Here is a 57,671-nt window from a genome sequence, read left to right as displayed (position 1 = left end):
ATATCCATGCAGGGGCAGATATTATTCAAACAAATACATATGCTGCCAACTATTTAAAACTACAAAGATATGGGCTTGAAGATAACGTAAAGGAAATAAACAGTGCTGCCGTTAAAATTGCCAAACAAGCAGCAACAACTAATAAGGTCAATATTTTAGGAACAATCGGCGGGAACAGAGGGATGAAGCCACAAGCTATTAGTTTGGAAGAACTAAAGAGAAGTTTTCGTGAACAGCTTTACTGTTTGTTACTAGAAGGGGTCGATGGGATTCTACTAGAAACATTTTATGATTTGGAAGAATTAGAAACGGTTCTACAAATTACTAAAAAAGAAACAGATCTTCCAGTCATTGCCCAAGTTTCGATTCATGAAATAGGCATTTTACAAAATCAATCCTCCCTTTCTTCTGCGTTTGATAGACTAGAAAATTTGGGAGCAGATGTGATTGGCCTAAATTGCAGATTAGGTCCCCATCATATGATTGCATCACTCGAACAGATACCATTACCAAAGCATGCCTATTTATCGGCCTATCCAAATGCTAGTTTGCCAACTTATATTGACGGAAAATTCGAATATAAAGATAATGCAGAATATTTCCGAAAATCTGCTGAAGAATTTAGAAAGCAAGGTGTTCGCCTTTTAGGAGGTTGCTGTGGGACAACGCCAGAACATATTAAAAATTTTGCGGAAGCATTAAAAGATGCTGTCCCTATTACTGAAAAAGCAATTCCATCTAATGCTAATGCACTACGAGTTGAATCTATTCTTCTTAACTCTCCTCCCCTTCGGGAATATACACCTTTGGAGGAGATTGCTAAAGAAAGAGCTTCTGTTATCGTAGAATTAGATCCACCAAGAAAATTAGACACAACACGCTTCTTTGAAGGCGCAAAAAAACTAAAAGAAGAAGGCATTGATGCTATTACACTTGCAGACAATAGCTTAGCGTCTGCTCGTATATCCAATACAGCTATTGGTACATTAGTAAAACAAAATATCGGTCTTCGTCCCCTCATTCATATTGCCTGTCGTGATCGCAACATGATTGGATTACAATCTCATTTAATGGGGTTGCACACACTGGGACTCCAAGATGTATTAGCAATAACAGGAGATCCAGCTCGAGTTGGAGATTTCCCTGGTGCATCTTCTGTTTATGACATGACTTCTTTTGATTTAATCTCGATGATTAAGCAATTAAATGAAGGACTCTCCTTTTCTGGAAAAAATCTAGGTCAAAAAACAGCTTTTTCTGTCTCTGCAGCCTTTAATCCAAATGTTCGGCAAGTAGATAAAGCAGTTAAAAGACTAGAGAAAAAAATAGAATGTGGTGCTGATTACATTATCACTCAGCCTATTTATTCAGAAGAAAAAATAATCGAATTATATGAAGCTACTAAGCATATCGACAAGCCTATTTATATTGGTTTAATGCCTTTAACAAGCAGCAATAATGCAGAATTTCTCCATAACGAAGTACCTGGAATAAAGATAGACGATTCGATTCGTCAAACAATGGCAAATTTAAAAGATAACCCAGAACAAGCAACACAAGAAGGTTTGAAAATTACAAAGGCGCTAATCGATACTGCAGCCACCTACTTCAATGGTATCTACTTAATAACACCATTTTTGCGATATGAGCTTTCAGTAGAATTGGCGCGCTATACGAAAATACGAACTGCAGCAACTAGGAGGACAACTAATGCCACAAACTTCATTAGCTGAAAAACTTAAACAAAAAATCCTAATAATGGACGGCGCAATGGGTACAATGCTCCAACGAGAAGATTTAACAGCAGACGATTTTGGAGGAGAAGAATTAGAAGGTTGTAATGAAAATCTTAATCTAACAAAACCAGATATTATTACGAAAATCCATGAAGCCTATCTTAAAGCCGGTGCAGATATTATTGAAACAAATACATTCGGTGCTACGAAGATTGTCCTAGATGAATACCATCTAGGGCATCTTGCTTACAAACTTAATGTTACGGCAGCAAAACTCGCCAAAGACGCGGTCAGAAAATATTCTACTCCTGAATGGCCAAGATTCATTGCTGGAGCAATGGGTCCGACAACGAAAACATTAAGTGTCACTGGTGGAGCCACATTCGAAGAGCTTATTGCTTCTTATGAAGAGCAAGCAATAGGATTAATCGATGGAGGTGTAGATCTCCTTCTTCTCGAAACTAGTCAGGATATGTTAAATGTAAAGGCGGGTTTCCTCGGAATTAAACAGGCGTTTGCAAAGACAGGTAAAGAACTTCCATTGATGATTTCTGGGACCATTGAACCGATGGGTACTACACTTGCGGGCCAGTCGATTGAAGCCTTTTATATTTCTGTTGAACATATGAATCCTATCGCAATCGGTTTAAACTGTGCAACTGGTCCCGAGTTTATGCAAGATCATATTCGTTCCCTGTCAGGCCTCTCTAAGTTTGCTGTTAGCTGCTATCCAAACGCTGGCTTACCAGATGAAGAAGGTCATTATCATGAGACGGCTTCCTCTCTTGCAAATAAATTAAGCGGTTTTGCTGAAGAGGGCTGGCTAAATATCGTCGGTGGTTGCTGTGGAACTACCCCTGAGCATATTCAAGCAATTGCAGAGAAAATGAAGGAAATTGCCCCTCGAACAGTCGCTGAAACCACCTATCATATGGTTTCAGGAATTGAGCCTTTTATATATGATGATCCTACATTAAGACCAATTATGGTTGGCGAACGTACGAATGTCATTGGTTCTCGGAAATTTAAACGATTAATACAAGAAGGAAAATACGAAGAAGCATCTGAAATTGCAAGAGCCCAAGTAAAAGGCGGAGCCCATGTTATCGATATATGTTTAGCTGATCCTGACAGAGATGAGCTACAGGACATGGAACATTTTATGAAAGAAGTTGTGAAAAAAGTAAAGGTTCCACTCGTCATTGACTCTACTGATGAAAAAGTAATCGAAAAAGCTCTCTCCTATTCGCAAGGGAAAGCAATCATCAACAGCATTAACCTAGAGGATGGCGAAGAAAGGTTGCAAGCAATTGCCCCTCTCATCCACAAATATGGAGCCTCGGTTGTTGTAGGAACGATTGATGAAGATGGTATGGGAGTTACCGCAGAAAAGAAGCTGCAAATCGCAAAACGATCCTATGATTTATTAACGAAGAAATATAAGATTAGTGGTCAAGATATTATTTTTGATCCGCTTGTGTTCCCTGTAGGTACTGGAGACGAGCAATACATTGGATCTGCTTTAGCAACAGTGGAAGGTATTAAACAAATTAAGGAAGCTTGTCCAGATGTTCAGACCATTCTTGGAATAAGTAATGTCTCTTTTGGTCTCCCTCCTGTCGGTCGTGAAATATTAAACAGTGTCTTTCTTTACCACTGTACACAAGCTGGATTAGACTATGCCATCGTTAATACAGAAAAGCTGGAAAGATTTGCGTCTATTAGTAAAGAAGAAATTGAATTAGCTGAAAAGCTATTATTTGAAACAACAGATGAAACGTTAGCTGTTTTTACGGATTTCTACCGGGGTAAGAAGAAAGAAAAAATAAATTCTCTTGAAAATTTAACCTTAGATGAACGATTAGCCTATTATGTCGTTGAAGGAACAAAAGAAGGATTACTTGATGATTTAGCAATCGCGCTCACCACTTACAGTGCGCCACTAGATATTATTAATGGTCCGTTAATGAATGGAATGAAGGAAGTTGGCCGTTTATTTAATGATAATCAATTAATCGTAGCAGAAGTTTTGCAAAGCGCAGAAGTAATGAAAACCGCCGTTTCCTTTTTAGAAGGCTACATGGATAAAAATGTTTCTTCATCCACAAAGGGAAAAGTTATCTTAGCAACCGTTAAAGGAGATGTTCATGATATTGGCAAAAATCTCGTCGACATCATTCTCTCAAACAACGGTTATGAAGTGATTGATCTAGGAATTAAGGTTCCGCCAGCAGAGTTAGTTTCCGCTATCAAAAAGGAACAGCCAAACATTGTCGGTTTATCAGGCCTCCTTGTTAAATCTGCACAACAGATGGTGTTAACAGCAGCAGATATGAAACAAGCTGGTATCGACGTCCCTATCTTAGTTGGTGGAGCAGCATTATCGAGAAAATTTACTGATACAAAAATCTCACGAGAATATGACGGACTGGTATTATACGCAAAAGATGCCATGAATGGTTTATCCCTTGCTAATCAGCTAACCAATCAAGAAGAATTCTCTTTGCTTAAACAAGAGCATGAAAAAAAGAAGCAAACTCTTTTAGCAATGCCGACAAAAGATTATGTAAAACCCGTTATCACAGGGATTAAAAGAAAAACAATTGATCCAAAAGCCCCTGTCTTTGTACCTCAGGATACAAAGAAGCATATAGTAACGAATTATACAATTGGGCATATCAAACCATATATTAATAAGCAAATGCTATTAGGTCACCATTTGGGGTTAAAAGGTAAAATTGACGTTTTATTAAAGCAGAAAGATGAAAAAGCGGTCCAATTAAACGATATGATTGAACAACTTTTATTAGAAGCAGAACAAAATAACTGGATACTGCCAAAAGCGGTTTATCGCTTCTACCCTGCTCAATCAGATGGCAATAAAATATATATATATGATCCAGACGATGTTTCTAAACGACTAGAAACTTTTGATTTTCCAAGACAAGAAAGAGAACCATATCTTTGTCTAGCAGACTATTTAAAACCTATAGATAGTGGTGTTATGGATTATGTTGCTTTTTTTGCAGTTACAGCAGGTACTGGAATCCGACAAGCAGCAGAACAATTAAAGCGTGATGGAAGATTTCTCGAATCACACGCCCTGCAATCACTTGCATTAGAAACAGCGGAGGGCCTTGCAGAATTTATTCATCGTCAGATTAGAGATAGATGGGGATTCCCTGATCCAACAAACTTTACTATGAAGGAACGCTTTGCAGCAAAATATCAAGGACAAAGATTTTCATTTGGGTACCCTGCTTGTCCTGAATTAGAAGATCAGAAAAAACTGTTTGGGTTACTTTCACCTGAAGATATTGGAATAATTTTGTCAGAAGAGTGTATGATGGAACCAGAAGCCTCTGTTTCTGCAATGGTATTTGCCCATCCGGATGCACGTTATTTTAATGTGTTATCTAGTTCTCTTAGTTAATAAAATTTAGTTCCATATTATTATAGTTAAAATGCAATCCAGCTGCTTTTATTCAGCTGGATTGTTTATTTAATTAGGTTGGGAAGTAAATTCAATGTTTTTGACTTTTAAATATTGCTTTCATTCCCTTGATGAACGCCAGTTTTCTTGCTTCTACTTTCAAATGCGGTTTTCATTCCTTTGATGAACGCCAGTTTTCTTGCTTCTACTTTCAAATGTGGCTTTCATCCCCTTGATGAACACCAGTTTTCTTGCTCCTACTTTCAAATGTGGTTTTCATTCCTTTGATGAACGCCAGTTTTCTTGCTTCTACTTTCAAATGTGGTTTTCATTCCTTTGATGAACGCCAGTTTTCTTGCTTCTACTTTCAAATGTGGTTTTCATTCCTTTGATGAACACCAGTTTTCGTGTTTCTACTTTTATCTTTTAGCAAAACTGTATATTCTCTTTCATTCTCTATGCTTAGTAAAATACTTATAATTGGTGTCCAACAATAAATTTATACAAATCTATTTATATTTCCAATATTATGATAAACTTACAATTAATTATTTCAAAGAATCGAAAGAAGGTTGTATACATGATTCGTGAACTTACAGAAAAAGATCATGCTAATGTGATGAAATTTTTACTACAAGACCCTTCCATTAACCTTTTTATCATTGGAGATATTGAAGCATTTGGTTATCAGTCTACATTTCAAAAGTTTTGGGGAGAATTTCATGATGGGGACATAAAAGCTGTACTACTTAAGTATTTTGAAAGCTATATTTTTTACTGCAAGGATAAAAATCATTTTGATTCAGAGGCTTTTGCAGCGATAATGCAGTCAAATACTAATCCAGTAACGTTATCAGGGAAAGCAGACCTAGTTGAAAAATTTGAAAAACTTCCTAATCTGACGTTAGGGAAGAAACGAGTAACTTATTTCGCTCAATGCGAAACAAAAAGAGAAATACAACTAACGGAAACAATTAATAAAGCTACTATTGCTGATATTGACAGAATTGTTGTATTACAACATTCTATTGATGAATTTAACACAACAGTTGAAACAAAAAATATGCTAAAAAAAGCAATTGAATCAAAAACAGGTCGAACTTATTTTCTTGAAAATAATCAAGGTGACATTATTTCAACTGTCTCTACTACTGCAGAAAATTCCCAATCAGCTATGATTGTCGGTGTATGTACGCATAAAGATTATCGGAATCAAGGTTTAGCAAGTAAACTAATGACAGCCCTAGTTAATGATGTATTAGACGAAAAACAATATGTTTGCTTGTTTTATGATAATCCTGCTGCTGGTAAAATTTATAAGAATGTTGGGTTCATGGATATGGGATTATGGACAATGTATCGTTAATTATTTTTTCTGCGTCATGAAAACTAAAAAAGCATATCAATTTTCATTGATATGCTTCCGCCTTCTCGCTTACTTAAGCAACAATTCTAAATCAGTAAATAGCGCTACAATTTTCTGCAATTGTCTCCATTCTTTTGATTGCAAATTTGCTAAATCAACCGTATAGGTAGAGTTAACCGTAACCAATCTAGCGGTACATTTAACAGAATCTATTCCTAGTAGCTCATCTTCCCAATTCCAAATTTTCAATCGGTATAAGTCCATCTTTAAGATATCATATTCTTCTGGCTCCATTTTATTAAAAACTGGCGGAATGACAATCGGAAATTGACTCCATTCTTGAATTAAATAATTTCGAAGATCAAAATCGATATGAATACTAAAAGAATGCTCTTGATTTACCTTATATTCCACAATTAGCTTCGTAATTTCTTTATCTGGATGAATTGATACTAAATCATCATAAACCTCGAATAAGTCTTTTTTCCGAGAAAGGACAGACTTTATGGAGGACATTGAAATAGGTGTGTCTTCCTCTCCTAAAAAACTATTTAATTCATTATAAATAGTGGAAAGGCTTGTTGGTCCTTTTTGTTGTAAAACATCAATTATTTTTTCATATAATGTGCTCATCTGTATTTCCTCCACTATCTTAATCGACGTATTGATGACTGCTTGTCCCTTTATGATATAGCATATTCCAAAGATATTCCATAGCTAGTTTTTTTGAAAGGAATAGCACCGGTACTTTATAACAAAAAGATCATTAAGATAATTGTTCTTTTTGTCCTCCCGTTAAACGGAGCATTTCCTCAAAAATAAAAGCACTCATTTTTTTATAGCCTTCTGAATTTAAATGAATTCCATCGTCACTAATAAAATCAGAAACATCTCCAGCCTTGTTAAGTGCTGAGCGAACATCAATACTAGGAAGATTTAATTGGTCAATTAATTTATTCAAATGTAAATTGTATAGACTATGCCAATGTTCAATTCCTCCACAACAACTAATCCAATGACTAATCGTGGTTCCATATCTATCTGCAATAAATTTATAATATCTAACAGGATCAAGTGGTGGTAAAGTTAACAAAATCGGCGTGATATTTGATTGCTTCATTTTTGTTACCATCTGACCGATGTTTTCGATATATTGACTAATTGGCACAATTGGGTCATGGTTTTTATCAGGATTCTCAGCTACTTCCTGCCATTTAAAATTGCAATCATTTCCACCTACATTTAACAAGACATAATTCGGCTTCTCAGAAAGAACATCCTTTTCCAATCGCTTTATTAACAAATCAGAATTATCATTAAATACACCTTTATTTAAGACAATTGTATCCTCTGGATTATTTACTGAAAATAATTTTTCAAGAAAAGCGGGATAATTGTCTTTGATAATTCTTACCCTACCTTTTACAAATGAGACACCTCTTGTTAAGCTATCTCCAAAACAAATAATTTTCATTTAACATCCCTACTTTTTTTCATTCAATTACTATACTTTATTATAACAGAAAAAAGGTTGTGCGAGAAAACTTCTGATTGTAACAAAATATCCACAATAATAGTTTCTCCCCCATTATTCTACATAAAATAAGAAGGCTGTCTCCCAGAATTTTGGAAAACAGCCAATTTAGTATGTCTTTATGAATTTTGTCTATCAAGAACGATATCTTCTTCCTTCTCTCCTTCAGGAGAAGCTTGGTTTGATGTACGTAGTGGAATTTCCTTTAAGAAAAACACTAATAAAAAGGCAACAACTAATACGATCGTTCCAGTTAAGAATACAGTTGATAATGTATCACCTAACGCATCTCTAATTCCCTGAATCATTTGCGCAAATATCGGTTGAACATCTGCTGGAAGGTTTGCTTCTGTTTGTTCAAGTAATGGTTTATTCATTAAAGCTTGTGGATTGGCAAAACCAACGATTTGCTCTGTCACTTTTGGATCCAATGTTGCCAAATCCTTCACCACAGGCGAATTTTGCATCGTGTCTTGTAAGTTTGTTTTTAAATTGTTAGCCATAACCGTTCCCATCACGGCAATACCAATTGTACCACCTAAGTTACGGAATAACTGAGTAGAAGCCGTTACTACTCCCAACTCTTTATGAGAAACCGCATTTTGTGTAGCAATTGAAAATACTGGCATACCAATACCAAGACCTAATCCAAAGACAATCATACTTAAAATCGCCATAGGAACACTGTTCATAAAGATCATAATTGCCATACCAGCAATCATAGTTGGTACTCCAATTAATGCAAAGCGTTTATATTTCCCAGTTTTTGAAATTAACTGACCAATAATTGTACTGGAGATAACCATAACGATGGACATTGGCATCGTTACATAACCAGCGTAAGTAGGTGAAATACCTAGTACACCTTGAACAAAGAAAGATAGATATATCATAGCCCCCATCATTCCAAAGTTCATAATAAAACCAATAAGATTAGAAACTGTCACGATATTATTTTTAAAAAGATGTAAAGGTAATATTGGATTTTTCGCTTTCTTTTCTACAAAAACAAAGACAAAGGCGAAAACAATACTAGTAGCAATTAAGCCTAAAATTTGTGCAGAACCCCATGCATACTCTGTTCCTGCCCATGAGAAAGCTAATAATAGTGGAACAATAGCAACCGTCATAAATAAGGATCCTAAATAGTCAATACTTTGTTTTCCAGTTCCCTCTACTTTAGGGAATAATACCGTAATCATACCAAAAGCAATAATACCGATTGGTAAGAAGATCCAGAATAACCAATGCCAATCTAGATGATCAACTAAATATCCCCCTAGAAGAGGCCCAAGTACGCTGGAGAAGCCAAATACGGCTGTTAATAAGCCCATCCATTTACCACGTTCTCGTGGCGGAAATAAATCTCCAACTGCTGTAAAGGCAGAAGATTGAATAATACCAGCACCAATCCCCTGGATACCACGATATGCAATAAATTGGAATACATCATTGGAAGTACCTGTTAAGAAAGCACCAACCATAAATAATAAGATTCCGATTAATAAGAAAGGCTTACGTCCATACATATCAGACAGCTTTCCAACTAGGACAGTAGCTATTGTAGATGTAAGCATGTAAATATTTATTGTCCATGTATAATAGTCCATGCCATCTAAAATGGAAATAATTTTTGGCATTGCAGTACTAACAATTGTTTGGTTAATCGCTGCAAAAAACATCGCTGCCATAATGGCAATCATAATTGATAATTTTTTCTTTTGTGTTAAATGTTCCATTGCATTCTCTCTTTTCTTTATGAAATTGTTAAAAGTTCTCGTTTAATAATGTAAAGATTCGTTTCAAGTGTTGAATATCTTCTTCTGTCAGTTTGCGAAAATGTTCTTTCATTTTATTCTGCTGCTCTTTTTTCATATTATTTACTATATTTCTTCCCTTTTCTGTAATGGTAATATTAACTACCCTGCGATCTGATTGAGATCGCACTTTTGTTATATAGTCATCGGCAAGTAATTGATCTGTAATACTAGTTACAGCAGCATTTGTAATGTGCACGCTTTTGGCAAGATCGGAAACATTTTGAGCTCCTTCTTTATCAAGATGAAAGAGCAATTTATATTGAGTAATATTTAAATCATTGCTATTTTTGTTAAATTCACTTGTGATATTTTTGATAAATGTGCCAAACATTGCTGCAACTTCAAAAAGCTCTTCGCCATTCCGCACTTATCCCCCATCCTTTCCTAAACATTTTACTAATTAATATTTAAGTAGTTAACTATTAAGCACTTAATAATATAGAACTAAATTAATTACATGTCAATCATTATTTTTCGTTCCTGTATAATTTTATTATTTCGAGTAGATTGAAAACTATTTTGTGAATTATATTATATTTTGTCATAAAATAAATGCCAATTATTAATAAATTTATATTATAAGCCTGTCATGTTTTAAAAATGTCATATATAGATATTTTTATATTATAATTCGTCATTTATTATTTAAGACAAATTTCTTTATCTAATACCAGTTCATATTTCCCACCTAAACTACTACGTGTGAATATTGCGGTTGAATTGAGCCACTTATGCTGAGTTTTGAGCCAGTAAGTGCATAAAAAGAACCACAATCTGCGAAACACAGAGCCACAGCGTAGCTGCTTGCCATTGGTTGTAGCGCCCGATTCTTTGTAGACACTGGAAGGGGACGGGGCCCCGACAGTGAATGCTTAGAATCGATTTGTCCGTGTTATCCTATTTAAGCAGGTGTGCCTCTTAGCCATTATTTATACAACGCCTGCGATAGTTCCACTACACGGACAAAAGTTAAGTCAATGGTGGCGGACTACCGAATTTGCACTACCTTAGGTAAGTATAGTGGTCTTTTTGATAGTGGATCTCTTACTCGCATTTCCTGGCTCTATTTTCCGCAAACGGTGGCTCAAAACTCCGCACTGCTGGCTCATTCTATCCGCAATACTCAACGTGAGTAGATATACTCATTTTCACTTATTTATCCAAACAGCAATTAAATCATACAATACATCTAGACAATTAGATGAAATATGTGTTCATAATTATAAGATATAAAAAGCTCCCACTAAATTAAATAATTAGTGGGAGCTCAAGCTGTCGAGAAAGTCTCGACAGCTGTGGTTACATCAAAGGAATAACAATATCAAATCATTAAATTTATTCTGTTATAATCTCAATATCCTCATGCGTAGGTTCTTCATTTGTATACGCAATCCAATATGTATATTCCTTTAAAATGTCATCCGTAACATGTTCTACATATGTTACCTTTTTAGCAGACTCTCCTAATACTTTTACCTCTTTTACATTAATATTATCCAAGGACAATTGAATTGTAACAGAAGGTCCATCTTCTCTTCCAAAAATCATAGATTTATCTACTGAGTTAGTACGATCACCAGGACCCGCTACCCATTTTAATTTTCCATTCTCATTTTTCAAAATAACTAAATCAGGATAATTAGCGCTACCTTGACTGTTTTGGAAAATTGCATAGATGTAATTTTCTTTTATATCATAATCAATAATTTTTTTATTCTTTAGTTTATTTTCTGACATAACATTAGTGATTTGTTCTTCGAGTGACACACTTTTTTCAGAAGTAACTGGTTGTGTATCAGATTTTTTTCCTTCATTAGAACACCCTACTAGAACAAATATAGTAACAAATAACGTAAATATCTTTTTCATTTGTTCATCACTCCTACAGTTATTTATTACGAAAATCTTAATAAAAGGTTTCATTAAATACACACAAAGCTAATCTAAGCTATTAAATTTTAAAATTACATTCGAAAGAAAATGTTTTGTATCGCTTTTTTCATTTCTAGACATCATTAGAATAACTTATTAGTACCATACATAAGAACTAATCCATGGTTCTACTGTCGTTGATGAAGCAGTGCCAACAGTCGTAGGATATTTCATTATATAGAAAGTTTTAAGCCTAAAACCAGGGTTCATTCTCCCGTACTTACCTAATTTTTTGACCCATTTAGGATTGTATTGACTAACAATTACATCTAAGCATTTACTACATTGCCACGCAAACCCATCCTTAATAATAATTTTCCCATCCTTATATAATTCACCAGCTGCATGAGAAGTCATAGTATGTTTTCCACCTTCAGGACAAGGGACATAAAGGATTCCTATTTCACCATTTAATTCATTATTACTTTCTGTTAATGTTTCAACAGTTTGCAAGTTAGCATTAACATCATGAGAATGACCATCATGATCATGACCATTTTCACTTGCCTGAGAACTAATAGGAAGACCAAATAAAACTAAAGTTAAAACAAATGAAACTAATAAACTTTTCTTCAAAATGTTTTTCCCCTCTCTTTTTTTTTCATCTGAAAATACATAATATTTCCAATATTAATTCTACCACAAACAAAAACGAAATTCCAATTTTTTCAATAAATCTTCAAGTAAAATAACAGCACCCTTAATGGGTGCTCAGGCTGTCGAGAAACTCTCGACAGTCTTTATTTTATGCTTTCACTTCACTAATTCACCGCGTTAATATAATATAGTTAATATTACTAGGATGGTGGATGGTATGTTCAAACCGAAAAAAGAATCACAAAATGAAGCTGAATTTGTTTTTATTGAGGACTTGGTCCCGGAGAATCATCTTCTAAGAAAGGTTGATAAGTACATTGATTTTTCTTTTATTGGGGAGAAAGTCCGTCCCTTCTATTCAGAGAAAAACGGGCGTCCTTCGGATCCAATTAAGCTTATTAAGAATAGAAATCATTCACGCGACCGTTCTAAAGGAATTGAGGAGATAAAACAAAGCGTCATTTCTAGTTTTGAAAAGCAGGAAGATGCAAGAGCCTATATAGATGAAATTTGTCAAATCTATACTCGTTATCGACGCGATCAACTAGCTATTCTTTTATCTGTCATAAAAAGCGATCCAGAATGGATTAATCAGGCACTTCAAAAATGTATCTACGAAAAACTTTATAGCGCCAATGATTTCCGCGATGTGGTTAATTATTTAAGTAAGTCAAATACAGAATCTATTTCCGCAATTTATAAGAGTAATATTGTGCCAACTTCTAAAACAAAAATTAAAGTAACAACACGCTCTATAAGTACATATACAAGCATTTTGGAGGGTGTATCCAATGAATAAAACCGTCAAGGAGTTACAAGACTACTTTCGCCAACTAAGATTAGCTGAAACTGCAGAGGAACTTCCTCAACTCCTTCGTGAAGCAGAAAAAGCATCATGGACTTATTTAGAATGTAAGCGACAAATACTCCACACCTTCTAATAATTGCCGTGTTTTGTGATAATCACATTAACATCAATTGTTAGGAGGTTTTTTATGTCAGTAGATGAACGTAAACAAATGTGGCAAGATCGCATCAATGCTTACAGATCTAGTCGAGTACCAAGTGTCAAAGCTTGGTGTAAACAAAATCAAGTAGGTGTTCAAAGTATGTATAGCTGGATGAAAAGATTGAAAACTGAGGCGACTCACGTCGCTTATCCTCTTAAGCAATGGGTTGCCATTGATTCATCCAACTTAATTGAAGATACAGCTACTTTAACGGTTAAGGTAGGCGATGTTTCAATTGAAATTAAAGAAGGCTTCAGCCATTCACTTTTAAATGAAGTACTTCAGGTTCTTCAATCCCATGTTAAGTAAAACACCTATTCAACGAGTCTATTTAGCGATGGGTGCAACAGATTTGAGAAAGTCCATTGATGGTTTGGCAGCGATTGTACAAATGAGTTTCCAACTGGATCCTTTCTCTTCCAATCTATTTGTGTTCTGTAATCGGAAACGAGATAAACTAAAGATCCTTCATTGGGATCATAATGGGTTTTGGTTATATTATCGCCGACTGGAAAATGGCGTTTTTCAATGGCCAGATGGACAAACTACTAAGCCGCTATCGATCAGTCCTCGTCAATTCAACCGGTTGCTGGATGGACTTCCACTTGAACAAAAACAAGCTCATCCAAAAATGAGTGCAAAAGTTATCATTTAGAGAGAATTGACCAACTATGTCACCTCTCTTTATGGTATTCTATTTTTATGGGAAAAACTACGAATGAACTACAAGATACAATTGAAGAACTCGCAGCGAAAAATGCGGATTTAGAAAAACAAAAAGAAGTCCTAGAGGCAAAAATCAAATGGTTGGAAGAACAATTCCGACTAAGCCAACAAAAGAAATTCGGGGCATCTAGTGAAAAAACCAATCCGGATCAGATCGAACTACCTCTTTTTAATGAAGCTGAAATGACAGCGGATGTAAAAGTGGAAGAGCCTACACTTGAAACGATTACTTATCATCGAAAGAAGTATGTAGGACAACGGGATGCGAAGCTTGAAAACTTGCCTATGGAAACGATCCATTATCGTTTATCCGAAGAAGAGCAGGTTTGTTTGTGTTGCGGCGAAACGGTACATGAAATGAGCACGGAAACACGTAGAGAATTAAAAATCATCCCTGCTCAAGTAAAGGTTGTTGAGCATGTACAACATATTTACAGCTGTCGCCAATGTGAACGTGAAGGAATCGAAACACCAGTTGTGACAGCTAAAATACCTGCGGCAGTTTTTCCAAAAAGTCTCGCTTCCCCTTCTTCAATGGCCTATATTATGAATCAAAAATACGTAGAGGGAATGCCGTTGTATCGAATTGAAAAACAATTTGAACGACTTGGTGTCTTCCTATCACGCCAAACGATTGCCAACTGGGTAATATATGGTGCAACGAAATGGCTCTCACCACTATACAATCGCTTGCATGAGTTACTACTTCAACTTGACTGTCTACACGCGGACGAAACAACCGTTCAAGTTTTAGCGGAACCTGGTAAAGCAGCAACTTCCAAATCCTATATGTGGTTGTATCGATCTGGTCGGGATGTTTCACCGATTATCTTATATGACTATAAAACTTCTCGTCATAGTAAACACCCGAAAGCATTTTTAAAAGGATTTGCGGGCTATCTTCATGTCGATGGTTATGGAGGTTACCATGATATGAAGGATGTGGAGTTAGTTGGCTGTTGGGCACATTATCCAAGAAGTTTGATTATCCGAGAAGAATTACTGTATGTCCTTAAAATACAGCAATTCTTCTCTTTTTTCTTAGATAATTATTTGATACACATTTCGGTTTTCAATTCAGAAAATCTGGAATTCTATTTGACCTTTGAGAAGTTTTTCTTTCATCTATATTTGAAGGGAACCATTTTTCATTCCACTCTTTTAAATGCCTGTTAACCGTGTCTTGGGAAATATCCGCATAAATCTGAGTCGACTGTAGAGATGCATGTCCCAAAAAATTCTTTATCACAACCAGAGGAACACCGGCTTCAAGCATATGGCTGGCAGTTGTATGTCTCATAGAATGAGGTGGATAACTACCAGCAAGAAACATGGACGGTTTTTCTTTTTTAGCAACGGTAATATACTTTTTGAATATTCCCTCTATACAGGAAACCGACATCTGCTCATGCGTTTGGCTTGAAAATATATGCCTTTCAGGTTTATCACTGATTTTTCTGTGCTCAATATACTTCTTAAGTGGGGTGGCACAGGCGATAGGAATACCGATACGGCGGCTCTTTCTGCCTTTCCCCGTAATATTTAGTGTAGCGCCTTTTGGATGAAACTGAACATTTCCGACCGTAAGGTCACATATTTCTTGTGCACGCGCTCCGCTTGCATACATAAGACTTAGCAAGATTTTATCTCTGAGACTAATTTCCCAGTTTTCATTAGGAAGGGCTAAAAGTATTGTGACTTCCTGACGGGTAAAAATCGCTCTTTGCTTATGCTGGCTTTTTTTCATAGGAATCTTATTCACACTATTCCTGAAAACAGAAGCCGCAGCAAAATCCCGGTTTTGTGCATAGGCAGAAAAAGAGTTTATTGCAGACAACCGCTGGTTTTTAGTAGATGCACTGCAACCACGTACCGATTCAATCCATGTAAAAAATTCTGTTAATGTTATATAATCAAGTTTTTCAAAGGTAATTTTGTCAGCTTCGATTCCTTTTTCCTTGTACATGAATTCGATGAGCAGGCGGAATGCATATTTATAGGATTTAACTGTATTGGGACTTGCACCTACGGAACATGGAAGATAGGTGGTAATAAAGGCGTCAAGGAGCCTTAAAAAATCAGATGCTTTATTCATCATAAGACACCTCCGGGAAAACCTGCAGTGTGTAATCCTCAAACAGTTCCATAGCTTCAGGAAATAATTCGCTGCTGAATTTCAGATAACTCTCCGTTTCTTTAAGGTTGTCATGTCCTAGATATATGGATAAATAGGGAACGGAAGCATCAATCGAACGCCCTGACTTTTCAGCTTCTGCAAAGGATTTAAAGGCAAACACATGCCTCAGGCAGTGAAGGCATGGTCCACGTTCCCGTTTTGCTTTACCTTTCAACGATATGCCGGCATATTTCAGTATGGTATTGAGTTTATTACGGGCAGCTTTTACAGAAAGCGGTACTTCCTGTATTGCACTGGGGAACAGTAATGCTTCGGCTTTTCCTATCAACCCCATTGCTAAACAGTATCTAATCAAGATTGATGTCAAAGTCTGATGCATAGGTACTAGCCGTTGCTTGTCTCCTTTTGTCTGTTTTAGAATGAGGATTCCACCATCGAGATCCACATCCTTCATCTTCAAAGCTAGAGTTTCCCCTACGCGCAACCCACAGCCATACATGATTCGGAGCATCATTGGAAACTCAAGCTGGATATAAGGATTCGGTTGGCTCTTTGTAAGGGTAATATTATCGGATAATAAAAAAATCCTTTTTAGTTCCTCGTCAGAAAAAATATACGGAACATAATCATCTGTAACCTTCGGTATTGGAGGCATAAAAACCCTAATTCCAATACTGCTTAAATACCGGAGAAACAGTCGTATAACAATAACCTTATTGGCAATGGAACTGCTTTTTCCTGATAAATTTTTAACCCATTCGGTTATGACACTCTCAGAAATTTCCTTATGTTGAAGATTACAATCTATCAAATAGCTATCGAAGGTGGTAAGATAATGGCAATCATGAGCATAGGCACTTTCACTTAGTACAGCTTCTCTCATTGATAAGAAATCGGCAAACTCAATGTGCAAGATGCTTTTAAAGTCCTGCATAACTTCGCCCTCCATTCAGAAAAGCTTCGAACACACCGGAAGGTGCAGGTACCGCTATTGCATATTCACGTAAACGTTCTATATCAACTTTTGCATAATGCTTTATTGCGTTTGGATCCGTATGTCCAAGCACTTTACGTACAACATCATATGGTACTTGATCATTAACCATGGAGCTAGCGAGAGATGACCGGAATGTATGTAAACCATGCTTTTTATCAGAAATGTCAATGCCGGCTTTTCGAAAATATCGTGTAGTTGCAAATCGAATAGCCGAAGTGGTTATTCCTTGATAAGGAGCATTCTGACGGAGAAATATACGACATTCATCATTAACTGTCGGACGTGCTTTTTCCATGTAATTCATAATAGCTTCTTTTATTTCCGGGAGCAGTGGTAATTCTTGCGGTTGTAGGGTCTTTTCCTGAACTATGTGAATAGAATTGCCCTCAAAATCTATTTCATCAAAAGTCAAGCCTGCGATATCTCCAGAACGCATCCCAAGCCGAGTCGCAAGAAGTAGCATCGCATAATTACGTATTCCGATTTTACTTGACCGGTCTATAGCATTTTCAAACCTGAGGATTTCATCCTCCGAGTATGTAGCAGGGACCATAAATGGTCTTGTATAATGGGGGACAATGGTGGCATAATCGTATTCAATCACGTTTTCTTTGTAAAGATATTTAAGGAACATTCGGATAACCGCCCAAGCGTCCTTATTATGAAACATCAAACAGGCTTTACATATCTGTGTGGAATTTATATATCTTATGTCATTACATCCTAAAGTCATCAAAAAGATCAGAAAATCTCCACAGAATTTTCTTTTTCCTTTAATGGTTCCTGGCCGATTTCCATCCTGCTTACAAAATGACAGGTAATCTTCAAGCAAAACCGCATGGTTTTCTGGCAACTTAACAGATGATTTTTTCCGTTGGGGTGAGTACTCCCTTCCATCACAATAATCGCTTAATCTTCCTATTACTGTACTAATTGTCTTTTGAAAAGAAACACTTATTTCATGAGTGGAAATGTAATCCTCAACAAAAGCTTTCCCGATTTCGGAAGAATACGTAGATATTTCATTTAGCTGCGTATATAGTGCAAGGTTTTTTAATATTCGCCGGTAATTGTTCAGTGTTTCCTTTCCATAGCATTTTAATTGAAGCTCCTCTAACAATCCATGTGTCAGTTGTTCGACTGACTGATTCTCTTTTTCCATAAGATAATCCTCCTATACAATTGTGTATGGTTACATTTCCATCATTGCATAAAGGGATCATAATTATTCGAGAAAAAAGATAAGGAATAATGTGATTATGCGGAAATTCTCAATTCTTCTGGGATAATCAAACTTCTTGGATAATGAGCCTTATCCGAGAACTTAGATAAGGCTCATGCACGCCGTAAATATGACGAAACGCTCAAATCTTTGCCTACGGGTGTAGATAAATCTAAGAGTCTCGCAGCTGAAGGTCTTCAATTCTGTACACAATTATTTAAAATTGAAAAACAGATAGAAGAGGAATTTGAAGATTGTAGCCCTGAACAGCGAAAAGAAGAACGTCAAAAACGTAGTCAACCCGTGTTGGACGCTTATTTGGCATGGTTAAAATCCAAACGCCCTCAAGTTCCACCTAAAAGCAAATTAGGTGATGCCATAAATTATAGTTTAAACCAATGGTCAAAACTCATTGTCTTTATGAAAGACGGGCGACTTGAACTCGATAATAATAGAGCAGAACGTTCGATTAAACCATTCGTTATGGGAAGAAAAGCATGGCTATTTGCCCAATCGATGAAAGGAGCAATTGCCAGTGCGGTCATCTACAGCATTGTCGAAACGGCCAAAGAGAATCAATTAAATCCATTAAATTATTTAACTTATCTTTTTGAACAGCTGCCACAAATAGATATAGATGATCAGGAAGCACTTGACCAGTTCCTTCCGTGGTCAAAGACTATTCCAGAGGAATGCCGGATTCCAGCTAAACTTAAATAGAGAATACACTAATGCCCACCTGAAAAACTAGGTGGGCATTATTTTACGCTTACCTTTATGATGATAGACATCCACTATATATGTTATAAGTAATTCAGTTATGTCCTCTAAAGAAAATATAGCTTCAGTCTCAGCATCATAATCTCCTAGTTCCTGTGGATTACTTTTTCTATTACCAGATAATGAATGAATAAACTGTTTATTGATTGTCCCGAAAATTCTTTCTATAACACCTCCGTATCTTGGTGTTGCAATTGGTCTGTACATTACCTGTGATTCTAATGTCTCGTTTATCATTCTTTTTACATGGATATTATCAAATTCTGTTCCATTATCAAAATAGAATATTCTTGGTATTCCGGATATCTCCCATTCATTAATAGTATTATATTTGCTCTTTATCCTTTTAAAAAAGATTCCTAGCTGAATTGCTTTCATTACTTTGTTAGCAGATGGTTCATCAATTGATATATGCAGACACCAAATCATTCGAGTAAATATATCTATCCCTAGAGTAATCCATGGTCTTCCTAAATTCACCCCACTCTTCATATCAATAATATCGATGTCCAATTTGGTATGGTCGATTTCAACTACACGAAGTGGTGCTTTTGCAAACTGATTTGAAAAGCCTCTTGATGTTTCTAAATAGTCTTTTAGTGCATCTATTCCGTTCCGCATTAATTGTTTTATTCGAGGATTAATTCTATTTTTAATAGACAAAACTGTAATATAATCTAATGTTTCTAAATTATTATCATAGCAAAGCATCTCAATTATTTTTGTTAAGTTTTGTACTGTTATCTTTCTTTTATTTAAATAATGTTTTTCTATTGCTTCTTTAATTATTGGTACATAAGCTTTATCTAATCTAGTATATATAACAGCTAAAACAAGATCAGCCTTCTTAGGATGACATAATTCAATTGCTTTTTCATCAGGTCGTACCTTGTTATTCAAATCTCTTTTACTTATTAATCCATTCAAACCATTTTTCGGACTTACATGAAGTACCTTCTTATAATTAGATACATATCTTTTTAATTGTCTAACTGAAATATCGTTTTTTTTTTTGAAATACGTTGATACAATTTTTCTTTATTTAAGTCTAGAATAGATTCATCCTTCTCCATTAATTCATTATGAATATCAGTAAAAACCGCTGTCATTAATGGGATACCTTCTTTAATCTCTTCTAACATAAGTATTGGTTTGATTAATTCATATTTTTTTGATAAATTCCCCCTTTTTTCATCTGATAAATTATCAATAGAAGATTGGAATTTTTTCTTTGATTTCTTTTCAACTTTTCCTTTTAATGTATCACTTAATTGCTCATTAGGTATAAAACTTGCATCAGATATTAAGGAAAAATAGTCTACGTCGTATATCAAATTATCTCCTTCTATTCTTTGGATTGAAATATTTGGTGGTTTAATTGCATACACGCTATGTTTCACACCATAATAAGAAAATTCATCATTTATTTTAAGTCTATACAATTTCATTTTCTATCCTCCAAATATATATACTCTTGAAGAGTTTGTTGTATATTCCCCATCTTTACATCGCTATACTGATCAAACTTTTTCATTAAGTTAACTTGTAATTTCCCTGTACTTACTAAGTGCCAAATTAGTGGCAATATAGCTCGATAATCAATTTTTCCAGAGAAACTTTTTGCTAATTCTATAACTGTTATTTCATCTAAATATGTAATTTTTTCTTCTATTTCCCTTAACCATGACTCTGTGTTCTTCCTAGGCTTTAAAAAATTCCATAGAAAAAGAATATTGGATTTTATAATATCAGGTAGATTCTCTTTAGGTGTTACAATGGAATATTCCCAATTATTTTTTTCACATAAGTAAGGCATGCTCTCGTGATGTACGAGAATTGTTTAAAATCTTTACTTCCCTTAATTTGATAAAGAATAGGTACTGAGTTATCTTTAAAGACTAAGCAATCTGGAATATGATTCCATTCTACATTTTTTTCAATTCTATATTAAAGAACTTAATTGGTATTTCAACAGGCTGTTCATAATACCTAACTGTGTTCAAGTGTAGTTCTAAAATATAGTAAAATAGACACTCACCCCATAATGATTCATACCCCACAGCTCTTTTCATCTTTGGACTGTATAAGTATCCACTCATATGATTGATATACTTGCTTTGCACATTGTTCACCATTCTCTTTGGAGCATATTTGGCATCCTCAATACTCCAATCTTTATTCGACCAATTCATAGTACACCCTCCAATAAGTGGATTTTTTAATGACAAATTAAAATATAAACTGTGACAAAATATAATATAATTCACATATTTCCAACATTGGTTACTAGGCAAAATACCGATATTCGCAAAATCCAAATAAAAATATGCCTTACTTAGCTATTGATAATTCCAGTAATATCAAATAGCTAAGTAAGGCATTTTTGCTAGATATTTAATTTTGCTGGAATGGGTTATTCCATTCCATTAAAACAGCATAATTCAATGAATCTTCATCTTCTAAATAATTTGGCAATACAGTAACTGGCATTCTGCCACATCGTAACAGAAAAGAAATAACAGGATCTTTTATATGTCCTGACATAACCTCTTTCAAATAGGCATCTGCGGTAAGGTCTTTAGCATATTTTTTATAGCCTGGCATTCTACCGCCACCAAGCAATCGATCCAAGCCTAATTCTATGACTAAATAGTAGGTGCTTTGCATGAGAACTTTTCCTAGACCAAGTTTTCGGAATTTAGGTCGAATGCTAATATCTACAACATATAATGCATTTCCTTGTTCATCATGTGTTGAGATATATCCATTATTTGTTATGTCCTCCCATGTATGAAGAGGAGTCTTAGAATCATAAGAGACACGCAGACAGGTTAAAGAACCAGCAAGTTCTCCACTAACTTCCACAATAAATTGCTCCTTCTGGAAAATGGGCAAGATGGCTGGATAATTGCTCAACATTCCACCATAATTCTTCTGGAAAAGGCGCTGGAAAACATTCTGATTGAATAGCAATTAATTCTTTAAAATCTTTTTCCTGATAATTTCTTACAGTACAAGAAATTGGAATGTCAGCATCATAAAGAAAAAAATTCACTGTGGATCACATTTCTCATCCTTCCACAGTCGAATTCCAATCAGGATATAGATCTGTTCTTCTATCTCTCCAAGTTGTTACAGAGCCTTTCTCTCTTACTTCATATAATAAAGAAAGATCTAAGTCTGCAGTGACAACCATATCATTATTAAGTTCACCCTCTACAAGTATTCCTTGTGGAGGAAACGGAATATCGTTTGGCGTAATAACAGCTGCCTGCCCAAAATTTGCACGCATAAAGTCTACGTTTGTTAGTGTACCGACTGTTCCTGTTACTACTACATAAATCTGATTTTCAATTGCTCTTGCATGACAAGTATAACGGACACGATGGAAACCATGGCGGTCATCTGTACATGAAGGACAAAAAATAACATCTGCTCCTTTTGCTTTTGCCATGCGAACAATTTCTGGAAATTCAATGTCATAACATGTGAGGATCGCGACTTTTCCTTTTTCTGTATCAAATATGCGGAAAGAATCACCTTTTTCCATATTCCATTCATAAATCTCTGTAGGTGTAATATGAAGCTTTGCCTGTTCTTCTATTCTGCCATCTGGATAAAACAGATGAGCTACATTATACAATTTATCTTCTCTGCGAATAACATGAGTTCCACCGATAATATGCATGCCGGTTTGAACAGCAAATGATCTAAACAAATCCTGATATTGTTCAGTAAATCCAGGTAATTCATTTATTGTTAAAGCGTTATTTTCATCGCCCATGGATAAAAGCTGCGTCGTAAAAAATTCAGGAAATAAAACAAATTCCGCGCCAAATTCAAGGGCTGTTCGAACGTAATGCTCACATTGTTTTGCAAATTCTTCAAAGGACTTAATGTTTTCCAACTTGTACTGTACGGCAGAAACTCTTATTTTCATTTTCCATCTCCCTTTATAGTGGTATTTTATATCTCTCTACGGGTAAAAACACTTCATTATATAAGAAGAGTCCTTTTAATAAAATAATTATTCAAAATATGATTATGCGTTATTTCTGTTAATTTTTCAATCGTTTCGTGTTATTTTGTTTATTGCTATTTTCTTCTTATAATTATGTTCTTAAAAGTACAAATGTTCATATTATTTATGATAATACATTGTTTGGATTGCAAGAAAAAAAGGAAGAGAGGGATAAGGAGGGAAATTTACTATGGCAGTTGTTATTTATGCAATTCTATTTTTTATTTTACTAGAAGAGCTAGTAGTCTTAGGGGTAAAAAGATACATAAACGGTGCTTTTCGAATAGAAACTTATTTCCTAAGCCTTTACAGAAAGTATAGAATGAAAGCTAATTTGAAAAAGGCTAGTTAATCCATTTTCATCATTTTGGATTAACTAGTAATGAATGAATGATTAATTAAATAATAATATCGAAAAAAATTAAAAATCGTAGTCAAATGGCCTCTATTTATCCAACTCTAAAAGGGCAGTAAACCCCTCATTTTCTTTATAGCATGTGATTTGACTACGATTATACATGATTGCTTTTAAAAACAATCATTTTTTATTATGTTTATTAAAATTGATTTAAAGATTTAACGGCAAGTTGTTCGATTGTCATATCATCCATTGGTGGGTTATGTAATCCAGCTCGCACATCTCGATAGTATCGTTGCAGTGGACTTTTGGCGGACAAACTACGTGCGCCGACGATGCGCATGGCAATATCTACTACTTCGATTGCTGTATTCGTTGCAACTAATTTTACAGCACTTAATTCTGGGAGTAATTGAAATTGTTGTTCCTTGTCTGATTCATCCCATTTTTTACTAACGGAATATAAAAAGTGTTTGGCAGTTTGCATTTTCAATTCGATTTCACCAATTTTTGTTCGTACGCTTGGAATGTCACTAATGGTCCCTTTGATGCTATTAGGAGAATAATTTTTTGCAAAAGCGACTGCTTCTTTTTGTGCTGCACCTGCAATTCCCAGATAGCATGCTGGAATGTGCAAAAGCCACGGATTGACTTTTTTTCGTTTTTCTAATTTTTCTACAAAATAACGAGCGGGAATTTCTACTTCTTCAAAATATACATCATTACTACCAGTCCCTCTTAAAGCAATGCTATCCCAAGTGTTTTCAATGCGAATCCCATCTCTTTCTTTAGGGATAAGGAAGTTCCCAACATCCTCTGTATCCTTAATGGATGCCGTAACGAGAAAATAATCTAAAACTGGTGACATCGTGGTAAAAGATTTATGTCCATTTATAACCCAATTTTCGCCTTTCTTTTCTGCTATTGTTTGTGGTTTTCCACCTCTTGTTGGACTTCCAGTTTGTGGTTCTGTTGCAGCTCCATTTATTAAAGCACCATTTAGCAATGGCTGATACACCTCTTTTAGCATATCCTTATCCCAGTTTGCCTCATAAATATTTCGAACAACTCCCATATGCCAGCCAATCGATAAAGCAGTTGAACCATCCCCTTGAGCAATCACTTCTTGTAGCCTAACTAATTCATATAAAGACAGTTCTTGTCCGCCATACTTTTTAGGTATTGTTAAACTGGTGTAACCAGATTCCTGTAATTCTTTAATATTTTCAAAAGGAAAAGATGCATTTTCATCCACTTCCTTCGCTCTTTCCGAAAATTTTTTACTCATTTCAAACAATTCTGTTAATCTATTCGTAAAATTTGTTTCCGATCTAAAAAATCCAGTCACTATAGCGCATCTCCCTTACAAGTTCATTTATAAGGTATATCATAGCACTATTTCCAATTACTGATAAGTAAAATGCAATGGACCCATTATACAAGAAAATCTTTATTTTTTATTAATGATATTTTTGCGATTTTCCATTCCTGGCGGCTCTTCCGTATATCCTTTTTTCGCCATTAGTTCTGCTCCTTGTACGCCATAATCATAGATATTCGTAATAAGTGGAATTAAAGTAGATGGCAGGTCCTTCCGCAAACTAAATGTTGTTCCAATAGCGTTACTACCAAGTCCGAAACTACAGAATAGGCTAATACAATACAGCATTAATTTATCAGAAAAAGGAGCAATCGTTGAAACAGTTGGACTTCCTACCCAAGCTAGCGGTATTTGAATATCATCATCCATCAATTTCTTGGAAAGCTTCGTAATAATTTTTTTCGAAAGTTCTTTTCCTTGCGTAAAGAATTTTTTCAGCTCAGGATCTTTTGTTACTTGAGCAAAACCAGTAATTAATTGTTGACCGATGCTATTACTTTCAATCGATTGATAAAGAAAGGAAATTTCCACTGTATTTAAGACTCTTTTATTGCCAAATATATTGGTACCTTTTAAATATTGAGTATTTACTACCATATCCACTTGCTCTGGCATCGAAACTTGGGGAGGACAGCTTAATGCCCCTTTTTCAATTAATAGTTCTGTACATTCCTCGTAACAATGCTGCGTCGTAGCAGATAATTCTTGGAATAAACGGATAATATCTTTCCGATAAGATCTTGCCAAATGGATAGCATGTAGCCCCATTCCAATTTCTGCTAATATTCGCATTATTTGTAATGCGAATGTCGGCTGAAACAAAGGTGGAGCCTGTTTATTTACATCTTGTTCAGAAAACCCGTTTGGAACAACTGCTCCTTCTGCTTGCAAAATCGCTTCTATTTTCTTTATCTCTTTGGATAATCTATTTAAATGGCTTTCATAAAAATTTTGTTCTTTCTTATCTTCATTAACAGCATGAAAATATTCAACCATACGAAGAAACATTGTTTTTTCTTGATAGGTCATCCATAGTGTCGCAAGCTCCGATGAAGTTATAATCTCTTTCTGTTTCATGATGTTCCCTCCTATTAATAGCTAGTACTATTATTTGAAAATCTCAAAAAAATATTAGTTGTATTTAATAAGTCGTAAACCCTAAAAAGCCTTGCAGACGATAGATAATATAACGAAATAAAGGTAGATTGCTTTTGGTATCTACATCTTTCGTAAATTCTGCACCATCATTTGTCCACAATTTTTGAAAATACGCTTTTGTATCTTTCAATACCTTCGTGTTTTTACTAGCCATGATTTTAATATCTGTTTCTAAATTAAAATCATATAGATTTCTTCGAGTCAGATTTGCAGAGCCATTGATAATCGTATTTTCGCTATTTCTTTCTATTAGCACTATTTTCGGATGAAACTGCTCTTTTCCAGTGTTGTACCATTTTATATGAATGTATTTTTCTGCTTGCGCTTTTCTTAGTTCTGCCACAACAGGAATATTTGGCAATCCAGCTTTTTTATTTCCAAATGAATTTTGATTTGGGTCTAATACTAAATAAATATTTACCTCTCTTTGAGCTGCTGCTTTTATTTCATTCATTACTTTTCGATCTGCTAAATAAAGCATCCCGATCCAAATCGAATCGCTTTTCTCTGTATTCTTGATTTCTTTTAACACATGCTTGCCTATTTTTCCTTCCGTTAATATTTGAATTTTCACCTCAGCCTTTGATTCTTCCTGGATTTTTATCCGAGGCAGATTTAGCGTTTCATTCAGTCTGGCTGTACTTTCTTCACTTTGGAGCAAGTCGTTAATAATATTTCCGTTTACTTTAAATGCAATATTTGAGTGATACCCGCTAGCATTATGAATATTACCACTCGATATAATCGCTGATTTCTCGGTAATTACTAGTTTTCGATGGTTCGCTTTTACATTTAATAATTCTAAATACGATAAAGTAGTAACCTTTGGAGCACTGTTAGCAAGTAAGTTTGGTAGATGACCATCACCGCCTGTTTTTACCCATTGTCCAAACATTCGCCAAAAACCAGAATAGAGCGGATTAGAATCTCGTAAAGCTTTGACATCTGTTTCGATCACTTTTACCCCGGCATCCTTTAACTTATTAAATTCCTCTGAATTATAGGAACCATACACGGTATTAATTTTATCTGTTAGAAATACAATATCGATAGAGGGCATTTCTTGTTTTTTCTTTATTAAAACTTCTGTAAACTTTTCAACTAGTCGTGGATATTCTTGGTCTTTATTTGTGTCTTTATTAAATAAAAACATATCGATTACAATAAACTCATTCGCATTTTGTACCTCTTTTATCATAGAATCGACTATTTCATGTTCCACTATTCTTTCATTTTGCTTATTTTTATACGTTAGATCTGTCAAAAGCTCTACATCCTCTACTTGATGAATATCTCCTTCTATTGACATTCCATTTGGCAAAGATTTTTTTAAATGATAGTAAATCGTACCACTATAGATAATGATAAAAAGAATAAATAAAATAAGGATTATTCGTTTCATCTTTTACCCCCATTCACTTTTCTCTCCGATTTATTAATTTGCTATTATATCTCTATATCTCATTAGCTTTACCGATTAAAGGAATAATATATTGATTATTTTTCACTAGTGTTGCATAAATAGTGTCATAATTTTCAGTTTACTCACCTTCCCTGTTTAGAGGCAAAAAAGTAAATACCCAATCAAAGGTGGCCCCATCCATTTGGAAATTTATTTACAATTAGACTTTTGCAACGACGACAATTTGCATATTTAAGGGATGGCTTTTCCTTCAATCTTTCGAAGCCAAACATTCGCTGGTTTCCACAATGCAGCCCTTAGATAACGGCTAATCTGTAAGGTTTTTCGCTTGCTTCTGGTCTCGATTTGCACGAGAACATGTAGGCAAAAAACAATTAGTGCGATAAATACTTGATTTTGAATCGCCCATTCGCTTTGACCGTAGAACTTTTTGATGCTGAGATGTTGTTTGATCCATTTAAAAAACAGCTCAATTGCCCACCGTGATTTATACATTTCTGAAATTTCTTCGGCGCTTAAATCAAAACGATTTGTAATTAAATGAAGTTCATTTCCTTTTGAGTCCATCACTTTTAGAAGCCGAAAGTAATTTTCAGCACGGTTTTGAGTCGTACCTATCAACACCATTTGGTCTGATAAAACAGCTGTATCCTTGGGTAGCTTAAAATCGTAAACGTTCCGTATGACTGCATTTTTGCGTAGCCGTGAAAGAAAGAAGTAGCCATCATCAGTCATGCGATCAAAGCGCTCGTAGTCTAGATAACCACGGTCAAACACATACATGCATTCCTTGTCATCCACCATGATTTCAAGCTGACCACGGTCATGTTCTTTTGCCGTTGTCATAACGGCCTTTTCAGGATAGGATATACCCTTTTCCATAAACACAAGGCGCAAATGTAACTTTACACCTGCTTTTGTTTTGCGGAATTTAGCCCATTTATGATTGGTCAAATTAAGTGGCAATGTGCTTGAATCAATGATTTTTAACGGCATCACGAGTTTCGTGTAATGCGTTTTGGCATGAATTTGTGACACTAAATCAAGGAAAAGCCTTTGAAATAGATCAGGGTTTATGCCGTTTAACCGCCGTGACAACTGAGAAATACTAATAGAATCAAGGTCTATCCCTTTTTGAAGCTGGTCATCGAAAAGACAATCACCCAGCGCATGCAGACTTTCAATTTCTTGTAGCTGCGCAAAAAGTAGTAATTTTAGAAATGACTCTGTCGTTAATTTTTTCGTATAGTAATCTAATTTCATCGTTTTCACGTTTTCTTCAAATAATTGAAGATTTATAGGTGAAAACCATTGTCCAAATGAAGTTTTTCGTGTAATCTTGTCCATGTGATGGTCCTTTTTTAGTGGATTTGGACGGGTTACCACCTGACTAATCCATTATAAAGGACTTTTTCTTTGCGCAAAATAATAATATTGAACATTTTGAGTATTTTTAATAGTGAATTTAAATTAATGCAACACTAGTGATTATTTTTTGAAAAAATGATGAGATTTAGCAATTACATGGTACAATATAAAGGCAAATAGTATACATAAGTGAAGGAGAATACGAAATTGATTATTGGACTATTAATTATACTAGCTTATTTAATTGGCTCTATTCCTTCTGGACTAATAATAGGCAAAGCTTTCTATAATATAGATATCCGTGAACATGGTAGTGGGAATTTAGGTGGAACAAATACATTCCGAGTTCTTGGCAAAAAAGCAGGCTTCGCGGTAACGATTTCCGATATACTAAAAGGAACAATCGCTACGGTATTACCTCTAATTGTTGCGCTTATTTGGAATATCGATGTAGACATAAATCCTCTAGTAATTGGTGTTTTTGCTGTAATTGGTCATATGTATCCGGTATTCGCTGGCTTTAAGGGCGGGAAAGCAGTTGCTACATCAGCAGGAATCCTACTCGGACATGAACCGCTTTTATTCCTTATCATAATAGCTATCTTCTTTATTACACTCTATTTATCCAAATATGTTTCATTGTCTTCCATGATTGCAGGAATTGCCGGTTTAATTTATTCGCTGATACTTTGGGATGATAAATTATTAATCTTGATTCTTGCCATTCTCACTATTTTTGTCGTTTATAGACACCGTGCAAATATTAAACGAATCATAAATAAAACTGAACCAAAAGTAAGCTGGCTATAAAAAGCAAAAAAAGACCAATTTCGGTCTTTTTTTATTTGGCAAGTATTCCTAGAGTATTTTTATGACATAAAATGATTTATTTCGTCATACCTTTTACTATAATCTAAAAGGGGCGAATGCAATTGACCACTTCAAATATAACGAAAAAAATATCCGATCAAGCAACTATATGCTTTGCAAATAAATGGAAGCTTGTAGAAGAAAAACTTCAGGAGCAAACAGAAACCATGAAAACACTAATGGATAGCTTACAATCCTTGTCTCTTTCTACTACATACAGCGAAAATATCGCAAAAATGGTTAGTAGTATTACGCATGAAGTACGTAATCCACTAACATCTGTAAGTGGTTTTTTACAACTGATTAAACAAACAAATGATATTGCGCTTATTCATCAATACACGGACATTGCGCTCGGAGAACTTACGCGTGCAAACGATCTAATTACTGACTTTCTAACTCTATCCAAATCACAATCAAATGAAATTACCCCATTATCTATTAATGAGTTGCTTATAAATTTATATCCCGTGTTTAAAAGTGAAGCAAATTTAAAGGACATAAACTTAATTGCTGATTTTTGCGCAGATAAAGCGCTATGTACTGTAAATAGACAACATCTCACACAAATTTTTGTAAATATTGTAAAAAATGCATTTGAAGCAACAGAAACTAATCTCCTTTCCAGACAAAAGGAAGTAAGGATTACTACAACAGTATGTAAGGAAAGCCTAGTTATAATGATAAAAGACAGTGGTTGTGGAATGTCAAAAACGCAGTTAAGTAATCTATTCACTCCTTTACAAACGACGAAAAAAAATGGAACAGGCATGGGACTTTATGTTTGCAAACAACTGATTGAGAAATATGCTGGAACAGTGAATGTCGAAAGTACAGTTAATAAAGGTACTACAATTTTCTTCCATTTTCCGATTTATGTTAAGGTTAATTAATACTAATTCGAAAGTTTCAAAAAACCGCTATTATGTAAAAATACACCTGAATGCATTACAAACTATTATTTTTTTGTTATGCTATTTAATGGAAAGTGATAAAAAAGACATACAGAAACAAAAGAGGCTACTTATGAAAAAAAATTTACTACTATTCTTAGTACTCTTGCTAGTTCTCATTGGAATAAGTGGACTAATGCTTATGAATGTTGGAAAATCTGATCCATCCTCTTCATTCAATGAGGTTCGCCCTATTTCAGGGAGAGACACTTATGATTTATCAAAAGAAGAATCTAAAGAAATTACAATTGCAGCCATTGGAGACATTTTAATTCATGATCGTGTCTATAATGATGCTCGCGTGGGTGATCACTTTAATTTTGATAACATGTTATCTAATATTACGAGTGAATTAAAAAAAACAGACTTGTTGTTGGCAAATCAAGAAACAATAGTTGCAGGTGAATCGATTGGGTTATCTGGATACCCTACTTTTAATGGTCCTCATGAAATTGCTGATAGTTTAAAAAATGCGGGTGTTGATATTGTCACCACCGCAAATAATCATGCATTGGATCGTGGAGTAGATGCCCAAAAGCTATCGATTGAGTACTTAAATCAAATAGGTCTTCCCCATGTTGGAACGTATTTAACAAAGGAAGATCAAGATAAAATCGTTATTTTAGAAAAAAACGAAATTAAAGTTGCTTACTTAGCTTATACTTATGGCTTAAATGGGATTCCCATCCCAAAAGGAAGTGAGTATATTGTAAATGTAATCGATAAAAAAAGAATGAGTAATGAAATAAAACGAGCGAAGAAAGAAGCAGATGTTATTGTGATGGCCGTTCACTGGGGTAATGAATATCAGCGTTTTCCCTCTCAGGAACAAAAAGAATTGGCACAGTTTTTAATAGATGAAGGTGTTCATATTATTTTTGGCAGTCATCCACATGTTCTTCAGCCATTCGAATGGTTAGAAGGAAAAAACGGCCAAAAAGGTTTAGTAGTCTATTCACTAGGGAATTTTTTATCAGGACAAGACGAGGAGTATCGAGATCTTGGCGGCATGATGACTGTTACAGTGAATAAGAAGAAAAAAGGAAAGTCAACCAGCATTACTATGGATACTCCTTCTTTTTATCCTACCTTCGTTTCAAGTAAAGCAGAAAGAGACTATAAAATGCATCCACTAATTGATTCACAAGCAGCAATCGATAAATATGGACCTTCTATATATTCAGAGATAATGGAACACATGCTAAAGCAAGGACAAGCTGAATAAGTGAAAATTCAATTATTCGATAATTAGATTACATTGCTTTATAATTAATCTATAGTATTTAATTTAAAAATACATGCTTCATTGCCAAATCGGAGCAAAACTTATAAGAGGTGTTAAGTCTGAAATAATTATTGAAATCACTATCTCAAAAAGAATGCATGACAAATAAACCATCATTGGATGATTTTTTTAAAATTTATACGACAAAATCAAGATGCTTCTAACACATGATAACCATGGTTTTTAGCTAATAAAATCGCTTGTTCTACCGTGATTTCACGGTTTACTGGAAGAACATCCGATTTTAAATATAATTCAGCGTTATAGGCTTCTTTCTTTTTGAGAATATTGTAGATAGCTGTTAAAAGCATTCGTGCAATCGAAATAATTGCTCGTTTGTGACCACGGCGTTTTCTTAGCCGTAGGTAACGGTTTCGAATTTCGGGATGTTTTTCACTTTTAACCACTGCGGTTGCACATTGCACCAAAAGTGGTTTTATGTAACATCCAGCTCTTGAAATTCTTACTGACTTTTTCTTGCCGGCACTCTCGTTATTTGTGGGTGTAAGTCCTGCCCAGGAGCATAAATGCTTAGCTGTCGGAAACACGTCCATATCAACACCTATTTCGGAAACCACGGCAATGGCGGAAAAAATGTTTTTAAAAGACGGAACAGTTAAGATTAAGTTGATTTCATCATGGTAGGACGCGGCAAGTGAAAGAATAATTTTTTCAAGATCTGCTTTACGGGCTCCAAGGTCTTCATAATGTTGTTTAATAACCTTTAATTTTTCAGCCTGTTCAGATGTAATGTATCCATCAATAGCGAGCTCGAGTTCAGGAAGTTTATGCTTCATGGAGCCATGAATTAAAGGTTCTAAATCAAATGAGGTGTCTAATGGATCCTTTAGTAGCTTCTCAATAATGTTCATGGAGCTTTTGCCGAAGGTATCCGAAACAATATTTCCAAGCTGAATATTAGACACAGTTAAACTGTTTTGAAGACGGTTTTTCTCACTCGACATAAAGTTAGTCAGCTTGAAGCGATAACGCATAAGGTCACGAAGCTGCCTAATCTCAAGTGGAGGCATAAAGCTTCCGGCTACAAGATCATGTTTAAATAAATCAGCAATCCATTTAGCATCTTTTTTATCGGTTTTTTTACCGCGGATTGCCTTGACATACTTAGGATGCGCCAAGGTGATGTTACAGGAATCTTCTAGTACATTGAACACAGGAATCCAGTATTTCCCGGTAGATTCCATACAAACATCCTGACAATCATTTTCACAAAGCCATTGTGACAGCTCAAGCAATCCTTTTGTATAGGTTGAAAAGCGATGGCGTTTGTAAGTGGTTACTCCTTTGGAAGTGGAGGCAATACAAGCCACAACAAAGGATTTGTGGACATCAATTCCACAACAAATGGGATAAACAATTTTAAAGCCATAGGGAAAACTCCTTTATAAGATTTATAGGGATAGACAACATTGACTGATTGCCCAGCAATAAACGAGTAATGTTTATACAAAGATAAGTCTGCGTGCTCGAAGTCACACTTATTTGTGCTTGGAAAGGCAATCTACACATATAAAAATGCGGTCACTCCACAACTGGAGCAGCCCACTCACCTCCGCGTGATTTGTAGTTGATTGGTATCCCTATGGCTATAGATTTGCCAAAATAACGCTCAGTGCAAACTTGTTTCATTACGTTTTGTGCCTTGAGCGAAGCGAAAGGAATGGATATAAAAATGAAAATTGTAATTAGCGATAAAGCTGCTGAATGGTATAAAGATGAAATGTTATTAAAGAATGGTGACTACGTTCGTTTCTTTGCTCGCTACGGTGGATGCAGTACAGTACAACAAGGATTTTCATTAGGTATTTCAAACGAACAGCCTGTAAACGTTGGTGTCGAGACAGAAAAGAACGGTATTCATTACTATATCGAGGAAAAAGATTTATGGTATTTTGACGATCAAGATTTATTTGCGGATTTCAATGAAGTAGCAAATGAACCTGAATATCGTCATGCTCAGTAAGTTTTTAAAATAATGAATTACTCTACTAAACAAAAAACAGCGGAATGAAGAACATAATTCTTCAATCCCGCTGTTTTTTATTAAAGCTGACATCCTATTGCAGAGGATGTGTGATTCCTTCTTCTTCTAAAATCTTCTTTTGCGTATCACCTAATAGATCAAAATGAGAATAGCCATCTTTTCGATAATGAATCCATTCTTCCTTTAAACCATACCTCTTTCCCCAGTTTTTTAATTTTTCTAGATCGGCACAACCAACTTTTGTTACCGTCTTACAACCAGGGAAGCGATCATCCAACCAATAATGAGTTAAAAAAGCAATTTCTCCATTATCTATTTGTCTTTTCCACTCTGCCAGCTCTTTTTTCTTCAATCCAAAAGCCATTTTCGCAACCTCCCTTTGCTTTCTTACTTGTCTGTCGGTTGCTTTTTAATTTCCTCATATTTATTAAACCATGCCGGAAAAATCTTCTTAAAGGGTTTTGGTCTAAAAGTTTCTTTCGACACTATAATATGAGTGGTAGTTCCCTCCACACAAATTTCTTCATCCTGATTAATAATTTGGTATCCGTAAACAGTTTTTATACCATCATTTGTTTCTACCCATGTTTTAACCTTTGCTTGATCACCGTATCGTAATGGCTTTTTATATACAGCATACACATCATAGACGGGAGCGAAATATCCTTCATTCTCCATTTCTAAATAACTATAGCCAAGATCTTCAATTAGCCCCGTTCTTCCACGCTCAAAAAACTTTAGATAATTAGCATGATATACGACCCCCATCATATCTGTGTCCGCATAATATAATTCAATATCTCTTGTTGAGATAAAGTAGTTATCCATCTATTCATTCACCAACCTATCCTTCGAATTTCCGTCTATATCCATTTAAAACATATTTAATATCGTCTGCTGAAATTGTTGATACATCCGGATTTATCCCTTGTTCCAATTGATCAGAAAGTCGCAATGCCTGTAATTGTACTGCCTCATCCATTATATTAGTGGCAAATCGACCATTTCCGTCTGTTGAAACAGTAGGAAGTTGATCTTCAAGCATAGTAATTGCTTCATCTGATAATGCATAATCATAATTCGCAGCATACATTTTCATTATTTCAATTAATTCCGCTGGAGAATAATCATCGAAATGGATAAACTTTTTAAACCTTGAAGTTAGCCCTGGATTACTTTGTAACAGAGCGCTTGTTTCATTTGGATATCCTGCAAGAATCACAACTAAGTTCTCATTATGGTTCGTCATTTCCATTACTAATGTATCAATAACTTCTTTGCCGAAATCCTGACCGCTAGTACCCAATAAGGAATAAGCTTCATCAATAAATAGTACACCACCAAGTGCTTCTCTTATTTTCTTTCTCGTTTTAATAGCAGATTGCCCGACATAGCCGGCAACAAAATCCGCCCTGCTTGTTACTACTAAGTGACCTCTTTTCAAAATTCCGCAATCTTTAAGAAACTGTGCATATAATTTTGCAACGGTTGTTTTTCCTGTTCCAGGATTACCTGTAAATACAGCATGTAATTGGATTGGTAAATTCTTTTTCGCTTTTGTTTGTCTGAGCTGCTGAACTTTTACAAAAGCAATTATTTTCTTTATTTCTTCTTTTACTTTTGCTAAACCAATCAGATTATTAAGCTCTTTCGCTGGATCAATCGAATTGTTTTCTTCTTCACATACAAAATCTGATTCTTGTAACAACGTATACTTTAATATTTCCTGATCATTTGATTTACGAGAACCTTTACTAAATATCGCATCAAGGACAATATTTCGAACAGCACGGGCATTCCCGAAGCTTTCATCAACTTGTTCCTTCTCCACTCTTTTTAAAAGCGCTCTTTTTCCATCCTCTGTCAAAACATAGTCGTTAGCAGACACTATTCTTTCCCCAATTGCTAATAATTCATTAGGAGTATAATCTGGTAAATGAATCATATTGGATGCAGGAAAGCGACTTCTTAAACCATGGTTTCCGTCTAAAAATTGTCGCATTTCTTCAGGGTACCCTGCTAAAATAACAGCAAATTTCCCGCCAAATTCTGAACCTGTCATTAACGAAACTAGTGTATCTATTGCTGTTTGCCCATAATCATTGCCAGATTGACCCTCTCTTTTTAAACTATAGGCTTCATCGATAAATAACACACCGCCAACCGCTTGTTTTACAACGGAACGAACATTTTCTTCTGTTTGTCCCATATACCCGCCAATTAATTGTGATCGATCGGTTTCTACTACCTCTGCGCTAGGCAGCACACCAAGTTCATGATAAATTTTTGCCATCAACCGAGCTAATGTTGTTTTTCCAGTACCAGGATTCCCTGTAAAGATCATATTTAAGCTTAACTCGTCTTGAATCATAAAGCCAAGTTTTTTTCGAGACTTTTGATAGCTTAAAAACTGATAAAAATCTCGTACTCTTTTCTTAACTGTATCTAAGCCAACCATTTGCTCCAGTTCTTCTAATGAGGAAAGAGAAGCAGCATCACCTTGTTCTTCCTCAATAAATAGGTTTGTCCATTCTTTTTTTAGTTCTTGAAGTTCTTCAATTAATTTTTTTACACTTTCATAATAAATGGATGTATGAAAAACACCACTTATGGATTCCTCATATTCTTCTGCAGATTTCAGTAATGCAGATGTTTTCTCGATTACCTCTCCTAACGTTTCTTCCATTTCTTCATACTTAGCAACAGCCGGTTTATTCTCATACAAAGCAGCATTTTTTTTCTGATTTTTAATATGTGCTACTTCCTCTTCGATTTGTTCTAAAAAGGTACGGCAATTATTAATATATTGCTCAGCGATTTTTCTTTTTGCTGTTCGATTATCGGTTTCCCGAATATTAGGAAATACAAGTTGTTCCAATAAACTGCTAAAATTCTTCCAATCATATTGCGAAAGGTATTTAAGTGCCATTGTATTTTCTGAGTTTAGCTCAATTGCTTTATTTAACCAAGCGACAGCAATCGTATCCTTTTGATTCCCGTGCATACGAGATAAAGCAGCAATCGTTAATAACTGAGAAATCTCAATTGGGTTTTGTGCTTCATTAAGCTCTTGTATTTTATTTAAAAGCGGTTTTTCGTCCTTAACAAAACCATTCTCTGCAAATTCCTTTTCGAAGGATAAAATATCATGTTGTCTTACATTTATTTTCATTTTTTCAGTATTCATATATTCACTTCTCTTAATTAATTTAGCATTCCTTTTTTATACTAACATATTCCTCTATTTTCGTTAATGATTATTACTTTACTCATAGGAATTATCTTAATTAAGCTTTATTATTCCAACAAAATAAAAGACAGAAATAGCTCATCTTGACAAAAGATAAGCTATTGCTGCCCTATTTAACAGAAGAAATTATTCGCCTTTTGTTTGAATTACTTGTGCATGTTGTCCTGATTTATCCTGCATTTGTTTTCCTTTGTTCCCACCAAAGCTTCTAGATTTTGTCCCAATATGGCTAGGTACAAAGTGTTTACTGTCTTTTTTAGGATTACTCATCTAAATCAACTCCTTCTTTTATAGTTTGTACAAAAGAACAAGCAAAATTGATGGTAATTTCTAGCTTTACTTATTAACGTACTTTTTTCAAATGCTTTCTTTCTAACCGTTCTTCAATTTTTTCGATTGCTTCTCTATCCTTTAATAATTGCATTTTATTTTCTAAAACTAATTCTTGAAATGAACGTTTGCGAGGTTTTCTCATAGGTCATTCTCCTTTAGATAAATTTGTACTAACATATTTCCCAAAAAGTTTGATAATTATTACAATAAAAATAAATAATTTTTTAATCTATTAGAAAAGTTTTTGTTTTCAGATAATTAAACAAGGCGTGCACTCCTTATTACTACATTTGTAATTATAGTACATTAGAATCTTTTTGTAAAGCGCTTACATATTCTTTTTCATTTTTTATTCTTTTTTACTTTGTGCCAATTCTCTCATTTGCTCAAATGTTAACATAGTATACGCCTTATTAATGATGACACCATCCTTATTAAGAAAGTACGTTGTTGGAATACTAAGTATATGATATTGATTAGCCACCACATCTTTTTCATCCATTATTACAGGAAAGGTGAGCTTTCTCTCTTGGATAAATTGTCTAACACCTTCTTCATTTCCCCCATCAACATTAACAGCAAGAACAACCCATTGATCTTTGTACTCTTTAGAAAATGTTTCTATATCAAGCATCTCTTTTTTACATGGAGGGCACCAAGTTGCCCAAAAATTAATCATGACAGATTTACCTTTGAAATCAGATAACTGGACCTTTTTACCACTTAAATCCTTTAGTGTAAAATTAGGAGCTGTATCCCCTATATTCAATCCAGTTGCCGCTTGGACAACTTTTGTATGGGTAAGAAAAAAAATGGCTAGCAGCACAAAAGCAATAGAAACAATTTTTTGGTTCATAAAATCCTCCTTTGTTCATCTTTTTTTCATTCACTTATTGTAAGATTACTTTTTCTTAAAGGTTGTTTTCGTAAAGTTTGTTGCGATTACCCGCAGCCGGAATACACTTCGCTTTCCGTGGGGCTAAGCTTAAGCCTCCTCAGCTTCGCCTCCGGGGTCTCAGACTGTCTCGCTAATCCCCGTGGCGACTTCGTGTATTCCGGCTGCTCCATTTTTTCCAACTAATTCTTTTTTTTCTATTGAAAAACAACAAACCTTTAGAAAACGGCCTTCTTAAAAAATCTTTTTTATAGATTATCCAATTAGTTTTATTTTATTATGTTGGTTGCGTAAAATTATTTGTTAATTTGGTTCAAACAAATTTCATTTTTTATTTTTATCCTCCAATAAAAACGAGGCTGGGACATAAGTATTCCAGCCAAGGATAATTCCGAACAATTATACGAAGATGCTAATGAATGTTCCGTATAATTGTTCGGGCTTTTATTTGTTTTTCAAAGGATGTTTCCATGAAGTTTGGTGCGATTCCCCGCAGCCGGAATACACTTCGCTTTCCATGGGGCTCGCGCTGAGCCGCTTCGGCCTGTGGCCTGCAGGGTCTCAGACTGTCTCGCTAATCCCATAGGAGTCTTCGTGTATTCCGGCTGCTCTGTTTTTCCAACTAATTATATTTCCTCTTGTAAAAAGTATGCGAAAGCAGCCGCTATTTACTAGCTATATTAGAAATTGTTCGTCTTTACAGAGTATCTATTTAGTTATGTCCCATCCTCCAGATTGTAGAAAAACCCCCTATTTTTAAAAGTATGATTTTGAAAAAGGGGGTTTTTGATGTTTTAATTGATTTTTACCACAACATATGGAATATAAGGTATTATTAAAACACTATATGTTGTATATCGGAATTGTAAAAAAACGTAATTCTAACAACACGAATTTATCAATATTATAGTGCTTCGAAAGCTTCTGTCAAAACTGGGACGATTTGTTTTTTACGTGAAACTACACCTTTTAACAATGCTGTGTTATTTTCTAAATCAACTTTAAATGCTTTAGCAACAGCTTCTGATTTATTACCTAACGCTACACCAACAGAATCATTATTTAAAATATCTGTTACTACAAGAAGGAATAGATCTAAGCCTTTTTTATCGATGATTGCTTGAATAGACGTCTCTAATTCAGTTTGCTTAGAAATAACATCATTTGTATCAACTGCATTAACTTGTGCGATTTCTACTTTGTATGTACCCATAGAAAATTCTTTTGCATCAATACTTAATAATTGCTCCACTGTTTTATCACTTAAATCAGCGCCAGCTTTAAGCATTTCTAAACCGTATTCTTCTGCATTTACACCAGCAATTTCTGCTAGTTCTTTTGCAGCTTGTACATCTTGATCTGTGCAAGTTGGAGATTTAAATAATAAAGAATCAGAAATAATTGCTGATAGCATTAATCCAGCTACTTCTTTCTTAATTTCTACATTATTTTCTTTATACATTTTATTTAAAATAGTAGCTGTACAACCTACTGGCTCTGCACGATAGTATAAAGGATCACTTGTTTCAAAATTTGCAATACGATGGTGATCAATTACTTCCAAGATAGTTACATTTTTAATATCTTCCACACTTTGTTGGAATTCATTATGGTCAACTAAAATAACTGATTTTGTTTCTGTTCCTGCTTTTTCAATAAAACGTGGAGCATCTGTTTTAAAATGATCTAAAGCAAACTTTGTTTCTCCGCTAACGTCACCAAGACGAACTGCTTCTGCTTCTACTCCAAGCGCTTTTTTTAATTCTGCATATGCAATGGCAGAACAAATAGTATCCGTATCCGGATTTTTATGACCAAATATCAACACTTTTTCCATTTAGCAAATCTCCTTATAACGATAATCTGATGACGTATTTGTTATATTCATACATCCTTCTTTATTTTATCATAACTTACCAGAATTTAAAGAATAGAACATAAAAAAAGAAGGTATTTACTACCCTAATATAAGTATTATCTATAAGAATTATTGTTATCGGCAAGTAAATACTATACCTAACATATTTCATCAAAATAATTAATTGTAAAGATAAAATAAAACTGCAAACAAAGCCTTATAGGCGTTTATTTGCAGTTTCAAAAGGATCCCATTCTATTTAACTAGTATATTAAAACTTATATTGATAGTTTTCGATTTCCCAAGCATGAATAGTAGTACGATAGTTATCCCACTCTTCTTTTTTAGCAGCTACATATTCACTGTATACGTGCTCTCCAAGTGTTTTTAGACCGATTTCACCCGCTTCAAGTTCTGCGATTGCAGCATCTAATCCACCAGGCAAGCTATCAATTCCAAGTTCTTCACGACGATCCTCTGTCATATGGAAGATATCTTCATTAATTGGTGCTGGTGCTTTCAGTCCTTTTTCCACTCCGTCTAATCCTGCAGCAGCGATTACAGCAAAAGTTAGATATGGGTTTGATGATGGATCTGGACAACGAAGTTCCACACGAGTAGCCATTCCGCGTTTTGCTGGAATACGGATTAAAGCTGAACGGTTAGAGGCAGACCATGCTAAGTAGCAAGGTGCTTCGTATCCTGGTACTAAACGTTTATAAGAGTTTACTAGTGGGTTGGTTACAGCTACGAAATTTTTAACATTTTCTAATACACCAGCAATGAATGAATATGCTGTTTCAGAAAGTTCTAAATCGTCATTTGCATCATAGAAGCTGTTTTCTCCATCTTGGAAAAATGACATATTAACATGCATTCCAGAACCGTTAATTCCGAATACTGGCTTCGGCATAAATGTTGCATGTAAACCATATTGAGAAGCGATTGTTTTAACAACCCATTTATATGTTGTTGCTAAGTCAGCAGCTGTTAACGCATCAGCATACTTGAAATTAATTTCATGCTGTCCTTCTGCTACTTCATGGTGTAGTGCTTCAATTGTGAAGCCCATTGCTCTTAGCGTTTTGAAAATTTCAATACGTACTTTTTCGCCTAAATCTTTTGGCGATGGCTCAAAATAGCCACCTTTATCACTTAATTCAGATGTTGGATTTCCATTTTCGTCTGTATTGAATAAGAAAAATTCTAATTCAGGTCCAACTGAAATGCTATATCCTTTTTCAGCAGCACGTTCAACTGTTTTCTTAAGAACGTTACGAGTATCCCCTTCAAATAAAGATCCATCTGGATTGGTTACAGAGCAAAGGAAACGAGCTTCTGAATATCCTTCTGTTTCTGTCCAAGGTAAAACAGTAAATGTGTTCAAATCTGGTAATAAATATGAATCTGATTTGTTAATTGGAGAAAATCCTTTAATGGATGAACCATCAATCATGATTTTTCCTTCTACAGCATCATCTAATTGTTGTGCAGTTATCGTAATATTTTTTAAAATCCCCTCAATGTCCACAAATTGTAGATGTAATAACTCTACACTTTTTTCCTTAACAATACTTTCAATTTTCTCTAATGTAATTTCAGTCATGTTAACTTACCTCACAATTCATGTTCTATTATCTAACTTGATTTCATTATAAGGAATATTTTCTCGTAAAACAATGTTTTTTTATAATTTTTTAAAAATTTTATTAGGTAGCGTTTTCATCATTTTTTTCTTAATTATTCCTTTTTTTGACATCATTTGCTATATTAATCGAGTAGAATTTTGTCTAATTATAAGATTGTAAGATAAAGCACCTTTTCTAACAATAATCCACCAATTAAAATATAGTTTATATTAACAAAATTCCGAATTTTCGTTAATTTAAGCTGTTTTCTACTTTTAATCTCTTGTTTTCTTCTATTTTTAAAGGTATTTAATATTTCCCAACACGAAACAAATAGCTTATATTAATTAAAATTACTTATTTAAGAAAGGGTGTGCAAGTGGATTATTCAAGAGGCAAACTCGCCTAACTTCTGTTCAGAAGTTAAGATTATTTCAAATAATTCGTGGACGGTGATAAACATGCATTTATTAAAGCCATTTTCATTTAGTAAAAGATTCCCTGAAACCGAGGTTATCGGCTCTGCCTTTGCTGGAAATAACGATAATCTAATCCCTCTATCCTTCGGCTTTCCAGCCCCGGAATCTCTTCCGGTGGATAAAATGACGGTGGCTACTGAAGCAGCAATGAAGACACAAGGTAGACAAGCTTTAGCTTATAGTGGTGGTTCTGGTCCTAAAAATATCGTCAATTGGATAAAAGAAAGATCTAAGCTTCGCGAAATTATTGCAAGCGAAGAAAAAATAATGGTTACTGCTGGAAGCTCTCAAGCTATTGACTTAATTACAAGAACGCTTACCGATCCTGGTGATGAGATTTGGGTTGAAGCACCGACCTTTTTTGGCGCACTCAAAACATTTCGATTAGCAGAAACGAAGTTAGTGTCTTTTCCGATCGATGAAGATGGGCTCAGAGTTGATTTAGTTGAACAAGAGTTAATCACAAGAGTCAATAAAGGTCTTCCATTACCTAAGTTAATGTATGTCATACCAAATTACCAAAACCCTGGTGGCGTAAATTTATCTCTTGCTAGAAAAAAACGTCTTGCAGAATTGGCATATAAATATAATTTCTTTATCATTGAAGACGATGCCTATGTAGAGCTTTCTTTTGATGGGACATTTTCTCCAGCAATTTATTCGTTTGGACCGGAAAGAGTTGTTTACTTAAGCACTTTTTCAAAAATCATTGCACCCGGATTGCGACTAGGGTGGGCCATTGGCTTGCCGCAAATTATCGAAAAAATGAAAATTTTAAAAGTCGATGGTTTAACCAGTGTATATGTTCAAGAAGTCACTAAAAATTTACTAGAACAAATGGACATGGACGAACAAATCAGCTATCTGAATAGTATTTATCTTCCTCGGAAGAATGCGATGGTTTCAGCAATCAAACAGTACTTTGGTGAAGAAGTTTCCTTTCATGAACCAAATGGAGGTTTCTTTCTATGGCTTACTTTCCCAACCCATATTGATACGAGCGAGTTCCTAGATGCTGCAATAATTGCTGGTGTTTCTTATATAGCTGGTAAACATTTCTTTTTAGAAAATGAAGGATTTCATCACATGCGTCTTTGTTTTACTTTCTGTAAAGAAGATATTATCCATGAAGCGATCAAGCGACTGGCTGATACCTATTATGACCACGTAAATAGTATTCAAGTTATCGAGGAAGTGAATTAATGCCTAGTGAAGTGGATAATCCTATAATCTACATCAGAAGAAGTATACCACAAAAGTATTTAGATAAAATGACAGCATTAGGCGCAGAATTTATTATGGATCCTTGGCAATATGGTGATCCTGAACCACCAATAACGCAAGATATTAAGGACTGTAATATCGTGTTAACTTTAGGCTTAACCGACTCCTTATCGATTTTACAACAAGCGTCTCAGATTAAATGGGTTCAATCATTAAGTGTTGGGCTTGACGCTCTATTGACAGAGGAAGTGAGAAGGAGCGATATCATTATTACTAATACAAAGGGATGCACCTCTATTCCTATCGCAGAACATACAATTGCAATGATGGCTGGATTAGCAAGAGGCATCCCTTTTATGGTCCGAAACCAGCTCAATAACAGTTGGGCACCCACTCCAATTACTGACTTAGCTGGTGCCACTGTTGGAATTATCGGATACGGTGAAATCGGTAAGCAAATTGCTAAACGTGCTAAAGCATTAGATATGCGTGTAATTGGTTGTAAAAAAAGACCCTCTTTTCTATCAAAAGAGGACCTGGCAGATAAAATAGTTGGTCTTGATCAATTAGATGACGTAATAGCCGAATCTGACTTTTTAATACTGGCTCTGCCTTCAACTCCTGATACATATCATCTTATTAATCAAGAAAAACTACTAAAAATGAAACGAACGAGTTTTCTAATTAATATAGGGAGAGGCAATACGATTGTAGAAAAAGAACTTATTTATCTATTAAAGGAGCAAAAAATTGCCGGTGCTGCACTCGATGTATTTGAAGTAGAGCCTTTACCCCGGGAACACCCCATATGGGAACTAGATAATGTGATAATTTCTCCACATAATGCGTTTTTCTCACCGAACACATTAGATCGTTATATGGAAGTTTTTTTAGAAAACATTCAACGTTTTAAAGAAGGAAAAGATTTAATCAATGTCGTGGATAAACAACTAGGTTATTAGCGTGTTCTCCCATCAAAAAAATGCCGTTAACTTTTATAGTTTCGGCATTTTTTTGATACAAAGATTATAATTAAACTGTTTCAAAGCCCTCTTTTTTCCATGCAGTAGTTCCGCCTTCGATAAATGCTACATCTGTAAAGCCCATTTGTTTTAGTAAGTAGGCACCAAGTGATGCTTGTCCACCAAGTCCACATGTAACAATAACTGAACGATTACGATCCGCTAATTCTGGATCTCTTAGCTCCTCGGGTAATTCCAAATCAGCCCGAATCGGAAGCATACCTAAAGAAATATTTACAGAGCTAGGAATTAAGCCACATGCCCCAGCATCAGTTGCATCTTGAACATCAATTATGTAAGTGTTTGGGTTTTCTTCTATTTTTTGTTTTGCTTCAACAGATGAAATACCAGGTACATTCTTTCTCGCTTCTTCTACTAATTTCCCAAATGTTAATGTCATTTTCATCACTCCTTTATTTTCTAACATATATATAGTAACAAAGTTCATTCACATTTACTAATATATCGCGCTGCCTATTTATAATCAGATAAGAATCGTGACATTATAATGGTAGAATAGTATTCTCCGTTTTCAAGCCGTTTATCTTTTTTTAATATCCCTTCTATTTCAAAGTTATATCGCTTATATATGTTGATTGCTTTCTCATTTGTTTCTATTACAGATAGAGTCATCTTAGTGAGTTTATTTGCAGATGCCCATTTAATAGACGTTTCCAATAATTTCGGGCCGATTTTAAAGCCCCAATAATCCTTTAATACACAAATTCCAAATTCGACCTTATGCTTTAGACGTTGCAAATTTGAACCTTCACATCGTGAGAAAGCAATAATAGTACCATTTTCGGTTTCAGCTAGTAAAAACAAACGATTTGATTCTTCTGAATCTGTACGAATTAAATGCTTAAAATCTGATGGAGTTAGCATCCCCTCTCCAGGTTCACGATCCAAAAAGGTAGTTTCTCTATCAATTTGTAGCCTAATTTGTACAAGTTGCTCTGCATCCGTTTCTTCTGCACATCTTATTATATAATGTAGATTCCTTACCCTAATAAGCTCGGGGATTATTTTCATAATATAATATTTCTCCTTTGATAGATAATTACACTTAAAACCACTTGTTTGTTTGTTACAATTAGAATCTTTATTCCTATAACAGTTGAAAAAAACTCCCTCTTTTAAAGTGGCTCTTCCTCTAACTTCTAGGCACATTTATATACCAAAAAGAAAGAAAAATTATCAACTTTAAATAGAGAGAGCTTCTCTTAATCTATTAATTTCTTAACTTATCACGCAATACCATTGGTAGGATACCACCATGACGATAGTAATCAATTTCTACTTCAGAATCAAAGCGTACTAACACTTCAAATATAATTTTCTTACCATCTTCTGTAGTTGCTGTTACTTCTAGGTAATCACGTGGTTTAACTGTTTCGTCAACATAAACATTAAATGTTTCTTTCCCAGTTAAACCTAAAGTTTCAGCATTTTCACCATCTTTAAACTGTAATGGAAGCACACCCATTAACACGAGATTAGAACGGTGAATTCTTTCAAAGCTTTCTGCAATAACTGTCTTAATACCTAAAAGGTTTGTTCCTTTTGCCGCCCAGTCACGAGATGAACCCATTCCGTAATCTTTGCCCGCAATAACCATTAAGCCAGTGCCTTCTTCTTTATACTTCATACAAGCATCATAGATGGAGGTAACTTCTCCAGTTGGCCAGTAAGTAGCGAATCCACCTTCTGTACCTGGAGCAATTTGGTTACGAATACGGATATTCGCAAAGGTTCCTCTCATCATTACTTCATGGTTACCACGACGAGAGCCATATGAGTTGAAATCACGTGGTTGTACTCCATTATCTTTTAAGTACTTACCAGCTGGCGTATTAACGCCGATTGCACCAGCAGGAGAAATATGGTCAGTTGTGACAGAATCACCAAACTTCCCTACAACTCTTAAGCCTTTTAATGGCAGTACTTGCTCAGGATCTGGTTTTAATCCTTCAAAGAATGGCGGATTTTGAATATAAGTAGAAGTATCATCAAAGGTATATAAAGAATCACTGCTTGTTTGAATCTCATTCCAGCGCTCGTTATCATCAAATACTCTTTCATATTCTTTATTAAATAGCTCAGGTGTTACCGTACGATGAACTAATTCATTTACTTCCTCAGTAGATGGCCAAATATCCTTAAAGAAAACATCGTTGCCATCTTTATCTTTACCAATTGGCTCTTTTTGCAAATCAATATCTACTGTTCCAGCAAGTGCATAAGCAACAACTAATGGCGGTGATGCTAAATAGTTTGCTTTTACTAGCGGATGGATACGCCCTTCAAAGTTACGGTTGCCTGATAACACACTTGTTACAAGTAAATCGGAATCAGAAATAGCTTTCTCGATTTCATCTCTTAGTGGACCAGAGTTACCGATACATGTTGTACAGCCATATCCTACTAGGTTAAATCCAATTTGTTCTAAATATGGTAGAAGTCCTGAATCTCTTAAATAACCTGTAACTACTTTAGAACCAGGCGCTAAGGATGTTTTAACAAATTTAGGTACTTCCATTCCTTTTTCTACTGCTTTTTTTGCAACTAATCCCGCACCGACTAATACGTATGGATTAGATGTATTCGTACAGCTTGTAATTGCAGCAATTGCAACAGAACCAGTTTTCATCGTAGTAGAATCTCCATTTGCAAAATCAACTACTACTTCTTTGTCAAATTCGTCTGCTTCTAATCCAAAACCTTGGTTTCCTTCTGGAGCAGTTACTGATTTATTGAAAACTTCTTTTAATTTAGAAAGTGGAATCAAATCCTGTGGTCTTTTTGGACCAGATAGATTTGGCTCAATTTCTGCTAGATTAATTTCAACAACTTCTGTATAAACAGGCTCTAACGTTGGATCGAAGAATAATCCATTTTCTTTGCAATAAGCTTCCACGACATTAATTTGCTCTTCTGAACGTCCAGTTAGGCGCATATAAGCTAAAGATTCTTTATCAACTGGGAAGAATCCGCATGTTGCCCCATATTCTGGTGCCATATTGGCAATTGTCGCACGGTCTGCAAGTGGTAATTGCGTCACACCAGGTCCGTAGAACTCAACAAACTTTCCTACTACCCCTTTTGCCCGAAGCACTTGCGTTACTTTTAATGCAAGGTCAGTTGCTGTTGAACCATTTGGCATTTCACCAACAAGTTTAACGCCAACTACTTCTGGTACTGGAAAATAAGAAGGTTGTCCTAACATACCTGCTTCTGCTTCAATACCGCCAACACCCCAACCAAGAACACCGATTCCGTTGATCATTGTCGTATGAGAATCTGTTCCAACAAGTGTGTCTGGGAATGTTTCATATTCGCCGTCTGCTGTTTCATTTACATGAACTACATTTGCTAAATATTCTAAATTCACTTGGTGAACGATGCCTGTTGCTGGTGGTACAGCACGATAGTTATCAAATGCTTTTTGCGCCCAGCTTAGGAATTGATATCTTTCCGCATTTCTTTCAAACTCTAATTCCATATTTGCTTTTAATGCATCAGGAGTTCCATATTTATCAACCTGAACACTATGGTCAATAACTAAATCTACTGGTTTCTCCGGATTAATTTTACTAGGATCTCCGCCTAAGTCAGCCATTGCTTTTCTCAAGGAAGCAAGGTCCACTACTGCAGGAACTCCTGTAAAGTCTTGGAGGATTACCCTCGAAGGTTTAAATGGTACATCAATTTCCTTTACCTCGTCAGTTCCCCATTTTGCGAGGTTTTCTACATGTTCTTGTTTAATAACAAAATCATCCATTTGTCGTAAAACAGATTCTAGTAACACTTTGATAGAATACGGCAATTTTGAAATCGTACCGATTCCCTTCTTTTCTAAAGCTGCTAATTGATAGTAGTGATAACGCTTTCCACCAACTTCAAACGATTGGCGGGCATTATAAAAATCTTTTGCCATATGTATTACCCCCTCATTGTAATCATATACCAAAAATAGAAAAATAGTCGAACAATTTGATCTCTCTATTATCTATTTACCATCTATAATTTTAATACAAGGATTGTGATAAGTAAATAATAAGAAAGTTATCAAATACGATAAGTTTTTCTTATCAGTTATTTTTTTTATCTCCTTTTCATTGACTTAATAGTTAGAACAATTACGTTGCATTACACTTCACTTTCGCTTTAAAAAATATAAATCCCCAAAAAAGACCATCAAAAAGTTGCCTTTCAGATGGTCTAATCTTTTATATTTCATTCACTTCATCAACAATACTTTTTAAATCTCTTTGGAAGCTTTCTAATTGCTGTCTTTGATGCTCAGACGCTACTTCCAATGCATTTTCAATTTGTTGATATGTTTCATTGATTTCTTGCTTCAAATGTTTAAGCTGATGACCATAATTTGCTGAATCCTTTACAATATCTTGATAAAGGTTTTGCGTTTCATACAAATTACGTTGTGCATCTTGAAAAGCTTCCTGTTTATTACTATGATAAGGCATCTTTTAATCCTCCTGATTTAAATTCATGTTGCTTACCAATAAGTTGTGCAGAGTAACATAAAAATATGCGGTATAAATGAGCGTGTATATAACCATTCTATAAAGGAAAGTGAAGTAATACCTCTTCATAAAAACATTAAAGGAGAGATTAACTAATGAATAAAAATGACAGTAAAGATATGCGCCGAAATGCTCCAAAAGGCAATCAATCTGGTCAACCCGAACCTCTTAGCGGCAGCAAAAAAGTGAAAAACCGCAACCATTCAAGACAAAAGCATAACAGCCACCACGATATGTGAGGAAAATACATTAATTTACTCTATTACATTCTAGTTAACAATGTGGCTTATTTTAAAGAGTTTTATGCCCTTTAATTAAATTGTATTTCAATCACGTTACTTAACTTTATTGATTGCAAGTATATGGTCAAATGTGTGGTCAAAAAGCGGTCACTCATTTGGCCCTTCTTTCTGTTAAGCTATATGATAAATGAAGAAAAAGATTTCATATAGCTGTTAAATTTACTGTCGTTGAATACTCTAATTGTCGAATATGATAAGTGCTCATGTTTCTGAAAATTAGCAAGAAATAAATTCGGAAATTTAAAGCGTTGTATGTTGATGGAATAATTACTTCAGAAGAGTTGGAAGATACGAAAAAAAGCTATTATTGGATTTATAGAAAAAAGCTCTTCTCACATGTGTTGGGCTTTTTTCAACTTTTGATTTTAGTCCTTCGCTAAATTAAATATATAAGTGTTATCAATACAAAAAATAGTAAACATACTGGGACAAAACAAAATATATAATAGATAAAGACGAACAATCTCTCATTTAGTAGCGAAACCAACTCGTTTTTAAAGGTTGTTTCGTTTCATCATTTTTTTAAAAGAAAATATAATGAGTAGGAAATACGAAGCAGACGGAATACACGTAGACTCCTATGGGAGCTGCGAGAAAGTCCGAGACCCTGCAGGCGAAGCCGAAGCGGCTCGGCGCTCGCCCCATGGAAAGCGAAGTGTATTCCGTCTGCGCGTGATCATCACAAACCTTTTTCCTTAAAATTAATAAAACCCGAAATGATTATACGAATATTTCATAGCATATACGTATAATCATTTCGGGTGATTTCGTTAAAAATACTTATGCCCTAGTCCTACTTTTATCTTGCTTATAAAAAGTTATAAAAAAGTTTGTTAGTCCGTAGGCTAACATAGTAATAGCAACATCTAACAAAAATATATGAAAGCTATTAAACCCTTTTAATAGAGCAAGAAATCCTATTTGCTTCTCAATAGAGACAAGTACAAAGGCTATAATAGCAGATATTACAGATGTCCATAATAGAAAATTCTTATCGTATTTCACACAATATTGGTATAGCAACATAAAAGAAACTGGAAGAAAAGAAGATGTTATCCCAATTGCTTGGGGTAAAAATGGTAGAATAAAATAATGATGATCCATATATCCCATTCTAATAAGGGTAAGTTCCGTATATGTCCAAAGCATGTGAACTGTATATCCAAAGAAAAGAATTTGAAGGGTCTTATTCTTATCCAGTTTTACCAGCAGGACAATAAGGGGAACGATCAAGAAAATTAAAATGATCCAAAACTGCCAGTTATTCCAATTAGAGTGTTCGTGCCAATAGGAATTTATTAATGATGATACCTTATCGCTCGCTTTGTTTATCTCTTTCCAATACTCTTTAACTGACATAATCCTTCCACCTCCTATCATTTCACAATTATCATTCAATAATCTATCCTAGGTTGTTTTTTTATACTATTGTCCTGTTGGAAAGTACTCCACCTTACTTTAATATATCTTAAGGAAAAATAAAGAAATGTATAATATAATTCTTCATTATTTATGATGAAGGGAAAAATAACCATGATTAATTCTATTTCAAGTACAACTGCAAGTTCTACTACAATAACCAGTCGTTCCTCTGATGTTGCCAATCAAATTAAAACATTAGAAAGTCAAAAACAACAATTGCAGTCACAACAAACGCAAATCGAGCAAAATGAAACCATTCAAGAAGAAGAAAAAGAGAAACAGTTGGAACAATTAAAAAAACAAATCTCAGAAATAGAGGCACAAATTCAAGCACTTCAAAATCAAACATCTGAAACAAGTAATCCTAATTCCAATGCACAAATACAACAAGATAATGTCTACATTAGTAATGAAGCATATTCCTTGTTCAAAACTTCAACAACAAAACTAGATTAATTTAGTTTTCATTCAAGTAAGTAAATAGTGTATTTTTTATAGTCCCCCCTTTTTTAAGAGGGACTTTATTCATTGTTAATTTTTTCAGTGATAGTATAACAGCGGTAATGTAAGGGAAATGAATAGCTATTATTATGATTTTCTCAAAAAAGGAAGTGTGGGAAAAATTGTGGTATCCTTATACTCTCATTATCGTTTTTGTGCTTATTGTCTCCTTTATGCCGAAAAGACTTACATTAAGGGAAATGTATTTTAGCGTTGGAATAATTGGATTTGCTACATGGCTTGGAGATGTATTTGTAGGTGATGTTTTAAAAGCCTTTCAACTCGGTCCCTCCTCTAAAACGTACATTATTGACTATCTTTTTGTGACGATCATTCCACCAGCGATCGGCTTGATTTACCTAAACTTTTTGATTCACACTAAATCTCTTCTGTATAAATGGATGTGGGTAGTCCTTTCTTTCCTATTAGAATGGGGCGCTGTACTAACAGGCTATATGACGACCAAAGGGTGGAAAACCTGGTACTCTATACCTGTCTTTGTATTAGTATTTCTTGTATTAGTATTTCTCGTATTCCTACCTTTGCATTTAAAAATTTTAAGACCTGAAAAATAATAAGTATCTTTCGAGTTTTTCAAATAAAGATAGGGACCGGCTTTAGAAAAAATCCGGTCCCTATCTTTGTAAACATATTAACTTTAGTTATTTCGTTACTGCAATGCTAGTTTCACTTTTAAAATTTGGCAGCCAATCTCCATGAGCTTCAATTAAATCATCACATAGAGAAATAATATCGTCCATTGATAACTCAGCTGCTGTATGTGGATCAAGCATAGCGGCTTGATAAATATATTCCTTTTTCAAAGTGATTGCTGCTTCAATGGTCAGTAATTGCGTGTTAATATTCGTTCTGTTTAATGCAGCGAGCTGCTCTGGGAGATCACCTACATACGTTGGGATAATTCCACTACGATCCGCAATACACGGCACCTCAACACACGCTTTCTCCGGAAGGTTGCTGATTAGTCTGCCAGTATTTAAGACATTCCCGCCAAATTTAAACGGAACATTCGTTTCCATTGCTTCAATAATGCGGGAACCATATTCATGGGAACGCACATGATCCAAAGATTTATTGTTAACCAAATCCTCTCTCATGGCTATCCAATTATTAATTTGCTTTTCACAACGAGATGGATATTCATCAAGTGGAATGTTAAAGCGCTCAATTAACTCAGGATAACGAGATTTGATAAAGTATGGATGATATTCAGCATTGTGTTCAGATGACTCTGTCACATAGTAACCAAATTTATCCATCAGTTCAAACCGAACCATATCCCCATGCTTTGTTTTTTGCAATTCACGAGCTCTTCGCTTAATTTCAGGATATAAATCCACCCCATCCTTACTCACTTCAAGCAGCCAAGCCATATGATTAATTCCAGCAATTTTTTCCTTTAAACCAGTGCGATCCATACCTAGTGCATCAAATAAATCTTTTGTACATACTTGCACACTGTGGCATAAACCAACCGTTTTAATGTTGGTATAGCGATTCATAACTCCAGTCAAAACGGCCATAGGATTTGTATAATTCATAAATAGCGCATCAGGACAAACCTCAATGTCATCAAGTTAAGAAACCAGTAATTACCAGTGGTAAACCAAAATTGATGTTTATAATATTCTGATAACTAAAAAAGCCAATAGGATGCCCGGGAAGTGCCTATTTAATTTTTTTGGCATTTCCCTGATTTTCCTATTTGTTCGTTTTGTTAGATAGCTGGTCGTTGTCCAAATCCATGTTTATTCGCATTTAGCCCTCTGGAACGTTTAAATTTCCTTCCAGGTCTAATTGGGACTCTATTTCGCTGAACTTCGTTCAGTAGGTCTTTATACATCTTTTTTCTTCGCCTTTGACTTGGTTCAATGATTAAACAAATGAGCTTATCTTTTAGTGCGCCAATTAAAATATTGGTGTTAGTTTTATATTTGTGCTTTAAGTCTTTATCCTTCTGATCCTCGGCGATGATCACATCTGACTCATGCTTTAGTAGGGAAGCCATGTTGCTTAAAAATAAAGCAGCATAAAACTCTTGTTCAATCGTCTGTTTTGTTTCGCCTGAGAATCTTTCAATCTGTATTTTGTTTTTTAAGACATCGTATTTTGTTTCGATTGACCATCGTTTAAAGTACAACTCTTTAAAAGCCGGAATATCAAAAGACTCATCTAATATATTCGTTATAAGTAATTCATCTTCTCCAGAGCCTAATGGGATACGGACCGCACGCAAACGCATGACGTTGCTTTTATACTTGAGTTCAATGACCTGATCAGGGATCCCTTCTTTTATAGCGGCTCGGTAAAAATTAACTGGCGTTCTAACAACAAAATTCACTTTATTCTTCAAAAGATAGTGAAAGAAATATTGAGATGGATACCCACGGTCAAAAAGAAAAAGGTCGTGGTTAGAACGCAGTTCTAGGAAACTATCAATTAATTCTATCGCTACTGTGCGCTCGCTATCTGTACATTTTGTGATTATCCCCTTTACAAATAAATCATTTCCGATATCATAAATAGTAGATACCATGGCTCTGGCAAGTTCCTTGCCATTGCCCTTTGATGCGCCGAAGGTATCTCTTAGCCTTTGGGAATTGGCTATTTCTATGATAGACGCATCAATCGCATATAACCGGAAGCCCTTATATTTAAAGGAGTTATTTGTCTGATAAAACCACGTCGTAATGGTGTCAAATAACGTCTTGAAGGCTTCTGGTTTTATTTTTTTTCGCGCTTGTGAAAATCCCTGTTTACTTATAATTTCTCCTTCTTTTTTAATCAACTCAAAAAAGTCATTCAACTCAATCTGCAAGCTTCTCGTTACTAGATTTAGCACAAACAAAATTGTTTCTGGGAAAGTCAATTTGCCTCCTTTACGTGTAAAGTAGGTTGATTTCATGCGGGAATCGCACATGAAATGGAAATCGTACAATACCTCCCTACATACTTCAATCGCTTCTAAAAACTTGCTTTTTTTCAACAAAAAAACCCCATTTCGTACGAGATATACCAAGAACTGGTATTCACGCTGATTATGGAGGTGTTTCTGAAAAGTCAAGGGGTTTTTTCAATTTTATACAACAATTTTATGAATCTTTTTTAATATTTACATATTTTTACAATTTAGGTTTATGACATTGGGACAAACCTCTACCATATCCTTTGCAAAATCCAGCATAACTGGAATCGTTCTTAAATTACGGAAAATCCCGCCAATTCCAACTGTATCGGCAATAGTCTGTCTTAACCCATACTTTTTCGGAATTTCGAAATCGATCACTGTACTAGGCTTATAGCCGCCTACCTGTATCGCATTTATAACATATTTCGCTTCTCTTAAAGACTCTTTCCGATCTGTAAATGCTTTAATCTGAATGTTTTTCCCAAGACTTTCCTTCAAATTATTGAGCATTTGTTCAGAATCACGCAAGCGTTGTTCATCAATATCGAATAGCGCAAATTCAAAACCATCTAATGCGTCAACAAACATGCAATCCCCCAAAACATTTTTTGCAAATACCGTACTACCAGCTCCAAGAAATGTAATTTTAGACATTTTATAATCCTCCAATTTTTCTTGTATTTATCCTTTAACCGAACCAGATGCTAATCCTTTAACAAAGTGCTTTTGCAATAATAAGAACAATACAACCATTGGCAATACAGCCAATATTGCTGCTGCAGCTACAAGATGCATGCGGTTAGCATTTTCTCCAAAGAAACCTGCCAAAGCAACCGTTATTGTTTTTACTTCCTCTGCTTGTAGGAAGAAAATAGCGAATTGATAATCGTTCCAAATGAATACACAGGCAATGATTAAAATAGATGCAGTAACCGGCTTCAATAACGGAAATACAATACGGAAAAAGATTCCTAATGTACTAGCTCCATCGATTTTTGCCGCTTCTTCTAATTCTCTTGGGATTGTCGAACGAATAAATCCTGAATACAAGAAAATTGTTAATGGCAGAAAGGACGCAACATTATTCAAGATGGCAATTTCAAGCGTATTCATCATTCCTATGTCCACTACAAGCTTATATAACGGAACCAATGCTGTTAAAGGAGGGATAACCATTACTGCGATAAAGAACATGAACACAAATTTATTTAGCTTTGTTTGTCTTCTTGCCAGCGGATATGCTGCCAAAGAGCCAAATACAATTAATAAAAAGGCACTGACTGTGGTAATAATCGCCGTATTGGTGAGCGCATTGCCAAGACTAGCCATTTCCCATGCTTCCTTAAAATTGGCAAAATTCATTATGTTGGGGAAAACCCATTTCGAACTAAAATCTCCCCTCGCCTTTAATGCTGTCGTAATCAAAATATAGAAAGGGATTAAATGAAAGGCTGCAATCAAAAGCGCAACTCCAGAAAGGAGCCATTTATTCTTTCTATTCATATAATCCATTACGCCTCAATCTCCTTTCGTTTGAAGTAGACTAGCGCTGCCAAGCTTAGAATTAATATGATGACTGCCATAAACACACCTTGTGTTGCTGCATATCCCGCATCCTGGCGATTAAAATAAAGATCGTACATAAATGTCGACATGGATTGAGAAGCATAGCCTGGTCCACCGCCTGTAAGCGAGATGATCACATCAAACAACTTCAACCCACCAATAATGTTGATAACCATATTGATCGTAATAGAAGGCATTAACATGGGCAAAGTGATATTTTTAAATTGCTGAAAACTAGATGCACCATCAATTTGTACTGCTTCATAATAATCTTTTGATATACTTTGTAATCCAGCAAGATATATGATCATCGCAATACCGACAAATTGGAAAGTATTCACAAATACTATTAACCAAATGTTCACTTTCGGATCTGCTAGTGCATTAATTTTATCTAGCCCAAGGAATACAAGCAGATCATTAAGCGCTCCGCCTTGGAAGGCGAAAAAGAAGTAAAAGATATAACCCATAATTAGTGGGCTAATAATGACCGGCAAGTAAACAATTGTCCTAGTAAAATTCTTAAAACGAATGCTTTGGTTTAATAAAAGCGCATATCCTAAACCAATAATATTCTGTAAAATTGTACTACCGACACCATACAGAAGGGTATTTTTTACAACTAGCCAGGTATCTGGGTCCTTCAGCATTCTTGCATACTGGCTGAACCCAATGTAGTCATAGCTTTGTGAAAACCCGTTCCAGTTTGTAAAAGATATTTTAATTCCGTTTAGAAAAGGATAAAAGATGAAAAAACAGATAGCAGCAAGAGCTGGAAGATACATCCACCAAAGGGAGGATTCCTGCCTTTTTTTACGGTTCCTTTTCACTTCTATAGAAGAGTCGGTATTTGGCTGCCTATTTGTTGCTATTTTTAGCAAAGTAACCATCCCCTAGTTTAGATTGAGAGGTACAAATGTTGATACTCGTTCCTCCTACCGTAAAGCTATTTCTTTTGTTCTAGTAATCTCTTATATTCTTCTGCCATCTTTTTCGAAACATCTTCTGGCTTCATAGTCCCAGATAATAATTCCTGACCAGTAGCCCCCATAGGGTCCCACATGCCGCTCGGTAAATAGATACGGTCAAAATAAGGCTCTACTTTAATATCCTTATACTTCTCGTAATAATCAGAGTAATAGTTTTTTGATTCTGTATTCGTTAATCCTGCTGGAAGTGAAGTACCTTCCGCTATCTCTTTCACGATTTCTGGCTGTGAGATAAATTCCAGAAATTTCTTCGCCTCTTCTTTAACTTTAGAGTCCTTCCAAACAGCTAATGTATGACGTTCGCCACCAATCCAGCTGGGTTCGTCGCCTTCTTTGATTACAGGCATTGGAGTGATGCCAAGTTTAACATCTGGATTTAATTCTTCTACAGAAGGACCGAGCATGCCACCGCCAACTATAAACGCAATTTTACTTTGAGCCATTAAGTCTACCATTTGATGATTTTGAGCGGTCAAGACATCTTCATTAAGGAGCTTCTTATCTTGCATTTCCTTTAATTTTTCTGCTAGAAATGTGTAATTGGACCAATCAAACGTTCCATCCAGCAATTCCTTCTTAAAATTTTTCTCACCAGTAATTAATAACGGTGTTGA

52 protein-coding genes and 6 pseudogenes (2 of these 58 running past the window's edge) are annotated in these 57,671 nt (G+C 35.0%); 19 read left to right on the top strand and 39 right to left on the bottom strand.

Annotated features, from left to right (window positions below; translation table 11 throughout):
- The 3 genes from NKG37_RS18905 to NKG37_RS18895 all read left to right on the top strand — a co-directional run.
- Positions 1–1,733, top strand: the 3' portion of a protein-coding gene (locus NKG37_RS18905) for a bifunctional homocysteine S-methyltransferase/methylenetetrahydrofolate reductase (protein ID WP_254415109.1). The gene continues 145 nt to the left of window position 1, outside the view; 1,733 of the gene's 1,878 nt are visible here — the last part of the coding sequence; its start codon lies beyond the left edge, outside the window; its stop codon occupies positions 1,731–1,733.
- Entirely contained in the window at positions 1,711–5,169 is a 3,459-nt protein-coding gene (gene metH / locus NKG37_RS18900) for a methionine synthase (protein ID WP_254415108.1), read from the top strand. Before NKG37_RS18905 ends, metH begins: the two co-directional genes overlap by 23 nt.
- A 580-nt stretch (positions 5,170–5,749) precedes the next feature.
- Entirely contained in the window at positions 5,750–6,535 is a 786-nt protein-coding gene (locus NKG37_RS18895; protein ID WP_254415107.1) for a GNAT family N-acetyltransferase, read from the top strand.
- Between the two features lie 69 nt (positions 6,536–6,604).
- On the opposite strand, the gene NKG37_RS18890 is transcribed toward NKG37_RS18895, so the two are convergent.
- The 6 genes from NKG37_RS18890 to NKG37_RS18865 all read right to left on the bottom strand — a co-directional run bounded on the left by NKG37_RS18890 (position 6,605) and on the right by NKG37_RS18865 (position 12,397).
- Positions 6,605–7,168 carry a hypothetical protein gene (locus NKG37_RS18890; protein WP_016203759.1) on the bottom strand — a complete coding sequence of 188 codons (564 nt, stop codon included), beginning with the start codon at positions 7,166–7,168 and terminating at the stop codon, positions 6,605–6,607.
- Between the two features lie 133 nt (positions 7,169–7,301).
- On the bottom strand, positions 7,302–8,009 hold the full coding sequence (locus tag NKG37_RS18885; RefSeq protein ID WP_016203758.1) for an SGNH/GDSL hydrolase family protein: 708 nt from the start codon (positions 8,007–8,009) through the stop codon (positions 7,302–7,304).
- A 179-nt stretch (positions 8,010–8,188) separates the two neighbouring features.
- The gene (locus NKG37_RS18880; RefSeq protein ID WP_224427933.1) at positions 8,189–9,808 is read right to left on the bottom strand and encodes an MDR family MFS transporter; all 1,620 of its coding nucleotides are present in this window, start codon (positions 9,806–9,808) and stop codon (positions 8,189–8,191) included.
- 28 nt (positions 9,809–9,836) lie between these two features.
- On the bottom strand, positions 9,837–10,256 hold the full coding sequence (locus tag NKG37_RS18875; protein ID WP_016203756.1) for a MarR family winged helix-turn-helix transcriptional regulator: 420 nt from the start codon (positions 10,254–10,256) through the stop codon (positions 9,837–9,839).
- 968 nt (positions 10,257–11,224) lie between these two features.
- Positions 11,225–11,758: a hypothetical protein gene (locus tag NKG37_RS18870; protein WP_016203755.1), complete on the bottom strand. Its 534-nt coding sequence runs from the start codon at positions 11,756–11,758 to the stop codon at positions 11,225–11,227.
- 159 nt (positions 11,759–11,917) lie between these two features.
- Positions 11,918–12,397, bottom strand: a complete 480-nt coding sequence (locus NKG37_RS18865) for a hypothetical protein (protein WP_254415106.1) — start codon at positions 12,395–12,397, stop codon at positions 11,918–11,920.
- Positions 12,398–12,635: 238 nt separating this feature from the next.
- On the opposite strand from NKG37_RS18865, the pseudogene NKG37_RS18860 reads away from it, so the two are divergent.
- From NKG37_RS18860 to NKG37_RS18840, 5 genes and pseudogenes are all read left to right on the top strand, one after another.
- A pseudogene (locus tag NKG37_RS18860) lies at positions 12,636–12,821 on the top strand (IS5/IS1182 family transposase); the annotation flags it as partial.
- Between the two features lie 388 nt (positions 12,822–13,209).
- Positions 13,210–13,329: pseudogene (locus NKG37_RS18855) on the top strand (ATP-binding protein); the annotation flags it as partial.
- 84 nt (positions 13,330–13,413) lie between these two features.
- Positions 13,414–13,737, top strand: a complete 324-nt coding sequence (locus NKG37_RS18850; RefSeq protein ID WP_101729549.1) for an IS66 family insertion sequence element accessory protein TnpA — start codon at positions 13,414–13,416, stop codon at positions 13,735–13,737.
- Positions 13,727–14,083 (top strand): IS66 family insertion sequence element accessory protein TnpB, encoded by a 357-nt coding sequence (gene tnpB, locus NKG37_RS18845; protein WP_254415105.1) that lies wholly within the window; start codon positions 13,727–13,729, stop codon positions 14,081–14,083. The genes NKG37_RS18850 and tnpB overlap by 11 nt, the downstream gene beginning before the upstream one ends.
- A gap of 47 nt (positions 14,084–14,130) precedes the next feature.
- Positions 14,131–15,123, top strand: a pseudogene (locus NKG37_RS18840) (IS66 family transposase); the annotation flags it as partial.
- 103 nt (positions 15,124–15,226) lie between these two features.
- On the opposite strand, the gene NKG37_RS18835 reads toward NKG37_RS18840, so the two are convergent.
- The 3 genes from NKG37_RS18835 to NKG37_RS18825 are packed head-to-tail and all read right to left on the bottom strand — an operon-like array spanning position 15,227 to position 18,450.
- The gene (locus NKG37_RS18835) at positions 15,227–16,252 is read right to left on the bottom strand and encodes a tyrosine-type recombinase/integrase (RefSeq protein ID WP_254415104.1); all 1,026 of its coding nucleotides are present in this window, start codon (positions 16,250–16,252) and stop codon (positions 15,227–15,229) included.
- The gene (locus tag NKG37_RS18830; protein ID WP_254415103.1) at positions 16,242–17,225 is read right to left on the bottom strand and encodes a tyrosine-type recombinase/integrase; all 984 of its coding nucleotides are present in this window, start codon (positions 17,223–17,225) and stop codon (positions 16,242–16,244) included. Before NKG37_RS18830 ends, NKG37_RS18835 begins: the two co-directional genes overlap by 11 nt.
- Positions 17,212–18,450 (bottom strand): tyrosine-type recombinase/integrase, encoded by a 1,239-nt coding sequence (locus NKG37_RS18825; RefSeq protein ID WP_016203141.1) that lies wholly within the window; start codon positions 18,448–18,450, stop codon positions 17,212–17,214. The genes NKG37_RS18830 and NKG37_RS18825 overlap by 14 nt, the downstream gene beginning before the upstream one ends.
- Before the next feature lie 210 nt (positions 18,451–18,660).
- Between NKG37_RS18825 and NKG37_RS18820 the strand changes: the two genes are divergently transcribed.
- Entirely contained in the window at positions 18,661–19,230 is a 570-nt protein-coding gene (locus NKG37_RS18820; RefSeq protein ID WP_367976040.1) for an IS66 family transposase, read from the top strand.
- A gap of 27 nt (positions 19,231–19,257) precedes the next feature.
- Here NKG37_RS18820 and NKG37_RS18815 read toward each other — a convergent pair whose 3' ends face one another.
- The 6 genes and pseudogenes from NKG37_RS18815 to NKG37_RS18790 form a co-directional block, all read right to left on the bottom strand.
- Positions 19,258–20,190 (bottom strand): hypothetical protein, encoded by a 933-nt coding sequence (locus NKG37_RS18815; RefSeq protein WP_254415102.1) that lies wholly within the window; start codon positions 20,188–20,190, stop codon positions 19,258–19,260.
- Between the two features lie 80 nt (positions 20,191–20,270).
- Positions 20,271–20,738, bottom strand: coding sequence for a hypothetical protein (locus NKG37_RS18810; protein WP_254415101.1), 468 nt, complete (start codon positions 20,736–20,738; stop codon positions 20,271–20,273).
- Complete coding sequence (locus tag NKG37_RS18805; RefSeq protein ID WP_254415100.1) at positions 20,735–21,106, bottom strand: PDDEXK family nuclease; 372 nt, start codon at positions 21,104–21,106, stop codon at positions 20,735–20,737. Before NKG37_RS18805 ends, NKG37_RS18810 begins: the two co-directional genes overlap by 4 nt.
- 109 nt (positions 21,107–21,215) lie before the next feature.
- Positions 21,216–21,482: a hypothetical protein gene (locus tag NKG37_RS18800; RefSeq protein WP_254415099.1), complete on the bottom strand. Its 267-nt coding sequence runs from the start codon at positions 21,480–21,482 to the stop codon at positions 21,216–21,218.
- Between the two features lie 202 nt (positions 21,483–21,684).
- Positions 21,685–22,345 (bottom strand): annotated as a pseudogene (locus tag NKG37_RS18795) (GNAT family N-acetyltransferase).
- Positions 22,346–22,360: 15 nt separating this feature from the next.
- On the bottom strand, positions 22,361–23,230 hold the full coding sequence (locus NKG37_RS18790) for a carbon-nitrogen hydrolase family protein (protein WP_016205345.1): 870 nt from the start codon (positions 23,228–23,230) through the stop codon (positions 22,361–22,363).
- Positions 23,231–23,501: 271 nt separating this feature from the next.
- On the opposite strand from NKG37_RS18790, the gene NKG37_RS18785 reads away from it, so the two are divergent.
- Positions 23,502–23,663: a hypothetical protein gene (locus NKG37_RS18785; protein WP_169188564.1), complete on the top strand. Its 162-nt coding sequence runs from the start codon at positions 23,502–23,504 to the stop codon at positions 23,661–23,663.
- 205 nt (positions 23,664–23,868) lie between these two features.
- Here the strand turns inward: NKG37_RS18785 and NKG37_RS18780 are convergent, their stop codons facing one another.
- The 4 genes from NKG37_RS18780 to NKG37_RS18765 form a co-directional block, all read right to left on the bottom strand.
- Positions 23,869–25,017 (bottom strand): acyl-CoA dehydrogenase family protein, encoded by a 1,149-nt coding sequence (locus NKG37_RS18780; protein WP_367976036.1) that lies wholly within the window; start codon positions 25,015–25,017, stop codon positions 23,869–23,871.
- Between the two features lie 102 nt (positions 25,018–25,119).
- Positions 25,120–26,127 (bottom strand): DUF3231 family protein, encoded by a 1,008-nt coding sequence (locus NKG37_RS18775; RefSeq protein WP_169188563.1) that lies wholly within the window; start codon positions 26,125–26,127, stop codon positions 25,120–25,122.
- Positions 26,128–26,191: 64 nt separating this feature from the next.
- Positions 26,192–27,610 (bottom strand): phospholipase D family protein, encoded by a 1,419-nt coding sequence (locus NKG37_RS18770; protein ID WP_254415098.1) that lies wholly within the window; start codon positions 27,608–27,610, stop codon positions 26,192–26,194.
- Positions 27,611–27,862: 252 nt separating this feature from the next.
- The gene (locus tag NKG37_RS18765; protein ID WP_169187985.1) at positions 27,863–28,978 is read right to left on the bottom strand and encodes an IS4 family transposase; all 1,116 of its coding nucleotides are present in this window, start codon (positions 28,976–28,978) and stop codon (positions 27,863–27,865) included.
- A 228-nt stretch (positions 28,979–29,206) separates the two neighbouring features.
- Here NKG37_RS18765 and plsY point away from each other — a divergent pair, with 228 nt between their 5' ends.
- The 3 genes from plsY (at position 29,207) to NKG37_RS18750 (ending at position 32,047) form a co-directional block, all read left to right on the top strand.
- Entirely contained in the window at positions 29,207–29,809 is a 603-nt protein-coding gene (gene plsY / locus NKG37_RS18760; protein ID WP_016205350.1) for a glycerol-3-phosphate 1-O-acyltransferase PlsY, read from the top strand.
- 122 nt (positions 29,810–29,931) lie between these two features.
- A complete protein-coding gene (locus NKG37_RS18755; protein ID WP_169188561.1) occupies positions 29,932–30,762 on the top strand; it encodes a sensor histidine kinase in 831 nt (276 codons plus the stop codon).
- 133 nt (positions 30,763–30,895) lie between these two features.
- Complete coding sequence (locus NKG37_RS18750; RefSeq protein ID WP_254415097.1) at positions 30,896–32,047, top strand: CapA family protein; 1,152 nt, start codon at positions 30,896–30,898, stop codon at positions 32,045–32,047.
- Positions 32,048–32,256: 209 nt separating this feature from the next.
- Here the strand turns inward: NKG37_RS18750 and NKG37_RS18745 are convergent, their stop codons facing one another.
- Positions 32,257–33,438 (bottom strand): IS110 family RNA-guided transposase, encoded by a 1,182-nt coding sequence (locus NKG37_RS18745; protein ID WP_254415096.1) that lies wholly within the window; start codon positions 33,436–33,438, stop codon positions 32,257–32,259.
- Between the two features lie 362 nt (positions 33,439–33,800).
- Between NKG37_RS18745 and NKG37_RS18740 the strand changes: the two genes are divergently transcribed.
- Positions 33,801–34,091, top strand: a complete 291-nt coding sequence (locus NKG37_RS18740) for a HesB/YadR/YfhF family protein (RefSeq protein ID WP_016205353.1) — start codon at positions 33,801–33,803, stop codon at positions 34,089–34,091.
- Between the two features lie 94 nt (positions 34,092–34,185).
- Here the strand turns inward: NKG37_RS18740 and NKG37_RS18735 are convergent, their stop codons facing one another.
- The 8 genes from NKG37_RS18735 to glnA all read right to left on the bottom strand — a co-directional run bounded on the left by NKG37_RS18735 (position 34,186) and on the right by glnA (position 42,054).
- Positions 34,186–34,476, bottom strand: a complete 291-nt coding sequence (locus NKG37_RS18735) for a hypothetical protein (protein WP_016205354.1) — start codon at positions 34,474–34,476, stop codon at positions 34,186–34,188.
- Between the two features lie 23 nt (positions 34,477–34,499).
- The gene (locus tag NKG37_RS18730; protein ID WP_101731200.1) at positions 34,500–34,940 is read right to left on the bottom strand and encodes an acyl-CoA thioesterase; all 441 of its coding nucleotides are present in this window, start codon (positions 34,938–34,940) and stop codon (positions 34,500–34,502) included.
- Between the two features lie 16 nt (positions 34,941–34,956).
- A complete protein-coding gene (locus tag NKG37_RS18725; RefSeq protein ID WP_169188559.1) occupies positions 34,957–37,299 on the bottom strand; it encodes an AAA family ATPase in 2,343 nt (780 codons plus the stop codon).
- A 189-nt stretch (positions 37,300–37,488) separates the two neighbouring features.
- Positions 37,489–37,632, bottom strand: coding sequence for an acid-soluble spore protein N (locus NKG37_RS18720; RefSeq protein WP_016205356.1), 144 nt, complete (start codon positions 37,630–37,632; stop codon positions 37,489–37,491).
- 73 nt (positions 37,633–37,705) lie between these two features.
- Positions 37,706–37,837: an FbpB family small basic protein gene (locus NKG37_RS18715; protein ID WP_016205357.1), complete on the bottom strand. Its 132-nt coding sequence runs from the start codon at positions 37,835–37,837 to the stop codon at positions 37,706–37,708.
- Between the two features lie 207 nt (positions 37,838–38,044).
- Positions 38,045–38,551 (bottom strand): redoxin domain-containing protein, encoded by a 507-nt coding sequence (locus NKG37_RS18710; protein WP_169188558.1) that lies wholly within the window; start codon positions 38,549–38,551, stop codon positions 38,045–38,047.
- A 943-nt stretch (positions 38,552–39,494) separates the two neighbouring features.
- Positions 39,495–40,427: a manganese-dependent inorganic pyrophosphatase gene (locus NKG37_RS18705; protein WP_016204821.1), complete on the bottom strand. Its 933-nt coding sequence runs from the start codon at positions 40,425–40,427 to the stop codon at positions 39,495–39,497.
- A gap of 292 nt (positions 40,428–40,719) precedes the next feature.
- On the bottom strand, positions 40,720–42,054 hold the full coding sequence (gene glnA, locus NKG37_RS18700; protein ID WP_254415095.1) for a type I glutamate--ammonia ligase: 1,335 nt from the start codon (positions 42,052–42,054) through the stop codon (positions 40,720–40,722).
- A gap of 483 nt (positions 42,055–42,537) precedes the next feature.
- Between glnA and NKG37_RS18695 the strand changes: the two genes are divergently transcribed.
- The gene (locus tag NKG37_RS18695; protein WP_254415094.1) at positions 42,538–43,758 is read left to right on the top strand and encodes an aminotransferase-like domain-containing protein; all 1,221 of its coding nucleotides are present in this window, start codon (positions 42,538–42,540) and stop codon (positions 43,756–43,758) included.
- Entirely contained in the window at positions 43,758–44,741 is a 984-nt protein-coding gene (locus tag NKG37_RS18690) for a D-2-hydroxyacid dehydrogenase (protein ID WP_016204823.1), read from the top strand. The genes NKG37_RS18695 and NKG37_RS18690 overlap by 1 nt, the downstream gene beginning before the upstream one ends.
- 70 nt (positions 44,742–44,811) lie before the next feature.
- Here the strand turns inward: NKG37_RS18690 and NKG37_RS18685 are convergent, their stop codons facing one another.
- The 4 genes from NKG37_RS18685 to NKG37_RS18670 form a co-directional block, all read right to left on the bottom strand.
- Entirely contained in the window at positions 44,812–45,201 is a 390-nt protein-coding gene (locus NKG37_RS18685; RefSeq protein WP_101731206.1) for a rhodanese-like domain-containing protein, read from the bottom strand.
- 74 nt (positions 45,202–45,275) lie between these two features.
- Positions 45,276–45,833 carry a GNAT family N-acetyltransferase gene (locus NKG37_RS18680; protein WP_169188555.1) on the bottom strand — a complete coding sequence of 186 codons (558 nt, stop codon included), beginning with the start codon at positions 45,831–45,833 and terminating at the stop codon, positions 45,276–45,278.
- A gap of 199 nt (positions 45,834–46,032) precedes the next feature.
- A complete protein-coding gene (acnA, locus tag NKG37_RS18675) occupies positions 46,033–48,738 on the bottom strand; it encodes an aconitate hydratase AcnA (RefSeq protein WP_254415093.1) in 2,706 nt (901 codons plus the stop codon).
- Positions 48,739–49,030: 292 nt separating this feature from the next.
- Positions 49,031–49,288 (bottom strand): hypothetical protein, encoded by a 258-nt coding sequence (locus NKG37_RS18670; RefSeq protein WP_016204827.1) that lies wholly within the window; start codon positions 49,286–49,288, stop codon positions 49,031–49,033.
- A gap of 155 nt (positions 49,289–49,443) precedes the next feature.
- On the opposite strand from NKG37_RS18670, the gene NKG37_RS18665 reads away from it, so the two are divergent.
- Positions 49,444–49,587 (top strand): small acid-soluble spore protein P, encoded by a 144-nt coding sequence (locus tag NKG37_RS18665; protein ID WP_016204828.1) that lies wholly within the window; start codon positions 49,444–49,446, stop codon positions 49,585–49,587.
- Positions 49,588–50,430: 843 nt separating this feature from the next.
- Here the strand turns inward: NKG37_RS18665 and NKG37_RS18660 are convergent.
- Positions 50,431–51,009 carry a hypothetical protein gene (locus NKG37_RS18660; protein ID WP_254415092.1) on the bottom strand — a complete coding sequence of 193 codons (579 nt, stop codon included), beginning with the start codon at positions 51,007–51,009 and terminating at the stop codon, positions 50,431–50,433.
- A gap of 153 nt (positions 51,010–51,162) precedes the next feature.
- Between NKG37_RS18660 and NKG37_RS18655 the strand changes: the two genes are divergently transcribed.
- Positions 51,163–51,528 (top strand): FlxA-like family protein, encoded by a 366-nt coding sequence (locus NKG37_RS18655; RefSeq protein ID WP_084668774.1) that lies wholly within the window; start codon positions 51,163–51,165, stop codon positions 51,526–51,528.
- Between the two features lie 155 nt (positions 51,529–51,683).
- Complete coding sequence (locus tag NKG37_RS18650; RefSeq protein ID WP_254415091.1) at positions 51,684–52,148, top strand: hypothetical protein; 465 nt, start codon at positions 51,684–51,686, stop codon at positions 52,146–52,148.
- 87 nt (positions 52,149–52,235) lie between these two features.
- Here NKG37_RS18650 and NKG37_RS18645 read toward each other — a convergent pair.
- From NKG37_RS18645 to NKG37_RS18620, 6 genes and pseudogenes are all read right to left on the bottom strand, one after another.
- A pseudogene (locus NKG37_RS18645) lies at positions 52,236–53,159 on the bottom strand (alpha-glucosidase/alpha-galactosidase); the annotation flags it as partial.
- A gap of 152 nt (positions 53,160–53,311) precedes the next feature.
- A complete protein-coding gene (locus NKG37_RS18640) occupies positions 53,312–54,499 on the bottom strand; it encodes an IS4 family transposase (RefSeq protein ID WP_254414795.1) in 1,188 nt (395 codons plus the stop codon).
- Between the two features lie 237 nt (positions 54,500–54,736).
- A pseudogene (locus tag NKG37_RS18635) lies at positions 54,737–55,156 on the bottom strand (alpha-glucosidase/alpha-galactosidase); the annotation flags it as partial.
- A gap of 27 nt (positions 55,157–55,183) precedes the next feature.
- The gene (locus NKG37_RS18630) at positions 55,184–56,014 is read right to left on the bottom strand and encodes a carbohydrate ABC transporter permease (RefSeq protein ID WP_169188551.1); all 831 of its coding nucleotides are present in this window, start codon (positions 56,012–56,014) and stop codon (positions 55,184–55,186) included.
- Positions 56,014–56,853 (bottom strand): carbohydrate ABC transporter permease, encoded by an 840-nt coding sequence (locus NKG37_RS18625; RefSeq protein WP_226752605.1) that lies wholly within the window; start codon positions 56,851–56,853, stop codon positions 56,014–56,016. Before NKG37_RS18625 ends, NKG37_RS18630 begins: the two co-directional genes overlap by 1 nt.
- 161 nt (positions 56,854–57,014) lie before the next feature.
- On the bottom strand, positions 57,015–57,671 hold the 3' portion of the coding sequence (locus tag NKG37_RS18620) for an ABC transporter substrate-binding protein (RefSeq protein WP_169188550.1). Its footprint extends 609 nt past the window's final position; the window shows 657 of its 1,266 coding nt (coding positions 610–1,266); its start codon lies beyond the right edge, outside the window; its stop codon occupies positions 57,015–57,017.

The sequence above is a fragment of the Niallia sp. RD1 genome (assembly GCF_024219955.1).
GTDB classification, from domain to species: domain Bacteria; phylum Bacillota; class Bacilli; order Bacillales; family Cytobacillaceae; genus Niallia; species Niallia alba.
Note: the sequence above shows the minus strand (reverse complement) of the source record. Positions and strands in the feature narration are given on the sequence as shown.

Coding starts and splice junctions, on each gene's coding strand:
- NKG37_RS18880 (WP_224427933.1), bottom strand. CDS start 9,808: ATGGAACATTTAACACAAAAGAAAAAATTATCAATTATGATTGCCATT.
- NKG37_RS18785 (WP_169188564.1), top strand. CDS start 23,502: ATGGCAGTTGTTATTTATGCAATTCTATTTTTTATTTTACTAGAAGAG.
- NKG37_RS18830 (WP_254415103.1), bottom strand. CDS start 17,225: ATGCAGGACTTTAAAAGCATCTTGCACATTGAGTTTGCCGATTTCTTA.
- NKG37_RS18895 (WP_254415107.1), top strand. CDS start 5,750: ATGATTCGTGAACTTACAGAAAAAGATCATGCTAATGTGATGAAATTT.
- NKG37_RS18850 (WP_101729549.1), top strand. CDS start 13,414: ATGTCAGTAGATGAACGTAAACAAATGTGGCAAGATCGCATCAATGCT.
- NKG37_RS18810 (WP_254415101.1), bottom strand. CDS start 20,738: ATGAAATTGTATAGACTTAAAATAAATGATGAATTTTCTTATTATGGT.
- NKG37_RS18775 (WP_169188563.1), bottom strand. CDS start 26,127: ATGAAACAGAAAGAGATTATAACTTCATCGGAGCTTGCGACACTATGG.
- NKG37_RS18680 (WP_169188555.1), bottom strand. CDS start 45,833: ATGAAAATAATCCCCGAGCTTATTAGGGTAAGGAATCTACATTATATA.
- glnA (WP_254415095.1), bottom strand. CDS start 42,054: ATGACTGAAATTACATTAGAGAAAATTGAAAGTATTGTTAAGGAAAAA.
- NKG37_RS18705 (WP_016204821.1), bottom strand. CDS start 40,427: ATGGAAAAAGTGTTGATATTTGGTCATAAAAATCCGGATACGGATACT.
- NKG37_RS18695 (WP_254415094.1), top strand. CDS start 42,538: ATGCATTTATTAAAGCCATTTTCATTTAGTAAAAGATTCCCTGAAACC.
- NKG37_RS18660 (WP_254415092.1), bottom strand. CDS start 51,009: ATGTCAGTTAAAGAGTATTGGAAAGAGATAAACAAAGCGAGCGATAAG.
- NKG37_RS18625 (WP_226752605.1), bottom strand. CDS start 56,853: ATGTATCTTCCAGCTCTTGCTGCTATCTGTTTTTTCATCTTTTATCCT.
- NKG37_RS18740 (WP_016205353.1), top strand. CDS start 33,801: ATGAAAATTGTAATTAGCGATAAAGCTGCTGAATGGTATAAAGATGAA.
- metH (WP_254415108.1), top strand. CDS start 1,711: ATGCCACAAACTTCATTAGCTGAAAAACTTAAACAAAAAATCCTAATA.
- NKG37_RS18685 (WP_101731206.1), bottom strand. CDS start 45,201: ATGACATTAACATTTGGGAAATTAGTAGAAGAAGCGAGAAAGAATGTA.
- NKG37_RS18630 (WP_169188551.1), bottom strand. CDS start 56,014: ATGGATTATATGAATAGAAAGAATAAATGGCTCCTTTCTGGAGTTGCG.
- NKG37_RS18885 (WP_016203758.1), bottom strand. CDS start 8,009: ATGAAAATTATTTGTTTTGGAGATAGCTTAACAAGAGGTGTCTCATTT.
- NKG37_RS18835 (WP_254415104.1), bottom strand. CDS start 16,252: ATGATGAATAAAGCATCTGATTTTTTAAGGCTCCTTGACGCCTTTATT.
- tnpB (WP_254415105.1), top strand. CDS start 13,727: ATGTTAAGTAAAACACCTATTCAACGAGTCTATTTAGCGATGGGTGCA.
- NKG37_RS18750 (WP_254415097.1), top strand. CDS start 30,896: ATGAAAAAAAATTTACTACTATTCTTAGTACTCTTGCTAGTTCTCATT.
- NKG37_RS18800 (WP_254415099.1), bottom strand. CDS start 21,482: ATGAATTGGTCGAATAAAGATTGGAGTATTGAGGATGCCAAATATGCT.
- NKG37_RS18670 (WP_016204827.1), bottom strand. CDS start 49,288: ATGCCTTATCATAGTAATAAACAGGAAGCTTTTCAAGATGCACAACGT.
- NKG37_RS18725 (WP_169188559.1), bottom strand. CDS start 37,299: ATGAATACTGAAAAAATGAAAATAAATGTAAGACAACATGATATTTTA.
- NKG37_RS18690 (WP_016204823.1), top strand. CDS start 43,758: ATGCCTAGTGAAGTGGATAATCCTATAATCTACATCAGAAGAAGTATA.
- NKG37_RS18730 (WP_101731200.1), bottom strand. CDS start 34,940: ATGGATAACTACTTTATCTCAACAAGAGATATTGAATTATATTATGCG.
- NKG37_RS18735 (WP_016205354.1), bottom strand. CDS start 34,476: ATGGCTTTTGGATTGAAGAAAAAAGAGCTGGCAGAGTGGAAAAGACAA.
- NKG37_RS18715 (WP_016205357.1), bottom strand. CDS start 37,837: ATGAGAAAACCTCGCAAACGTTCATTTCAAGAATTAGTTTTAGAAAAT.
- NKG37_RS18765 (WP_169187985.1), bottom strand. CDS start 28,978: ATGGACAAGATTACACGAAAAACTTCATTTGGACAATGGTTTTCACCT.
- NKG37_RS18870 (WP_016203755.1), bottom strand. CDS start 11,758: ATGAAAAAGATATTTACGTTATTTGTTACTATATTTGTTCTAGTAGGG.
- NKG37_RS18655 (WP_084668774.1), top strand. CDS start 51,163: ATGATGAAGGGAAAAATAACCATGATTAATTCTATTTCAAGTACAACT.
- NKG37_RS18720 (WP_016205356.1), bottom strand. CDS start 37,632: ATGAGTAATCCTAAAAAAGACAGTAAACACTTTGTACCTAGCCATATT.
- NKG37_RS18890 (WP_016203759.1), bottom strand. CDS start 7,168: ATGAGCACATTATATGAAAAAATAATTGATGTTTTACAACAAAAAGGA.
- acnA (WP_254415093.1), bottom strand. CDS start 48,738: ATGGCAAAAGATTTTTATAATGCCCGCCAATCGTTTGAAGTTGGTGGA.
- NKG37_RS18640 (WP_254414795.1), bottom strand. CDS start 54,499: ATGAAATCAACCTACTTTACACGTAAAGGAGGCAAATTGACTTTCCCA.
- NKG37_RS18770 (WP_254415098.1), bottom strand. CDS start 27,610: ATGAAACGAATAATCCTTATTTTATTTATTCTTTTTATCATTATCTAT.
- NKG37_RS18805 (WP_254415100.1), bottom strand. CDS start 21,106: ATGCCTTACTTATGTGAAAAAAATAATTGGGAATATTCCATTGTAACA.
- NKG37_RS18710 (WP_169188558.1), bottom strand. CDS start 38,551: ATGAACCAAAAAATTGTTTCTATTGCTTTTGTGCTGCTAGCCATTTTT.
- NKG37_RS18825 (WP_016203141.1), bottom strand. CDS start 18,450: ATGGAAAAAGAGAATCAGTCAGTCGAACAACTGACACATGGATTGTTA.
- NKG37_RS18790 (WP_016205345.1), bottom strand. CDS start 23,230: ATGAAAATAAGAGTTTCTGCCGTACAGTACAAGTTGGAAAACATTAAG.
- NKG37_RS18665 (WP_016204828.1), top strand. CDS start 49,444: ATGAATAAAAATGACAGTAAAGATATGCGCCGAAATGCTCCAAAAGGC.